Source organism: Ilumatobacter coccineus YM16-304, from assembly GCF_000348785.1.
GTDB classification, from domain to species: domain Bacteria; phylum Actinomycetota; class Acidimicrobiia; order Acidimicrobiales; family Ilumatobacteraceae; genus Ilumatobacter_A; species Ilumatobacter_A coccineus.
This window is the reverse complement of the sequence record NC_020520.1, coordinates 2,990,481-3,047,493: the sequence shown is the minus strand read 5'-3', so window position 1 is coordinate 3,047,493 and position 57,013 is coordinate 2,990,481. Positions and strand designations below refer to the sequence as shown.

General features: G+C 67.3%; 53 protein-coding genes and 2 tRNA genes (2 of these 55 only partly in view). 38 read left to right on the top strand and 17 right to left on the bottom strand.

Going from position 1 to position 57,013, the window contains the following annotated elements; translation table 11 throughout:
- The 3 genes from dxr to ispG all read left to right on the top strand — a co-directional run.
- Positions 1-657 carry the 3' portion of a 1-deoxy-D-xylulose-5-phosphate reductoisomerase gene (gene dxr / locus YM304_RS13765; RefSeq protein ID WP_015442305.1) on the top strand. The gene continues 501 nt to the left of window position 1, outside the view, so only the last 657 of its 1,158 coding nucleotides appear in the window; its start codon lies beyond the left edge, outside the window; it ends in the stop codon at positions 655-657.
- Between the two features lie 11 nt (positions 658-668).
- Positions 669-1,979, top strand: coding sequence for a M50 family metallopeptidase (locus YM304_RS13760; RefSeq protein ID WP_041298310.1), 1,311 nt, complete (start codon positions 669-671; stop codon positions 1,977-1,979).
- A gap of 97 nt (positions 1,980-2,076) precedes the next feature.
- Positions 2,077-3,294: a flavodoxin-dependent (E)-4-hydroxy-3-methylbut-2-enyl-diphosphate synthase gene (ispG, locus tag YM304_RS13755; RefSeq protein ID WP_015442303.1), complete on the top strand. Its 1,218-nt coding sequence runs from the start codon at positions 2,077-2,079 to the stop codon at positions 3,292-3,294.
- Between the two features lie 92 nt (positions 3,295-3,386).
- Here ispG and manA read toward each other — a convergent pair whose 3' ends face one another.
- The 3 genes from manA to YM304_RS13740 all read right to left on the bottom strand — a co-directional run bounded on the left by manA (position 3,387) and on the right by YM304_RS13740 (position 6,503).
- Positions 3,387-4,352, bottom strand: a complete 966-nt coding sequence (gene manA, locus YM304_RS13750; RefSeq protein WP_015442302.1) for a mannose-6-phosphate isomerase, class I — start codon at positions 4,350-4,352, stop codon at positions 3,387-3,389.
- Positions 4,353-4,791: 439 nt separating this feature from the next.
- Positions 4,792-5,418: an MBL fold metallo-hydrolase gene (locus tag YM304_RS13745; protein ID WP_015442301.1), complete on the bottom strand. Its 627-nt coding sequence runs from the start codon at positions 5,416-5,418 to the stop codon at positions 4,792-4,794.
- Positions 5,418-6,503, bottom strand: a complete 1,086-nt coding sequence (locus YM304_RS13740; RefSeq protein ID WP_015442300.1) for an S-(hydroxymethyl)mycothiol dehydrogenase — start codon at positions 6,501-6,503, stop codon at positions 5,418-5,420. Before YM304_RS13740 ends, YM304_RS13745 begins: the two co-directional genes overlap by 1 nt.
- 135 nt (positions 6,504-6,638) lie before the next feature.
- On the opposite strand from YM304_RS13740, the gene YM304_RS13735 reads away from it, so the two are divergent.
- Complete coding sequence (locus YM304_RS13735) at positions 6,639-7,526, top strand: hypothetical protein (protein WP_015442299.1); 888 nt, start codon at positions 6,639-6,641, stop codon at positions 7,524-7,526.
- Positions 7,527-7,572: 46 nt separating this feature from the next.
- Here the strand turns inward: YM304_RS13735 and nucS are convergent, their stop codons facing one another.
- Both nucS and YM304_RS13725 read right to left on the bottom strand, forming a co-directional pair.
- Complete coding sequence (nucS, locus tag YM304_RS13730) at positions 7,573-8,244, bottom strand: endonuclease NucS (RefSeq protein ID WP_015442298.1); 672 nt, start codon at positions 8,242-8,244, stop codon at positions 7,573-7,575.
- Between the two features lie 57 nt (positions 8,245-8,301).
- On the bottom strand, positions 8,302-9,927 hold the full coding sequence (locus YM304_RS13725; RefSeq protein WP_231897593.1) for an ABC1 kinase family protein: 1,626 nt from the start codon (positions 9,925-9,927) through the stop codon (positions 8,302-8,304).
- Between the two features lie 429 nt (positions 9,928-10,356).
- On the opposite strand from YM304_RS13725, the gene YM304_RS13720 reads away from it, so the two are divergent.
- From YM304_RS13720 to YM304_RS13710, 3 genes are all read left to right on the top strand, one after another.
- Positions 10,357-10,821 carry a VOC family protein gene (locus YM304_RS13720; RefSeq protein ID WP_015442296.1) on the top strand — a complete coding sequence of 155 codons (465 nt, stop codon included), beginning with the start codon at positions 10,357-10,359 and terminating at the stop codon, positions 10,819-10,821.
- 61 nt (positions 10,822-10,882) lie between these two features.
- Entirely contained in the window at positions 10,883-12,580 is a 1,698-nt protein-coding gene (locus YM304_RS13715; protein WP_015442295.1) for a PEP-utilizing enzyme, read from the top strand.
- Complete coding sequence (locus YM304_RS13710) at positions 12,577-13,764, top strand: CaiB/BaiF CoA transferase family protein (RefSeq protein ID WP_015442294.1); 1,188 nt, start codon at positions 12,577-12,579, stop codon at positions 13,762-13,764. Before YM304_RS13715 ends, YM304_RS13710 begins: the two co-directional genes overlap by 4 nt.
- 18 nt (positions 13,765-13,782) lie before the next feature.
- Here YM304_RS13710 and YM304_RS13705 read toward each other — a convergent pair whose 3' ends face one another.
- Positions 13,783-14,427: a carboxymuconolactone decarboxylase family protein gene (locus YM304_RS13705; protein ID WP_015442293.1), complete on the bottom strand. Its 645-nt coding sequence runs from the start codon at positions 14,425-14,427 to the stop codon at positions 13,783-13,785.
- Between the two features lie 148 nt (positions 14,428-14,575).
- On the opposite strand from YM304_RS13705, the gene YM304_RS13700 reads away from it, so the two are divergent.
- The 4 genes from YM304_RS13700 (at position 14,576) to YM304_RS22640 (ending at position 19,129) form a co-directional block, all read left to right on the top strand.
- Positions 14,576-15,061: an RNA polymerase sigma factor gene (locus YM304_RS13700; protein ID WP_154723458.1), complete on the top strand. Its 486-nt coding sequence runs from the start codon at positions 14,576-14,578 to the stop codon at positions 15,059-15,061.
- Complete coding sequence (locus YM304_RS13695) at positions 15,061-17,043, top strand: hypothetical protein (RefSeq protein ID WP_015442291.1); 1,983 nt, start codon at positions 15,061-15,063, stop codon at positions 17,041-17,043. The genes YM304_RS13700 and YM304_RS13695 overlap by 1 nt, the downstream gene beginning before the upstream one ends.
- Positions 17,044-17,144: 101 nt before the next feature.
- The gene (locus tag YM304_RS13690) at positions 17,145-18,494 is read left to right on the top strand and encodes an SGNH/GDSL hydrolase family protein (protein ID WP_015442290.1); all 1,350 of its coding nucleotides are present in this window, start codon (positions 17,145-17,147) and stop codon (positions 18,492-18,494) included.
- A gap of 29 nt (positions 18,495-18,523) precedes the next feature.
- Positions 18,524-19,129, top strand: a complete 606-nt coding sequence (locus YM304_RS22640) for a TetR/AcrR family transcriptional regulator (RefSeq protein ID WP_015442289.1) — start codon at positions 18,524-18,526, stop codon at positions 19,127-19,129.
- 145 nt (positions 19,130-19,274) lie between these two features.
- Here YM304_RS22640 and YM304_RS13680 read toward each other — a convergent pair whose 3' ends face one another.
- On the bottom strand, positions 19,275-20,096 hold the full coding sequence (locus tag YM304_RS13680; protein WP_015442288.1) for an enoyl-CoA hydratase-related protein: 822 nt from the start codon (positions 20,094-20,096) through the stop codon (positions 19,275-19,277).
- A gap of 5 nt (positions 20,097-20,101) precedes the next feature.
- Positions 20,102-20,869, bottom strand: coding sequence for a 3'(2'),5'-bisphosphate nucleotidase CysQ (locus YM304_RS13675; RefSeq protein WP_015442287.1), 768 nt, complete (start codon positions 20,867-20,869; stop codon positions 20,102-20,104).
- 140 nt (positions 20,870-21,009) lie between these two features.
- On the opposite strand from YM304_RS13675, the gene YM304_RS13670 reads away from it, so the two are divergent.
- The 5 genes from YM304_RS13670 to YM304_RS13650 all read left to right on the top strand — a co-directional run bounded on the left by YM304_RS13670 (position 21,010) and on the right by YM304_RS13650 (position 25,959).
- On the top strand, positions 21,010-21,774 hold the full coding sequence (locus YM304_RS13670; protein ID WP_015442286.1) for an alpha/beta hydrolase family protein: 765 nt from the start codon (positions 21,010-21,012) through the stop codon (positions 21,772-21,774).
- A gap of 142 nt (positions 21,775-21,916) precedes the next feature.
- Positions 21,917-23,806: a putative bifunctional diguanylate cyclase/phosphodiesterase gene (locus tag YM304_RS13665; protein ID WP_015442285.1), complete on the top strand. Its 1,890-nt coding sequence runs from the start codon at positions 21,917-21,919 to the stop codon at positions 23,804-23,806.
- A gap of 75 nt (positions 23,807-23,881) precedes the next feature.
- Complete coding sequence (locus YM304_RS13660; protein WP_041299913.1) at positions 23,882-24,661, top strand: ferritin family protein; 780 nt, start codon at positions 23,882-23,884, stop codon at positions 24,659-24,661.
- A 78-nt stretch (positions 24,662-24,739) separates the two neighbouring features.
- Positions 24,740-25,018 carry a hypothetical protein gene (locus YM304_RS13655; protein ID WP_154723457.1) on the top strand — a complete coding sequence of 93 codons (279 nt, stop codon included), beginning with the start codon at positions 24,740-24,742 and terminating at the stop codon, positions 25,016-25,018.
- The gene (locus YM304_RS13650) at positions 25,015-25,959 is read left to right on the top strand and encodes a hypothetical protein (RefSeq protein WP_015442282.1); all 945 of its coding nucleotides are present in this window, start codon (positions 25,015-25,017) and stop codon (positions 25,957-25,959) included. Before YM304_RS13655 ends, YM304_RS13650 begins: the two co-directional genes overlap by 4 nt.
- Here the strand turns inward: YM304_RS13650 and YM304_RS24785 are convergent.
- Entirely contained in the window at positions 25,851-26,153 is a 303-nt protein-coding gene (locus YM304_RS24785) for a hypothetical protein (protein ID WP_154723456.1), read from the bottom strand. The two genes, YM304_RS13650 and YM304_RS24785, sit on opposite strands and share 109 nt — an antisense overlap.
- A 131-nt stretch (positions 26,154-26,284) precedes the next feature.
- Here YM304_RS24785 and YM304_RS13640 point away from each other — a divergent pair, with 131 nt between their 5' ends.
- Positions 26,285-28,720 (top strand): PIN domain-containing protein, encoded by a 2,436-nt coding sequence (locus YM304_RS13640; RefSeq protein ID WP_015442280.1) that lies wholly within the window; start codon positions 26,285-26,287, stop codon positions 28,718-28,720.
- Between the two features lie 55 nt (positions 28,721-28,775).
- Here YM304_RS13640 and ettA read toward each other — a convergent pair whose 3' ends face one another.
- Positions 28,776-30,449, bottom strand: coding sequence for an energy-dependent translational throttle protein EttA (gene ettA, locus YM304_RS13635; RefSeq protein WP_015442279.1), 1,674 nt, complete (start codon positions 30,447-30,449; stop codon positions 28,776-28,778).
- Between the two features lie 139 nt (positions 30,450-30,588).
- On the opposite strand from ettA, the gene YM304_RS13630 reads away from it, so the two are divergent.
- A complete protein-coding gene (locus tag YM304_RS13630; protein WP_015442278.1) occupies positions 30,589-33,003 on the top strand; it encodes a hypothetical protein in 2,415 nt (804 codons plus the stop codon).
- Between the two features lie 48 nt (positions 33,004-33,051).
- On the opposite strand, the gene YM304_RS13625 is transcribed toward YM304_RS13630, so the two are convergent.
- Together YM304_RS13625 and YM304_RS13620 are read right to left on the bottom strand one after the other, a co-directional pair.
- The gene (locus YM304_RS13625) at positions 33,052-34,224 is read right to left on the bottom strand and encodes an ABC transporter permease (protein WP_041298308.1); all 1,173 of its coding nucleotides are present in this window, start codon (positions 34,222-34,224) and stop codon (positions 33,052-33,054) included.
- The gene (locus tag YM304_RS13620) at positions 34,221-35,219 is read right to left on the bottom strand and encodes an ABC transporter ATP-binding protein (protein ID WP_015442276.1); all 999 of its coding nucleotides are present in this window, start codon (positions 35,217-35,219) and stop codon (positions 34,221-34,223) included. Before YM304_RS13620 ends, YM304_RS13625 begins: the two co-directional genes overlap by 4 nt.
- 98 nt (positions 35,220-35,317) lie before the next feature.
- On the opposite strand from YM304_RS13620, the gene YM304_RS13615 reads away from it, so the two are divergent.
- Positions 35,318-36,247 carry a TIGR03621 family F420-dependent LLM class oxidoreductase gene (locus YM304_RS13615; RefSeq protein ID WP_015442275.1) on the top strand — a complete coding sequence of 310 codons (930 nt, stop codon included), beginning with the start codon at positions 35,318-35,320 and terminating at the stop codon, positions 36,245-36,247.
- Positions 36,248-36,274: 27 nt separating this feature from the next.
- Here the strand turns inward: YM304_RS13615 and YM304_RS13610 are convergent, their stop codons facing one another.
- Positions 36,275-37,132, bottom strand: a complete 858-nt coding sequence (locus tag YM304_RS13610) for a phytanoyl-CoA dioxygenase family protein (RefSeq protein WP_015442274.1) — start codon at positions 37,130-37,132, stop codon at positions 36,275-36,277.
- A gap of 101 nt (positions 37,133-37,233) precedes the next feature.
- On the opposite strand from YM304_RS13610, the gene YM304_RS13605 reads away from it, so the two are divergent.
- The 6 genes from YM304_RS13605 (at position 37,234) to YM304_RS13575 (ending at position 40,851) form a co-directional block, all read left to right on the top strand.
- Entirely contained in the window at positions 37,234-38,112 is an 879-nt protein-coding gene (locus tag YM304_RS13605) for an aldo/keto reductase (RefSeq protein ID WP_015442273.1), read from the top strand.
- Positions 38,113-38,156: 44 nt separating this feature from the next.
- Positions 38,157-38,561 carry a DUF4332 domain-containing protein gene (locus YM304_RS13600; protein ID WP_015442272.1) on the top strand — a complete coding sequence of 135 codons (405 nt, stop codon included), beginning with the start codon at positions 38,157-38,159 and terminating at the stop codon, positions 38,559-38,561.
- 110 nt (positions 38,562-38,671) lie between these two features.
- A complete protein-coding gene (locus YM304_RS22635) occupies positions 38,672-39,409 on the top strand; it encodes a DUF2889 domain-containing protein (RefSeq protein ID WP_015442271.1) in 738 nt (245 codons plus the stop codon).
- Positions 39,410-39,569: 160 nt separating this feature from the next.
- Positions 39,570-40,457: a hypothetical protein gene (locus YM304_RS13590; RefSeq protein ID WP_015442270.1), complete on the top strand. Its 888-nt coding sequence runs from the start codon at positions 39,570-39,572 to the stop codon at positions 40,455-40,457.
- A 183-nt stretch (positions 40,458-40,640) separates the two neighbouring features.
- Positions 40,641-40,716, top strand: a tRNA-His gene (locus YM304_RS13580).
- Positions 40,717-40,778: 62 nt separating this feature from the next.
- A tRNA-Lys gene (locus tag YM304_RS13575) sits at positions 40,779-40,851 on the top strand.
- A 96-nt stretch (positions 40,852-40,947) separates the two neighbouring features.
- Here the strand turns inward: YM304_RS13575 and YM304_RS13570 are convergent.
- Positions 40,948-41,760 (bottom strand): hypothetical protein, encoded by an 813-nt coding sequence (locus tag YM304_RS13570; protein WP_015442269.1) that lies wholly within the window; start codon positions 41,758-41,760, stop codon positions 40,948-40,950.
- Positions 41,761-41,798: 38 nt separating this feature from the next.
- Here YM304_RS13570 and YM304_RS13565 point away from each other — a divergent pair, with 38 nt between their 5' ends.
- A complete protein-coding gene (locus tag YM304_RS13565; RefSeq protein WP_015442268.1) occupies positions 41,799-42,197 on the top strand; it encodes a DUF983 domain-containing protein in 399 nt (132 codons plus the stop codon).
- A 202-nt stretch (positions 42,198-42,399) separates the two neighbouring features.
- Positions 42,400-43,476: a recombinase RecA gene (gene recA, locus YM304_RS13560; protein ID WP_015442267.1), complete on the top strand. Its 1,077-nt coding sequence runs from the start codon at positions 42,400-42,402 to the stop codon at positions 43,474-43,476.
- Between the two features lie 111 nt (positions 43,477-43,587).
- Here recA and YM304_RS13555 read toward each other — a convergent pair whose 3' ends face one another.
- The gene (locus YM304_RS13555) at positions 43,588-44,031 is read right to left on the bottom strand and encodes a hypothetical protein (protein ID WP_154723455.1); all 444 of its coding nucleotides are present in this window, start codon (positions 44,029-44,031) and stop codon (positions 43,588-43,590) included.
- Positions 44,032-44,237: 206 nt separating this feature from the next.
- On the opposite strand from YM304_RS13555, the gene miaB reads away from it, so the two are divergent.
- The 7 genes from miaB (at position 44,238) to YM304_RS13520 (ending at position 51,427) form a co-directional block, all read left to right on the top strand.
- Complete coding sequence (gene miaB / locus YM304_RS13550) at positions 44,238-45,671, top strand: tRNA (N6-isopentenyl adenosine(37)-C2)-methylthiotransferase MiaB (RefSeq protein WP_015442265.1); 1,434 nt, start codon at positions 44,238-44,240, stop codon at positions 45,669-45,671.
- 70 nt (positions 45,672-45,741) lie between these two features.
- On the top strand, positions 45,742-46,044 hold the full coding sequence (locus YM304_RS13545) for a chorismate mutase (protein WP_015442264.1): 303 nt from the start codon (positions 45,742-45,744) through the stop codon (positions 46,042-46,044).
- A 23-nt stretch (positions 46,045-46,067) separates the two neighbouring features.
- Entirely contained in the window at positions 46,068-46,979 is a 912-nt protein-coding gene (gene miaA / locus YM304_RS13540; RefSeq protein ID WP_015442263.1) for a tRNA (adenosine(37)-N6)-dimethylallyltransferase MiaA, read from the top strand.
- The gene (gene dapF / locus YM304_RS13535) at positions 46,976-47,779 is read left to right on the top strand and encodes a diaminopimelate epimerase (RefSeq protein WP_015442262.1); all 804 of its coding nucleotides are present in this window, start codon (positions 46,976-46,978) and stop codon (positions 47,777-47,779) included. Before miaA ends, dapF begins: the two co-directional genes overlap by 4 nt.
- Positions 47,776-49,149, top strand: coding sequence for a GTPase HflX (gene hflX / locus YM304_RS13530; protein WP_015442261.1), 1,374 nt, complete (start codon positions 47,776-47,778; stop codon positions 49,147-49,149). Before dapF ends, hflX begins: the two co-directional genes overlap by 4 nt.
- Positions 49,146-50,255 carry an aminotransferase class I/II-fold pyridoxal phosphate-dependent enzyme gene (locus YM304_RS13525; protein ID WP_015442260.1) on the top strand — a complete coding sequence of 370 codons (1,110 nt, stop codon included), beginning with the start codon at positions 49,146-49,148 and terminating at the stop codon, positions 50,253-50,255. The genes hflX and YM304_RS13525 overlap by 4 nt, the downstream gene beginning before the upstream one ends.
- A gap of 35 nt (positions 50,256-50,290) precedes the next feature.
- Entirely contained in the window at positions 50,291-51,427 is a 1,137-nt protein-coding gene (locus YM304_RS13520) for a hypothetical protein (protein WP_015442259.1), read from the top strand.
- A 96-nt stretch (positions 51,428-51,523) separates the two neighbouring features.
- On the opposite strand, the gene lexA is transcribed toward YM304_RS13520, so the two are convergent.
- Positions 51,524-52,153, bottom strand: a complete 630-nt coding sequence (lexA, locus tag YM304_RS13515; protein ID WP_015442258.1) for a transcriptional repressor LexA — start codon at positions 52,151-52,153, stop codon at positions 51,524-51,526.
- A 202-nt stretch (positions 52,154-52,355) separates the two neighbouring features.
- Here lexA and YM304_RS13510 point away from each other — a divergent pair, with 202 nt between their 5' ends.
- Together YM304_RS13510 and nrdR are read left to right on the top strand one after the other, a co-directional pair.
- A complete protein-coding gene (locus YM304_RS13510) occupies positions 52,356-52,778 on the top strand; it encodes a LysM peptidoglycan-binding domain-containing protein (RefSeq protein WP_015442257.1) in 423 nt (140 codons plus the stop codon).
- Positions 52,779-52,895: 117 nt separating this feature from the next.
- Positions 52,896-53,363, top strand: coding sequence for a transcriptional regulator NrdR (gene nrdR, locus YM304_RS13505; RefSeq protein ID WP_015442256.1), 468 nt, complete (start codon positions 52,896-52,898; stop codon positions 53,361-53,363).
- A gap of 59 nt (positions 53,364-53,422) precedes the next feature.
- Here nrdR and YM304_RS13500 read toward each other — a convergent pair whose 3' ends face one another.
- A complete protein-coding gene (locus YM304_RS13500) occupies positions 53,423-54,106 on the bottom strand; it encodes a dihydrofolate reductase family protein (RefSeq protein ID WP_015442255.1) in 684 nt (227 codons plus the stop codon).
- A gap of 415 nt (positions 54,107-54,521) precedes the next feature.
- Here YM304_RS13500 and YM304_RS13495 point away from each other — a divergent pair, with 415 nt between their 5' ends.
- On the top strand, positions 54,522-54,836 hold the full coding sequence (locus tag YM304_RS13495) for a hypothetical protein (protein ID WP_041298306.1): 315 nt from the start codon (positions 54,522-54,524) through the stop codon (positions 54,834-54,836).
- Between the two features lie 116 nt (positions 54,837-54,952).
- A protein-coding gene (locus YM304_RS13490) for an ATP-dependent helicase (RefSeq protein WP_083908371.1) crosses the window boundary here: on the top strand, positions 54,953-57,013 show its 5' portion. It continues 822 nt past the right edge of the window; the window shows 2,061 of its 2,883 coding nt (coding positions 1-2,061); the start codon lies at positions 54,953-54,955; its stop codon lies beyond the right edge, outside the window.

Sequence of the window (57,013 nt, the reverse complement as noted above, 5' to 3'; positions counted from 1 at the left end):
CGACTCCTGCTCACCGCCAGCGGCGGGCCGTTTCGTGGTCGCAGCGCAGCCGAACTCGCCGAGGTCACGGTCGAGTCGGCACTGGCCCATCCGACGTGGGCGATGGGCCCCAAGATCACCGTCGATTCGAGCACGCTCATGAACAAGGGCCTCGAAGTCATCGAAGCGCACGAGCTGTACGGAACCTCCTACGACGACATCGACGTGGTGGTCCATCCGCAGTCGGTCGTGCACTCGATGGTCGAGTTCGTCGACGGCACCACCATCGCCCAGCTGTCGATGCCCGACATGAAACTACCCATCGGCTACGCGCTCGGCTATCCCGACCGCATCGCCACGCCGTTCGGGGCGATCGACTGGACCACGCTGTCACGGCTCGACTTCGAACCACCCGACCGCGCCACGTTCCGCTGCCTCGACCTCGCCTACCAGGCCGGACGAGCCGGCGGCTCGGCACCGGCCTGGCTGTCGGCCGCCAACGAGATCGCCGTCGAATCTTTCCTGTCCGGAAACTTGCCGTGGAATGCCATCCCCGACGTGTGCGTTGATGTTTTGCAGGTACATGATGGAGAAATCCCGAAATCTGTCGATGAAGTCATCGAGGCCGACGCCACCGCGCGTCGGCTGGCCACCGACATCGTGAACGCCAGAACCTGAACCACACGCACATGACCGATCAACTCACCCCGTCGCCGTTCGACGCTCCGCCGAACCCCGCCGACAACCTGACGCGCTCCGACAAGATCAAGAGCGAACTGATGGCGGGCGGCGCCGTCACCGAAAACGGCGACGACGAACTCGCCGGAGGGTGGCAGGGCGCCCTGTCGATGCTCGGCATCGCCGCACTGTTCGTGTGGCTCGCCGTGCTCAACATCTGGTGGTTCGTGTTCGTTGTCGGGGTCGTCATCTCGATCTTCCTCCACGAGCTCGGCCACTTCGCCACTGCCAAGTGGACGGGTATGAAGGCCACGCAGTTCTTCCTGTTCTTCGGGCCTCGGCTCTGGAGCTTCCGGCGCGGCGAGACCGAGTACGGCGTGCGTGCCATTCCCGCCGGTGCGTTCGTGCGCATCGTCGGCATGAACCGCATGGACGACGTCGAGCCCGAAGACGAGGATCGCACCTACCGCTCGAAGAGCTTCCCGCGTCGCCTGCTCGTCATCTCCGCTGGGTCGATCATGCACATGATCATCGCGGTGGCGCTGCTGTTCACCGTCTACCTCGGCATCGGCGAGCGCACCGACGAGTTCGAGCCGGGCGTGCAGGTCGCGGCGCTGTCGATCAACGGCCCGGCCGAAGAAGCCGGCATCCAGGTCGGCGATGAGTTCGTCGAAGTCGGCGGCCAGACCGTCGAGACCACGCGCGACGTGTTCGACATCGTCGGCACCTACGAACCACAGGAGTTCCTCGACGTCGTCGTGCTCCGCGACGGTGAAGAAGTCGCCTTCAGCGTCGGACTCGGCTCGACCGAGACCGGCCGAGCGCTGCTCGGCGTCACGTCCGGTCAAGAACGCATCTACACCCAGCACAGCGTCGCCGGCGCCGCCACCAACGCCGTCACCGACATCATCCCCGCCTCGTGGGAATCGGTGCAGGGCGTCTTCAAGGCGCTCAACCCCGTCAACATCGTCACCCACCTCACGGGTGACAACGACGATCTCGCCACCCGGCCCACGAGCGTGGTCGGGGTCACCGGGGTGTCCGACGATCTCGGCGACGCCGAGGGCATTTACGGCGTGCTCTGGCTGCTCGCCCTGCTCAACGTGTTCGTCGGTGTGTTCAACATGTTCCCGTTGCTCCCGCTCGACGGTGGGCATGCGGCGGTCGCGGCCTACGAACGCATACGAGAAGCGATGCGCGGCGGCAAGCAGCGCTACATGGCCGACGTCGAACGCCTCATGCCGTTCGCCATGGGCGTCATGGTGCTCCTGCTCGGCTTGTTCACCGCCGCGCTGTATCTCGACATCACCGACCCCCTCTAGGACCAACCACCCGCCGTCATCCGGTGTCAGACACCAGATGACGCAGAACTGGGTCGCTGTGAGGTCTCGTGCGCTCGGAGATGGTTGACTGATCCTCATGGAAGTTGTCTCGGCTGCTGAACGTCGACCCACGCGACAGATCACCGTCGGCGATGTGACCGTCGGTGGCGATTCGCCCATCACGGTGCAGTCGATGACGATCACGAAGACCTCCGACGTCGAAGGCACGCTGCAGCAGATCTACGCGCTGGCCGCGGCGGGTGCCGACATCGTGCGCTGTACGTGCAACGAGATCGAAGCCGCCGAAGGACTCGCGCAGATCGTGCCACGCTCGCCTGTGCCGATCATCGCCGACATCCACCACCAGTACCGGATGGCGATGGCAGCGATGGAAGCGGGCGTCGACGGTCTACGCCTCAACCCCGGCAACATCCGCAAGCCCGAACACATCAAGGCGGTGGCCCGTGAGGCCAAAGACCGCAACCTGCCGATCCGCATCGGCGTCAACGCAGGCTCCCTCGATCCGAAGCTGTACGAGAAGTACGGCGGGGCCACCCCCGAAGCCATGGTCGAGTCGGCGCAGACCGAGATGCAGTACTTCGACGAGGTCGGCTTCGACCTGATCAAGATCTCGGTCAAGGCGTCGTCGGTGCCGCTGATGGTCGAGTCGTATCGAGCACTCGCCGAGGTCACCGACTACCCGTTGCACCTCGGTGTCACCGAGGCCGGCCCGCCGCCCGCTGGGCTGATCAAGGCCACGGCCGGCATCGCGACGCTGCTCATGGAGGGCATCGGCGACACGATCCGCTACTCGCTCACCGCCGACCCGGTCGAGGAGGCCAAGGCCGGTCGTCAACTGCTCGAAGCGCTCGGCCTCCGTGAACGCAAGAACATCGACCTGATCGCGTGCCCGTCGTGCGGACGCGCCGAAGTCGACGTGATCAAGGTCGCCAACGATGCGATGGAAGCCTTCGGCGAGCGCGAGATCCCGCTTCAGGTCGCGGTGATGGGGTGCGTCGTCAACGGCCCGGGTGAGGCTCGCGACGCCGACATCGGCATCGCCGCGGGGAACAAGCGCGGCCACCTGTTCATCAAGGGCCAGAACGTGGCCGTGGTTCCCGAATCCGAGATGGTCGATCAGCTCGTCGAATGGGCCGAGTTCATCCACGAGCACGGCACCGAGGCCGCTCTCAAGCGCGCCGACCTCGACAAGGCCCGCCGTGAAGCCGAGAAGGACCGTGCCAAGCTCCTCGAAGAGCAGGGCGACGACGCCAACCTGGCCAACGAGAAGATCGTCGAGATCCGCAAGAAGTAGCAACCCGCTTGTTTCTTCTCGTCCCGGTCGAAAAGAAACAAGCGGATGTTTCCCTCGGTCCCGGTCGAAAAGAAACAAGCGGGCAGGTCAGGTCAGAGCGTGGTGACGACGAAGGTGGTCGTTTCGGCGTAGACCGGCGTGCCGGGGGAGAAGTAGAGCGTCGTGCCGTCGATCGTGACGGCCAGTTCGTGCCCGACGGCGGTGTGGCTGTCACCGGCCTCCAGCTTGAGCAGCGCCACGCCGGCCTCGGGCAGCGGATATCGCCCGTCGGTCACCTCCATGACCGGTTGCGCCAGTGGCGTGGGATCGACCACGTCGAGCAGCAGGTCGATGTCGACCTCCTTCACCGTGAGGCCGCCGCGAACGACGTTGTCGCTCGCTCGCATCAACTCGATGCCCGAACCGCGCAGGTAGGCGTGGAGGTTGCCGGCCGTGAGATGAATCGCCTCACCCGGTTGCAACGTGACGTGGTTGAGCAGCAGCGTGACCACAACACTCGGGTCGCCGGGGTAGCGCTCGGCGAGCGTGCGTACCCAGGCCGCTTCGGGCCCGTCAGCGTCGGCGCATACCGCGATCGTGTCGGTGGGGTCGATCTCACCGAGGTACAGCGCCCGCATCGCGGCGCCAGCACCGTCGGCGGCAACCGTGTCGGCCAACCGATCGGCTCCTATCCGCCGAAGCAGGTCGACCGTGGCGTCGTCGGGACGCACACCGCACAACGCCTCGAACTCGGTGAGTGCGACGAGGAGTTCGGGCTTCGGGTACGCATCGCCGAACACGCCCTGCTCGAATCCGTCGGCCGCTTGCTCGGGCGTCGGATGCGCCTGCAGTGAGAGTGGCTCGGCTGCCGACAGTACCTTCAGCAGGTAGGTGAGTTCGCCGGTGAGTTCACTCAACGGTTCGCCGTTGTCGAGCAGCGTGGGGCCGTTCGGGTGGGTGCCGAGCCAGAGTTCGGCCCAGGGCTTCCCCTTCCCGGCCACGCCGAGCAGGTTCGGGATGAACGTCGGATCGCCCCACTCGTAGTGCTGCACGACACCTTCGACCACCCGTACTGGCATCACGCCACCATACGGCCCCTCGCGTCGGGTTCTCGCTTCCCGCAACACCCTCCAGCCTCCATCCCGTCCCCAAGGTTTTGCCCCGGCAATCCGTCATCCGTGACGCCCAGCCGGGGCAAAAACCCCACGACCCGAGTTCTGCCCCCGGAATCCGTCACCCGTGACGCCCTGGAGGGGCAAAACCCGGACGCGTCCGACGTGGCTGCCTGAGGGTGATTTCTGCCCAGGCTCGATGTCGTCGCGTGAGGGTGATTTTTGCCCAGGCCAAATGTGGTCGCGTGGGGGTGATTTTTGCCCAGGCTCGATGTGGTCGCGTCGGGGTGATTTTTGCCCAGGCTCGATGTGGTCGCGTGGTCCTTTTACCCCTGGTCTTCGTCATCGGTGACGTCTTGGAGGGGCGAAACGTCGCTCGGGGACGTTGCGCCGGGGGCGACCGGGGTCAGAGGTGGAGTTCGGCGGCGCGGGCGAGGACGCCGTCGCGTTCGGCGCCGATGGTCGTGGTGTCGCCGTGGCCGGTGTGGACGACCGTGTGATCGGGGAGTTCGAGCAGCACGTTGCGGATCGACGCGAGGATCGTCGGCTCGTCGGAGTACACCCGACCGGTCGCACCCGGGCCTCCGCAGAACAGCGTGTCGCCACTGACGACCGCTCCGGTGGCGACGTCGTGGAAGCAGCAGCAACCGGGGGAGTGGCCCGGCGTGTGGAGGATCCCGAGTTCGTGGCCGCCCGCCGTCAGCGTGCGCCCCGGTTCGATCGGGCCGTCGAAGTCGTGTTCGGGATACACGACGCTCCAGAGGAAGCGGTCGAACTCGTGCAGCAGGATCGGTGCGTCGACCGCATCGCGCAGTGCGACCGCGGCGTTGATGTGATCGTTGTGCCCGTGGGTGAGCACGATGCCCTTCACCTTGCGGCCGTTGACCGCGTCGACGATCGGTTGGTGGTCGTGCGCGGCGTCGAAGATCAGGACTTCCTTGTCATCACCGACGAGCCAGATGTTGTTGGTGACCTCCCACTCGCCGCCGTCGAGGGCGAAGATGCCGTCGGTCGTGACCAGTTCGAACGCCATCAGAGCACCACGACCGAGCGCAGCACTTCGCCGCGCTCCATCTTGTGGAACGCCTCCTCGACATCGCCGAGGCCGATCTCTTCGGACACGAAACCATCGAGGTCGAGGCGACCCTGCAGGTAGAGGTCGATCAGCATCGGGAAGTCACGCTCGGGCAGGCAGTCGCCGTACCAACTCGACTTGAGCGATCCGCCCCGGCCGAACACTTCGATGAAGGGCAGCTCGATGGTCATCTCGGGGTTCGGAACGCCGACCAGGACCACGGTGCCGGCGAGGTCACGAGCCTCGAAGCACTGCTTGTAGACGGCGGGGTGGCCGATGGCTTCGATGCACACGTCGGCGCCGTTGCCGTCGGTGACCGACTGGATGTACTCGACCGGGTCGACGTTGCTCGAGTTGCACGTGTGCGTGGCGCCGAAACCCTTTGCCCACTCGAGCTTGCGATCGTCGATGTCGACCGCGATGATCGTCGACGCACCTGCGAGCTTCGCCCCGGCGATCGCCGCATCACCGACGCCGCCACAACCGAACACGGCGACCGACTGGCCGCGCGTGACCTGGCCGGTGTTGATCGCTGCGCCGATGCCCGCCATCACGCCGCAACCGAGCAGACCGGCAGCGGTGGCCGGGGCCTTCGGATCGACCTTGGTGCACTGGCCGGAGTGGACGAGCGTCTTCTCACAGAACGCTCCGATACCGAGAGCCGGCGAGAGTTCGGTGCCGTCGGTGAGCGTCATCTTCTGCGCCGCGTTGTGCGTGTCGAAGCAGTACTGCGCTTCGCCACGCTTGCAGGCGCGGCAGTTGCCGCACACCGCTCGCCAGTTGAGCACGACGTAGTCGCCGACCTCGACGTTGGTGACACCCTCGCCGATCGACTCGACGACACCTGCTGCTTCGTGGCCGAGCAGGAACGGGAACTCGTCGTTGATGCCGCCTTCGCGGTAGTGCAGGTCGGTGTGGCAGACACCGCACGCCTGGATCTCGACGACCGCCTCGCCCGGGCCGGGATCGGGGATGACGATGGTCTCCATCGACACCGGTTCGCCCTTCGCCTTGGCAATGATTCCGCGTACTTCTTGGCTCATGCCGAGCAACCTAGTGGCTTCCGCGGAGCGCTGACCACGTTCGCTCCGCACGTGCGTGAGACATGTGTGGGCGACGTCACACCAGCAGTACGAACCGATCGGGAACCGACGTGGACGCGCGGTCGTCAAACACACATGGAACGACGAACGCTTCTCACCCTGTTGCTCACCGCACCCGCTGCTGCCGTGCTGGCAGCGTGTGGTTCCGACGATGCCGGCGCCCCTGCTCAGACCGGCGACCCGTTGCCTCCCGTGACCGATGTGACCACCGTGCCCACCACGCTTCCGGATCCCGACCAACCCGTCACCGCGATGCTGGAGTTCGGCTACTACGGCGGCTTCACCACTCGCGACGTCGCCTTCCAGCAGCAACCGCAGGTGCTGTTGACCTCCGATGGGCGGCTGATCACGCCTGCTCCGACCATCGCCATCTATCCCGGACCGCTGGTTCCGCCGGCGAACGTCCAGACCATCACGCAGGAGGGCATCGACAGGTTGCTCGACGCGGCGCGGGACGCCGGGCTGTTCGCCGATGTCACCTATCCGGAGCATGCTCACGTGGCCGATGCCAGCACCGCCACGCTGCGGATCACCGTCGACGGCGAGACCTACGTCCACGAGGCGTATGCGCTGGGGATCGACGAGTCACTGGACGAACTCCAGCCCGAGGGGGATCGACTCGGCGCAGCGAGCGGCCTGGAAGAGTTCGTGGCGTTGCTCGGTGACATCCCGGCGCTGGTCGGAGCAGATGCGCTCGGCCCGGCCGAACCGCACCGACCGGAGGCCTACCAACTCTCGGCGGTTCCTGCCGGTGACCTGTCGGGCTACGAACTCGAGCCCACCGTCGTCGAGTGGCCGACCGACACGGGGGTGATCCTCGCCGATGCCGCCGATTGCACCGAAGTCGACGCCGCGCAGGTCGGTGAGCTGCTCGAGAGCGCCGATCAACTGACGTTCTTCGCCGAGGACGGCGTCACGTATCAGGTGCTCGCCCGACCGGCCTACCCCAGCCGATCGTGCTGACGGTGCGTCGGCTTCGTCGAGGACGTCCCTCGGCCGAGCAGCAGCCTCAGAACAGTTTGAGCTCGTCGGACTTCATGCCCCGGAGTTCGTCGTAGTCGACCTCGACCCACGTGAAGCCACGTGACTCGGCGAGCACCTTGGCCTGCGGTTTGATCGACTGCGCCACATACACGCCGCGGACCTCGCCCAGCGACGAATCGAGTTGGAGCCGCTCGATGTAGCGGGCCAGTTGCTCGACGCCGTCGATCTCGCCCCGTCGCTTGACCTCGATCGCCACGACCTGGTCGGATTCGTCGCGGCAGAGCAGATCGACGGGGCCGATGGCGGTCGGGTACTCGCGTCGTACGAGCTTGAGACCCTCTTCGATCGAGGTCGGGCTCGCGGCGAGCAGTTCTTGCAGGTGGGCCTCCACGCCGTCCTTCTGGAGGCCGGGGTCGTCGCCGAGTTCCTCCGACACGTCGGAGAGCACCTCGTGCAGCGTGATGGTCAGCGTTTCCTTCTTGTGGTTGCTGACCACCCAACGATGCCCGTCGTCGTCGTCGATCTCGACGATCGTGTTGGGCGCGTTCATCCAGTTGAGGGGCTTGTAGGCGCCGCCGTCGGCATGGATCGCCACGCACCCGTCGGCCTTGAGCATGATGAGGCGATTCGCCTCGGGCAGATGGGCGTCGAGACGACCGGCGTAGTCGACGGAACAACGGGCAATCACCAAGCGCACGAGCGCCGACCCTATCGCCAGCGAGTCATCCGGTGTCAGACACCGGATGATGCGAGCTCAGGTCATCTTGATCTTGCCGCCCTCGGCTTCGACGTGCTCTTGCATGCGCTTCTGGATGAGCGCTCGACGCTGCTGGAGCTCGCGATAGGTGAGGGAGTTGACGTTCGATTCGAGGCCCATGCTGGCCTTCACCCCGTCCATGTCGAACTCGACCTCGTTGGGGTTCACGCCGAGTTCGCGTCCGAGACGCTCGCCGTGCTTCATGGCGAACATCATCGAGATGTTCGACACCTCGCCGATCAGGTCGAGATCGGGGGCGAGCCGGGCGATGGCGCCGTCGAGGAACACGAGGTTCTTCACGTACAGCATCAGTTCCTTCGGGAGCTTGGCGCCGTAGCCGAGCATCGCCTTGACCACCCGCTGGACCTCGGCGACCATCTCCTCGCCGGTCAGCGTCGTGGGGTCGATGACGTCCTGGTCGAGTCGGAGATCGCGGATGACCGCATCGATGTCGGTGTCGACCGGGAGCGCGCCGAGGTCGCGCAGCGCCTCGACCTGGCTCCTGGGATCGTTGGTGGTCGCCCCGAGCATGAGGCGCAGGAACGCATTGCGGCGGGGGCCGCTGAGCCGTCCGACGATGCCGTAGTCGAGCAGCGCGGTGCGTCCGTCGGCGAGCACGAACAGGTTGCCGCCGTGCAGGTCGCCGTGGAAGATGCCCTCGACGATGGCGCCTTCCATGAAGGCGATCATCGCCGTCCGCACGACGTCTTCGGTGTCGATCCCGGCGTCTTTCATGCCGGCGACGTCGTCGAAGTTGAAGCCGTGCACGCGCTCCATGACGAGTACACGCCGGGTCACGAGCGAGGGGTGGGGGCGGGGCACCACGTAGCGGTCTTGCTCGAGGTCGTGGAGCATCGTGGCCACGTCGAGCATGTTGGCCGCCTCCATCCGGAAGTCGAGTTCTTCGACGATGGTTTCGGCGAAGAGTTCGACCAGCGCGGGCGGGTTGGCGAGCGCGGCGACGGGGATGCGGCCGACGAGGTGCGGGGCGAGCCACGCCATGACGCGGAGGTCTTTGCGAACGAGGCGTGACACCGATGGCCGCTGCACCTTCACCACGACCTCTTCGCCGGTTCGGAGGCGGGCGGCGTGGACCTGGGCGATCGAGGCGGCGGCGAGGGCCGTCTCGTCGAAGTACTCGAAGACGTCGTCGAGGCGAGCCCCGAGGTCTTCTTCCACCGTCTGTTTGACGACGGAGAACGGCTCGGCGGGCACCTGGTCACGGCATCGTTTGAACTCGTCGACGAGTTCGGCGGGGAAGAGACCTTCGCCCGACGAGATGATCTGACCGAGCTTGATGTACGTCGGTCCGAGGTCTTCAGCGGCGGTGCGCAGTCGCAGCGACACGTCGGCGCGGCTCGCCGAAGCGTCGGCATGCTGCTTGCGCTTCTTGCGAATCATCCACGGGACGAGTGCACGCCCGAGACGGCCGGCGACGGTGACGACGCGCAGCCCCGGAGGAAGCTTCGACGGCTTGGTGAGCACCGGCACCTCGGCCTGAGCTCGAACGCGGAGCGTGGCAGCGAGTTCGGACCATCGGACGTCGGCGCGGTCGAGCGTCCACGGTCCGGTCTCGGTGAACGACCCCCAGGCGAGGTCGGTCGCCGGCCCGTCGCTCGTCACGGATACGTCATCAGGCACGGCCATACGACATCCATGATGACGCATGTCGACGGGGTCGCGCCGACGGAGCCCTGTGAAGTTCGTCGCCGAGTTCCCGCTCGCTGCCGTCGAATCGGTACGCGGAGCAGCGCCAGAAGCGACGGTGCGATGCGAGCGTGCGGCCCGGTCGGAAGCAGCCATAGCACGATGGTCGGATGTGGCCGGGGATGGACGGTAATCATGACGAAAAACAGAGTCAAGCGTGAGAGAGCGATGTCCGAATCATTGGCATGTCCGTCGTGATCTTCACCGCCGTCGAACTGGCGGCTCTGACCGGTGCCCTGGGCAGCCTCGTGCGGAAACGCTCGCAGATGCTGGCCGTGCGTCCGGTGCGCGTCGACCGCTGACGCGGTTTGGCCGAACGCGTCGTTTCCCGCGACGATTGGGCTCATGAGTGATCGCCCGTTCAACGTGCTCGGTATCCAACAGGTCGCGATCGGCGGGCTCGACAAAGGGGCCCTGACCGACCTCTGGAGCGGACTGCTCGGCGTCGAGAAGGTCGGCGACTACGTGGCCGAATCCGAGAACGTCGACGAAGACATCCTGCGGCTCGGTTCCGGGCCGCACGCCGTCGAGATCGACCTGATGCAGCCGATCGATCCGGAGAAGTCGCCGAAGGTGCATTCACCGACGCTCAACCACCTCGGCCTCTGGATCGACGACCTTCCCGCAGCGGTCGACTGGCTGACCGAGCAGGGCATGCGCTTCACACCGGGTGGCATCCGCAAGGGAGCCTCGGGTCACGACGTCTGCTTCATGCACCCGAAGGGCAACGACGAGTCGCCACGCAGCGGCGAGGGCGTGCTCATCGAGTTGGTGCAAGCGCCCGCAGACGTCATCGCTGCCCTCGGCTGACCGCACGGGAGCGCGGTCCACTGGATTCACTGCGCGCTCCGATCGGCTAGAACTGCCGTTCGTGGGGCACGCAACGAACCAACCGACCTGGGTCATCGACACGCTCGCGAGCGAGAAGTACCCGATCTACAGCCGGGCCAACGCGGGCGAAGTGTGCCCCGATCCGATGTCGCCGCTGTCGGCGACGATGACGATGGCCGGCCCCGGCGAAGACGGGTATCGAGACGCCTTCATCGCTGCCGGCACGTTCACGCCCGACGAGTTCGAGGCCGACCGTCCCAACTGCATCGGCGTGTTCGGCGGCTACATGTATCTCAACATGTCGTTGGCGCGCATCTACGGCGTGCGCATGCCCGGTATGAGTCCGGAGATGGTCGACGAGCAGTACTACGGCGACATGCCGGGCATCACGCCGTATGCCGAGGAGGCTCGACCGACCGACGAGAACGCCGACCGGTCGGAGCAACTCGCCGGATACCTGGGCGAACTGTTCACCACCGCCGACCTTCCCGAGTTGCGTGCCGACCGCGATCAGATGTGGCGTCGCATCGAACGACGCCCCGACCTCGCGAAGCTCACCGATCAGGAACTGGTCGACCACGCCCGGGCCTTCATGCCCATGTTTCGCAGGCTGTTCTGCCAGCACATCCTGATCTCGGCGGGTGCCGGTTTCGGTATCGGCACCGTCGCGGGCGTGTGCGACGCGATCGGCAGACCCGAACTCACCATGACGCTGTGCTCCGGTCTCGGTGACGTCGACTCGGCGGCCCCGAGTTGGGCGATGTGGGAACTGTCGCGTCTCGACGAGGACAGCGACGAGTACCGCGCCGGCTTCGACGACTTCCTGCGCCGATTCGGGAGCCGAGGCCCCAACGAATGGGATCTGCACAGCAACACCTGGGGGACCGATCCGATGCTGCCGACCGTGGCGATCCGGGCGATGCGCCCAGCACCCGATGCCGACAGTCCGCAGGCGCGCACCGAGCTGCGTATCGCCGAGCGGGAGCAGGCCACGGCGACGGTGCGCGAGATGCTGACCGGTGCCGACGACGAGACGAAGGGCACCTTCGAAGCGGGTTTGCAGTGCGCCCACGTGTACGCCGCGGGTCGTGAACGGTCGAAGACCAACTGCATCCTGCTCGTCCACGAGATGCGGCTGTCGTTGCGTGAACTCGGGCGACGCCACGCCGAGGCGGGCCACATCGCCGAGCTCGACCAGATCTTCATGCTCACCGAACGCGAACTCGACGGGTTCGTCCGTGAACCGACATCGTTCTCCGATCTGATCTCCGAGCGCGAGCAGACGTGGCGGAAGATGTTCGATCACGTGCCACCGTTCGTCACCAACGGTGCACCCGAGCCCTGGACCACCTGGCCGCGCCGAGACGCTGTCGCCGACGGCCAGGAAGCGGTCGTCGGCCTCGAGTTGACCGGTATCTCCGGCTGTCCGGGCGTGGCTCGGGGCCGGGCGCGGGTGGTGCTCGATCCGGCTGACCCGCAGGGTCTCGAACCCGGTGAGATCCTCGTGGCGCCGGTCACCGACCCAGCCTGGACGCCACTGTTCGTGCCCGCAGCGGCGGTCGTCGTCGACGTCGGCGCGCAGATCACGCATGCGGTGATCGTCAGCCGCGAGCTCGGCTTGCCGTGCGTCGTGTCGGTCACCGGGGCGACGAAGACGATTCCCGACGGAGCGATCATCGAAGTCGACGGTGGCACCGGCACCGTGACGATCATCTCGCTCGACGCGGCAGACGAATGACCGAGTCCTCCGTGCTCGGCGGCGATGCGCCTGGGCCGCTCGACGGCATCAGGGTGGTCGAACTCGGGATCTGGGTGGCCGGTCCGGCGGCCGGTGGGATCATGGCCGACTGGGGTGCCGACGTGATCAAGATCGAAGCCGCGGCCGGCGATCCGCAGCGAGCGGTGTTCGCCTCGATCGGCGTTCGAGACGACATCCCGGTTCCACCGTTCGAGATGGACAATCGGGGCAAGCGGTCGGTCGTGATGGACCTCCGCGACGCTGCGGAAGTCGAACGGCTCCACGGTCTGATCGCCAGCGCCGACGTGTTCATCTCCAACATGCGGCCAGGGGCGCTCGAACGACTCGGTCTCGACCACCAGACCGTCTGCGAGCGCCACCCGTCGGTCGTGTACGGCCTGGTCACGGGGTATGGGCTCGAAGGCGAGGAACGTGATCGGGCCGGGTACGACGTCGGCGCCTACTGGGCCCGATCGGGCCTGGCGCACACGTTGATGCCGCCCGGCGAATTGCCGCCCAACCCTCGCTCGGGCATGGGCGATCACCAGACCGGCATGACCTTGGCGGCCGGGGTGATGGCCAAGCTCGTCGAACGGGGCCGCACCGGTCGAGGCGGGCTGGTCACCACGAGCCTGCTCCGAGTCGGGATGTACTCGATCGCTTGGGACATCAGCGTCGAGATGCGCTTCGGGAAACGGGCGGCGACGACCTCGCGCACCGAGGCATCGACGCCGCTCGTCAACTGCTACCTCGCCGCGGATGGGCGCAGCTTCTGGCTGATCTGCCTCGAAGGGGACCGTCACTGGCCGAAGTTGCTCGCTGCGATCGGGCCGAGTTCGCTCGATGCCGACGAACGCTTCGCGACGGCCAAGGGTCGGTATCGCAATGCGAGCGCGCTGATCGCAGAACTCGACGCGATCTTCGCCGCGCACGACTACGAGCACTGGACGTCGGGATTCAACGAGCACGACGTGTGGTGGGCGCCGATCAGTTCCATCCCCGACGTGCTGGCCGACCCACAGGCGCAGCACGGCTTCGTCGACATGACCCCGCGTGACGGGGACGAACCGTTCCGTGCGGTGGCGACTCCGATCGACTTCGCCGGGTACACGATTCGCCCGGGCGTGGTGCCGATGCTCGGCGAGCACACCGACGAAGTGCTCGCCGACCTCGACGAGCACTGACGGTCGCGGCCGCCGGTCTCAGCCGTCGGTGTCGACGACGGCCATGACGTCGAGCCCCGCCTTGTTGCCGTCGGGGTCGGGAACCTCCTGCACGCGCTCGTCGACGTCGTCGTACTCCAGGCGCAGTGCCTTCGTCATCGTCGCGTGCATTGCGTACGTGCACGTGATGTACGTGAACTCGATGATCTCGACCTCGGAGAAGTGCTCCTTCAGTTGGTCGAACAGTGCTTCGGGGACGCGTCCGTGTTCGAGCACCAGGCAGTCGGTGTAGGCGAGCAGCACTCGTTCGTCGAGGGAGAAGCAGTCGGCCGTCGACCAGTTCGGAATGGCTTCGACCTGCTCGTCGGTGAAGCCGACGTCGCGCATCGCCTTGCAGTGTTGGCTGAACACGAACTGACTGGCAGCGACGTATCCGGCGCGGCACTGGCCGAGCTCGCGGTGGCGGGCCGAGAGTTCTCGGTTCTCCGATCGGTAGAACTGGAACCCGGCGGTGGTGTGGTCGAACGCGTCGGGACAGTTGGCGAACACGGTCCACCAGTTGCCGGGCGTGCCGCTCGCGGTGCCCGGTTCGGCGACCGGGTCGCGATCGCCGAACAGCATCTTGTACATCACCTGTGCGAACGGATGAGCGTCGTCGCGGGAAACCTCACTGAGTCGTGGCATGCCCCGAGTGTGGCCGATTCGGCGCGGTCGTCTCGACAGGAGACGCTCGTCGTGCACGCGTCCCATCGACCGAATCGACGATGGGTGTGTAACGCTCGGTGGCTGTGGCGCCCTGTACCCGTGATCGCCCATGGTGGATGCTGACGAGATGACGGAACGGACCGACGACGTGGTGCTGCGTCTCCGCGATGTCTACGAGGCCGACCATGCCCGGCTCTGGAGGTCGGTGTACGCCTTCGGCGGTTCGAGAGATGTCGCCGACGACGCCACCGCCGAGGCGTTCGCGCAGGCGCTGCGGCGCGGCGACGAGATCCGCGACGTGCAGGCCTGGGTGTGGAGGTCGGCGTTCGCCATCGCTCGCGGGCAACTCGGTGCTCGGGGCGACCGTGGCGTCGGAGATTCGGTCGATATGTCCGCAGCGCCGAACGCTGCCGAACCCGATGGGCTCGCCCACGTGCTCGACGCACTCAGCGAACTCGAACTCGCCGACCGCGAACTGCTGGTGCTCTGTCACGTCGGCGGCTGGCGTCCGTCGGAGCTCGCCCCGATCCTCGGAGTCGCGGGACCGGTACTGCGCGTCCGCCTGCACCGAGCGACGCGACGAGCACGAGTCATCCTGGAGGAGGAGGTCTGATGGAACCGTTCGATCGATTCGACGAGGTGCCCGTACCCGATCAGTGGGATGAGATCGTCGATCGGGCGGGCCCCGCGATCGGCGAGCCCGGCTCCGGGGAGGACGGGGCGACGGCCACTCATCGGCGCCGTTCGACCTGGGTGCTCGTCGGCGCCGTTGCGTCGGTCCTCGGTCTGGTCGTCGGCTTTGTGGCGCTCAGCCGAGGAGGAGACGGCGATGACGCGATCGGCGACATCGTCGTCACCCCGACCGACGTCGTCGACACCCCGACCGAGGCCGTCGATGCCGCCGACGACCCGCCACCTGACACCCCGACTCCCGTCGATGAGGACGAGCAGGTGGCGCTGACGTGTTCGAATGCCAGCGAGTTGGCTGAGATCGGGCAACTGCTTCGTAGCGGGCAGCCGACGTACGACTACCAACCGGCACGTGACGTGGCGCAACTGGTGGAGTGGTCGGACGTGGTCGTCGCTGGAGATCTCGTGAGCGCACGACGTACGAGCGCCGCGAACGGCGAGACCTACACCTCCATCGAGGTGGCGAACGTCGAGGTCCTGGCAGGCGTCGGAACGGTCGAGCGGATCGGCTCACCGTCGTTGTGGGCTGAGGGTCTGGGCGACGACCCGCTCGCCGACACCGTCGTGTTCGAGGGGGTGCGGTTCATCGCATTCCTCGACGCGTTCCCCGCCGCCCCCGGCGGTTGGGCCCCGTACGTCGGAGGAATCGGATTCGGGTGCGCCGGCACGAGGGGCGAGGCATCGCCGGTGGCCGAGAGCCTGGCGGGGCTCGACACCGAGATCCAGGATCTGTCGATCGACGACGTGATCGCTCGCGTCAGCGTCGTGGCCGACCGCCAGACCGAGGGGATTTCCCGGCCCGTGTTCGCCGACGACGTCTGCCCACCGCAATCGGCGCTCGACTTCGGTGCGCGCGACGGATTCACACAGGTCTTCTTTCCCCGTGACGAGGTGTTCCCGATCCAGATCATCGGCGCACCCGGCGGCACGCCGGCTGACCCGTTTGCGTTGATCCAACGGTGGGACGAGGCGACCGACGAGTCGATCGATGGCGAGCGGGTCGAGGTCGTGCCCATCGACGGGGTCGACGTCGGCATCGCAACGTTCGACAACGGGAACGGCGAAGCGACGTGGCGACTCGCCGACGGATCGATCGGCTACCTCCGTTCCCGCGGGTTGGACCGTGACGACATCGAGGAGATCGTCGGGGCGCTCAGCGGTCGGGCGCTCGATGCGCCGGTCCCTGGCTTCGACCTCGACGCTGGTGCTACCGATCGCTTCGTCGTGCTCCACGAGAGCGTCAACACCGACGTGTCGTCGAGCGGAGCGATGAGCGAATGCCGCCGAAACGGCGATCCCTGGATCTACCGGGTGTACGCGATCAACGGTGATCCAGTGGCTCGATTCGTGGCGGTGATCGACCGAGGGCCGGCGCCCTACGCGATCGGCGAGGTCGGGCCGACGACGGTGATCATCGAAGGCGTCGACGATGCCGAGGCACCCGGTGTCGGCGACGTGATCGACGCCGACGTCGATCGATTCGCGGCGTTGACGCGGCAGCCCAGCATCGCAGAGCAGGACAACACGCCGGACGAACTACTCCTCGGCCTCGACACCGAGGCGGTGCTCACACTGTTCGACGCCACCGGCGATGGCCTGTCCGATCAGGTGGTGGCGTTGAGCCTTCGTCTTGCCGACGGAGTCACCTTTCTCGAGGTCGATTGGGCCGATTTCGAGTCGCATCCGGACGCTGCTCGCTACCTCGTCGAGTTGGACGGAGGAGGTGCCGGAGCGTCGAACGGGGGAGCGGGGAACACGTCGATCGCGGGCTCGACGAGTGGCTTCCGTCTCGGCCCGGCGGACGCCACCGAACCGGTCGTCGTCACGGTGAAGATCGTCGATGCCGATGGTCGACTGTTGCAGCTGAGCCCGACCGTTCGGATCGTTCCCGAGGAGAGCCGGTGAGTGATTGGCGTTGACAGCGTCGACACCGAGGTGCAGAATGCGAAGCAACATTCGCGTTTTGATCGGGGGATCACATGAACGACGCACTCGGGGGAACCGCCATGCTCACTGAAGGGCATCGCCGTCGACGACGAACGGGCAGGTGGCTCGTCGCCGCCATGGCAGCCGCATCGATCGTGCCGGCAACAGCAGCCGACGCGCGGCCGGCTCCGGCACCATCGCCGGCGGTCGATGTTCGCATCGCCGCACCGGCACCGGTGTCGCTACCGACCGCGGCAGTCGCCATGGGCGACAGCTTCATCTCGGGGGAGGGTGCCGGCAGCTATCAGGCCGTCGTCGACGTCAACGGCAACGCGCAGGGCTTCCCCGGCTGGTCGGCCGACAACAGCAACGCCTTCTTCTGCCATCGCTCCGCCAATGCATCGATCCAGCAGGCGAACCTGCCGGGCATCAGCGCCCGATTCAACCTGGCCTGCTCGGGCGGGCAGCCGCACGACATGGCCAACGACTCGATCAACCGAGCGAGCGGTCGCACCGTCGAAGCGCAGATCGATCAGCTCGTCGCCGTCTCGCAGACCCACGACATCGACGTCGTGTTGATCGGTCTCGGATCGAACAACTCCAGCTTCACCTTCGGTGACGCCGCCGCCGAGTGCGCCGGCCGATTCGTCGCCGACGGCTACATCGGCTGGTGGGAGTTCTGGGTGCCGATCATCAACTGGATCACCGGATCGTCGAGCCCGCAGGACCCGTGCACGGTCAACGACCTGGCCAGCGCTGCCGAACTGAACACCGCTGAGGCCGAGACGGTTGCCGCCGTGCGCCAGATCTTGCAGACGCTCGATCAGATCGACGCCGACGGCGAGCACACGGTGGTGTTGCAGGACTACACCAACCCGCTGCCGCCCGACTTCGACAACAAGTTCTACAAGGAGAGCCGTCGTACCGACACGCGCGACAAGTTCCGTGACCTCGTACGTGAGCGGTACGCCGGCGGCTGCCCGGCGCACCGGGCGAGTCTCGGTCCGGCCCATCAGTTCTCGCAGGGTCTCGGCAACCTGGTCGAAGGTGTGCACAGCACCCTGAGCGCCGAGTTCCCGGCCACCGATCTCGTGTACCTCAACGTGCAGCGAGCCTTCGACGGCGCCCGGCTCTGCGAGAACTCCAACAGCCCGTCGGGCGTGCTCGCCACACCGGTCAGGCTGATGGACAAGTCGGGCGGTGTGCCGACCGGGGTGCACCTCACGAGCATCAACGGAACCGACAAGCTCGACATCTCGCGCATCCAGGGCGTGTGTACCGACTGGTTCCAGACCTGCCAGGAGTCGTGGCACCCCAACGCCGCCGGACACGCCGTGCTCGGTCAATGCCTGTCGGCAGCCGTCGCCGCCAGCAGTGACCGCATCGACTGCGTCCGCAATCCGTCGAGTGGTGCCATCAGCGCGAGCTGAGCTCCGACGTCGAGGCGGGTGACGACCAGGTGAGCCGGGCGGCCCCGCAACAACAGCGATCGAAAGACACCGTCGAGAAGATCCTCGTCGCAGCGGACACGTTGTTCGCTGCGCGAGGGTCGGTCGGCGTGACGACCACGGCGATCGCCGAAGAGGCCGGGATCTCGGTCGGCGCGCTGTATCGCTTCTTTCCCGACAAGCACGCGATCGGCCAGGCGCTCGCCGACCGCTACCTCGACGACGCGGCCGCGGCATTCGCTACCGAACTCGCATCGGTCGATGCACTCTCGAAAGTGCCCGACGGTCTCCGCCGCGTGATCCGGGTGGCGGGTCACCTCGCCCTGGCGCATCCGGGCTACTACCGGCTCACCCAGGAGGTGCGGCCCGAGGCCGCCGACTCGGTCGGGCACAGCGTCCGCACGACGATGATCGAGACGTTCGATGCGCTGCTGGCCGAACTCGGCTCCGCCCACGATCCCGTCGTCCGCCGGGTGGCCGTGCGGATGACGATCGAGACGGTCCGTCACACGCTGGCGACCTGCCCCACGTCCGAACCCGAACGGTCGATGGTCCTCCACGAACTCGAAGACATGGTCGTCACCTACGCCGAACGCCGCCTCACCGACACACCCTGAAGCGTTTGTGTGACCGAAAGCGACGCTGGCTCGCGCATTCGGTCACACAGATCTCGAGCCGTCGGGTTTGTGTGACCGATTGTGGGTCTGGCTCGCGGGATCGGTCACACAAACACCGGTGGGGTGCGACCGGGGTGGGCGAGTGTCAGAAGTCGGGGGCGCGTTTTTCGACGAGGGCGGCGATGCCTTCGCGGTACTCGGCGGTCGCCATGGCGTCGTTCATCAGCACGATCGAGTCGGTGACCGACGCGGCGGGGTCGTGGCGCAGCAGGTCGGCGGTGATCTGGCGTTTGGTGGTGGCCACCGCGGTCGGCCCGGCGAAGCGCACCAACTGCGCGGCCCAGCCGCGAGCGGCGGCGAGCGTTGCGGCGCCGCCCTCGCACACGCCGTTCCACAAGCCCCACTCGGCCGTTTCGGCGCCGGTGAACACCCGACCCGACAGCAGGAGGTCGTTGGCGCGGGTGACGCCGATGAGGCGCGGCAGCATCCACGTCATGCCGTACTCGGCCGGGAGCCCGAGCTTCGGTGCCGCGGTCGTGAGTTTGGCTTCGGCGGCCACGAAACGGAGGTCGCAGAACAGCGCCAACGCCAACCCGATGCCTGCGCACGCCCCGTTGACCGCGGCGATGATCGGGAGCCGGTAGCCGAGTTGCCAGGCGAAGTCGGCGTCGAGTCGGTCGCCGCCGCCAGGTGATGCGGCATCGGGTCGAACCCCCGTGTCGTAGGAGCCACGTTCGACGTGCCCTTCGAGGGCCTGGCTGTCGCCGCCGACGCAGAACGCGCGGTCGGAGCCCGTGATGACGACGGCGCGAACGTCGTCACGGTGCTCGAGGCCGGCCATGATCGAGCGGAGCTCCGTGTGCATCCGGCCGGTCCAGGCGTTGTGCCGATGCGGGCGGTGAAGCCAGACGGTGGCGACGCGATCCTCGACCTCGAAGCGTGTCGCCTTGAGTTCGAGCTCGGTCATCGTCGTCAGCCCCAGATCGACTTGAGGACGGGTTCGGCCAACTCGGGCCGACAGACGATGAAGTCGGGGAGCCAGGGGTCGCGTTCGTTGTAGACGATCGGCGAACCGTCGAGTCGGCTGACGTGGAAGCCTGCGGCGAGCGCGACGGCTGCCGGCGCGGCTGAATCCCACTGGTACATGCCGCCGTCGTGGACGTAGATGTCGGCCTCGCCCATGACCAGTGACATCGCCTTGGCACCGGCGGATCCGAGTCGCACGGCGTCGCAGTCGAGGCCCTCCGACACCAGGATCGCCGAATACGGCGCCCTCGAACGGGAGGTGACGAGACGCGGCCGTTCGCGTTCGAACACCGGATGCGGCGGCGCCGGATCGGTGGAGAACACCGCGTTGATCGCCGGCAGGCTCACCGCGGCAGCGCCGAATCGATCGGCGGTCCAGAGCGCGACGTGCACCGCCCAGTCGAATCGGCCCGGCTCGCCGAACTCTCGGGTGCCGTCGAGCGGGTCGATGATCCAGACGCGATCGCTCGTGAAGCGTCGCTGGTCGGTCTTGCCTTCCTCCTCCGAGAGCACCGCATCGTCGGGACGATGCTCGTGCAACTCGCGTGCGAGGAACGCTTGCGCGGCGGCGTCGCCGGCGTCTTTGACGTCCCAGGTCGAGGCCCCCTGACCGAACAGTTCCTCGCGCAGTTTCACCAGGATCTGGCCGGTCTGGACCGCGAGTCGTGTGGCGAGTTCGGCGTCGGTCTCGGGTGCCGTCCCGTCCACTGGCATCGGGCCATCATGCCAGGGGAGTGGCGGATGTGTGCAGCCGATGCGTGCGCCGCGAGCGACGGCGCCTCGTCGCTCGCCGGAACGATCGACGCGAGAAACACGGTCGGCGGTGATCCGGTTCTCTACCCTGACCGAACACCATGACGATGTTCCGCTTCGGCACGAAGATCCGGTACGGCTCGAGCCGAGGTCAGTTCGGTGTGCTCACGCGCCCACGTGGAGGTCGGCCGACGGCGGTCGTCGTGCTCGTCCACGGAGGATTCTGGACGTGGCCGTACAACCGGTGGCTGATGCTCCGGCTCGCTCGCAGCGTCCGCAAGCGCGGGTGGGCATCGTTCAACGTCGAGTACCGACGTCTCGGTCGGTTCGGTGGTGGCGGCGGATTTCCGGAGACGTTCGACGACGTTCGATCGGCGATCGGTCTCGCGCTGCAGTCGGCCCGGTCGGCCGAGGAGCGGTTCGGACGCCGTGTGCCGGTCGCAGTGGTCGGCCACTCGGCCGGAGGACACCTCGCACTGTGGGCGGGCCGCGAGATCGCCGGGCTCGCCGGCGTCGTGTCGCTGGCCGGGCCGACCGATCTGCGCTCGATCGCCGAGAACGGCTCGGAGCCGGTGCGCGACCTGGTTGCAGGCGCACCCGCCGACGAACGCTGGCAACTGACCTCCCCGATGCAGCGGCTTCCGCTCGCGGTGCCGGTGGTGTGTGTGCACGGCGCCGACGACACCACCGTGTCGCCGCGGAACTCCATCGCATTCGTCGAGGCCGCGACCGAAGCGGGCGACGACGCGTCGAGCACGCTCGTGGCCGGGGAAGTGCATCGAGACGCGCTGCGTTCGTCGTCGAAGATCTGGGCGACCACCCTCGACGTGCTCACGGAGTGGTGCTCGACCGATCTGCGGGACTGACTGACACGACCCTCAAGTCGTGGCGACGCGATGACGATGAACGCGTGTGACAGCCGCGTCGACATCTCACTCCGACGCGGCCCGACCGCGTCGGGGCGCGACTCGCCTGCACGTCACCAGCGACCCGCTGCGTGTTGCCGACGTGGCGAATCGTTGGTTCCCGAAAGTGCGGTCGTGGTTGGCGCTGGGAGCCCCGCTCGAATTGTTGAGCCCGTTGTCGGTCGCTCGGATCATCGCCCTGGTCGCCGTCGTGACCTGGCCGGTCGGCATGCTCACCGGAGCGACGACGCTCGCGGTCGGCTCCGTGCTGCTGGCGGCGAGCGTTGCGGTGACCGTGCTGTTGATGCGGGTCCGCGTCGTCGACGACGAGTACTCGCCGTTGCTGCTGCTGACGTTCGGGGCGATGTCGATCGCGTCGATCTCGACCAGCGGCGGTGAGCACCGAGCCGTGCTGTTGTCGGCGTTGCTCGGCACGATGGCGATCTTCGCCGGCTTGTTCATGAAGCCGAGCGTGCTGTTCCCGAGCCTGCTGATCGGCGTTGGATCGTTGGCCGTCGTTCTGCGGTTCACGCACGACGGCATGGGCATGTCGAACGGCACGATCATGTGTCTCTTCGCCTTTCTCATCGCGACGACCACGGCGATGACGGCCCGTACGGCCCGGACGTCGGGATTGCTCGACCCCGAGACCGGACTCGCGAACTTCCGGGGCCTGGCCGATCGGTTGGAGCGTCGAGACCCGGACCGCGACCTCATCGTCGCCACGGTCAACCTCAACGGGGTGGCCGAGGTGCGCGACGCACTCGGACACCACGCCGGAAGCGAACTCGTTCGGCGAGCGGTCGAGGATCTCGGACAGGTGATGACGGCGGGGGTCGCCATCGGCCGTGGTGCGAGCGACGACGTCGTGATCCTGGTGGAGAACCGCAGTGAGCTCGGCGTCTCGACGACCGCGCTGGTCGACCACGTGGTGCAGGAGATCGCCGCGGCGATCGGCTCTGGCCGCTACCTGGTCGGCGACATCGAAGTGACGCTCAACGCTCACGTCGGCGTCGCCATCTCGCCCGCGAGACAGAACGCCGACGACGACCCAGGGCCGATCGAGCTGCTTCGGCAGGCGGGTCTGGCAGCCCACGCGGCGCGGGGCGCGGGGCGTCTGGTCGCGGTGTGGGACGGCGAATCGACCACCCTGACCGTCGACGATCTCGAACTGCTCGCCGACCTCCGCACCGCCGCCGATCGCGGCGAGCTGTGGTTGGCATATCAACCACAGGTCAGTGCTCCCGACGGCCGAATCATCTCGGTCGAAGCACTGTTGCGTTGGACGAGCGAGCGGCACGGAGTGGTGTCGCCGGGACGCTTCATTCCGCTCGCCGAGCGCACCGGTCTGGTCGACCGACTGACCGACTGGGTGCTGGGCGAAGCGCTCGATGCGCAGGCTCGTTGGCGGGAGCAGGGGGTCGACCTGACGGTGTCGGTCAACGTGTCGCCCCTGTCGCTTCGCTCGGTCGACTTCGGTGATCGCGTCGAGGCCGCACTCGCTGCTCGGGGTCTCCCGCCCGGTGTGCTGATGCTCGAAGTCACCGAGTCGATGGCGTTCGACATCCCCGAAGCGGTCGAACGACTCGGTCCGTTGCGGGCATCGGGGGTGAGAGTGTCGATCGACGACTTCGGCACCGGCTACACCTCGCTCGCCGTGCTCCCGCAGTTGCCGCTCGACGAGCTCAAGGTCGACCAGATGTTCGTGCGCGACGCCATGACGTCGCGGGCGAGCGAGGCGATCGTCCGCTCGGTGTGCGAACTGGGACACCGGCTGGGCCTCACCGTGGTGGCCGAAGGCGTCGAAGACGAGTTGCTCGCCGACCTGATGACCTCGTTCGGAGTCGACCTGCTGCAGGGGTACCACTTCGCTCGGCCGATGCCCGAGGACGACCTCGTCGCGATGATCGAGCTCGAATCGTGCAGCCCGCTCTTCGCTGCCGACGCGATCGAAGCAGCCGACCTGGTGTCACCGAGCGACGCTCGTCGTTGATCCACGGGTCGCTCTGCTGCGAACCCTGTGCATGACGTGCACGACGACACGACGTGGGAGCGAGGCGGCGCGAGGATGAGATTCGACATCGACCGTTACCTCGACAAGGTCGCCGCGCTCGACGACAGCGACATCGACTACGAGCGCTTCGCCGACGAGCCCCTGTCGGACGACGTGCTGCGCTGCCTGCGCTACATGCACGACGTCGAGCATCACACGACCTGCTACCTCCGCGACCTGCTGGTGACCTCGGCACACGAGGATCCCGCCGTGACGTCGTTCCTGGCGATGTGGTCGTACGAGGAGTTCTGGCACGGCGAAGCAATCGGCAAGGTGCTCGAGGCTCACGGCGAGCTGGCGGGCCGTGACCGCGTGGCGCTCACCCGCCGCCGGGTCGGGGCCGACCGACTGCGGACCCTCGGCTTCATGGCCGTGTCGAGCTTCACCGACAACGTCGTCGCGATCGCCATGACCTGGGGTGCCATCAACGAGTGGACGACGCAGGCCGGGTACCTCCGTCTGGCCTCGGTGGCCGATCACGACGTGTTGTCGCCGCTGCTTCGTCGCATCGCCCGGCAGGAGGGACGTCACATCGACTTCTACGCCAGTCAGGCCGAGGAGCGGCTCACGAGTCGTTCGGCCCAGCGCTGGGTGCGAACGGCACTGAAGGCGAAGTGGAAACCGGTCGGCTCGAACGTGATGCCGAACGCCGAGACCGATCACCTCGTCAGGATGCTCTTCGGAGGAAGCGAGGGCGCCGCCATGTCGGAGCGGATCGACGAGCGGATCGACCGACTGCCCGGTCTCGCCGGGCTGGGATTGGTCGACGACGTCCGTCGGTCGGTGGCCGCCTGAACCGACGCAGGCGATCCGCCCGAGCGGGCGGTCGCGGAGGATGGGCGGTGTGTCGCACGACCTGTAGTGTCGGCGATCGTGTCATCGAGCGATTCAACTGACGACATCACCGAGGAGCCGACCACGGATTTCCGGGGCTCGCGTCGCCTCGTGGGCGCCGAGGAGTGGTTCTGGTACCTCGCCGCAGCGATCACCTACATCCTGCTCGGCATCTGGCACAAGTGGCTGCTGAACTGGTTCGTGGGCCCCGCGTGGCTCGTGGCGTTCATCGTGATCGGCCCGTGGCTGACCGACCGGATCGGCCTCACCTCCCGCCACGTACGGCGTGACGGCACGACTGGCGACGTGGCGCGATGAGTTGGGCAGCGCACCAGTTCGAGATCTACGCGGTCCAATCGCACCTGCCGAAGAAGATGCGCGGCAAGATCAGCTTCTGGGCGATCTTCCTCGGTGACTTCACGCCCGACTTCCTCTCGAAGTTCTGGGTGTACGGGTTCACGATCAACGGCACGCGCTACGGGGCCGACGTGCCGCACCAGTGGCATCGCGGATTCCCGGGCATGGGGTTCACCCACACGCTGTTCTTCGGCACGATCCTCACGCTGCTGATCTGGTCGTGGCGGAAGAATCGAGCGTTCACCATCGGCTACCTGCTCGGATACGCCGCGCACGCGCTCACCGACATCAACGACTCGGTCGGCGTGCTGCTGCTGTTTCCGCTGCTCACGCTGAACTTCACCTCACAGACGTGGGCGTATGCCGCAACGGTCGACGGTGGCAAGTATCTCGACGCGGCCGCGTACTACTCCAGCCTCGGTCTGGTGATGGACCTGTTCTGGCTGGTGGTCGTGCTGTTCTCGTGGCGGGTGCTCACCCGCGAGCACTGGCGAACACAGGTGGTGCCCGCCGATGCCCGCATCTGGGCGTGGTTCGGGAGGTGGTTGCCCGAACGTGGGCTGCTCGCCCTGTACCGGGCGACGTTCTTCTACGGGCTGTGCCGCATGATCTCGTGGAGTGCCTGGGCGCGTCTGTTCGCGTCACCCGACAAGTACGGCGAGTTCGACGTGACCGAGCGCGGGTTCCCGATGGACCTGTCGTGGACCGGGCCGTACTGGCTCGAAGCGCGCTCGCTGAGCCACGTGAATCCGTGGCTCGCGTACCCGGCAGCGTTGATGCTGCTGGCGGTGCTCTACGTCGTGATCATCCGGCTCTGGGAGCCGATGGGCCGCAAGGAAGCGGAGCGCAGACGATCGCGGAACGGCACCCACGACGTGTCGGGCGACCACGCCGACGCCTGAGCGACGGTGTCGGCGCCGAGCACCTCGACGGGGTCGAGGTCGAGCGCTTCGAGGAACGCCACGGTGCGCACGTCGTGTGCGACCGGGTCGGGATCGGGTGCGAGGTCGAGCTTCGCGAGCATCCGGTGAACCGGCGGCTTGATGACGTAGGTCGCCGCAGCGGCGAGCGCCCCAGCAGCTTCAGCGTTGCTCATGCAGTTCACACACATGCGCCCACTGTAGACCCAGCCCGAGCGCCGATGTCAGCTCACTCCCGCGGCACGCACCGGGCGGCCGACCCTGCCTGTTGTCGAGCTGTTGGTGGGTTTCGACTTGACTGTGTCGTATGGCAACGCTCAACCGGGCGACGATGGTCGCCGCACTCGTTCTGTCCAGCCTGATCGGAGTATCGATTCCGGTCGACGCATCGATCCAGCCGCCCCCGGGCGACGCCGGGGACGTGTTCGAGCCCTTCCCCGGTTCGACGGCGAGCGTGAACGTGATGACCGCTGCGTACAACCCCGATCGCGACGAGTATCTCGTCCTGATCGACGAGACGATCCCGATCGACACCCGCGTCGCGTCGATCGTGACCGGTGACGGCACGGTCGTCGTGCCGCGGTTCGTCATCGACACCGACGGAGCGACCAACGCCGAGGCGCTCGACAGTTCGACCACGACCAACGTGAACGCCGTCTACAACCCGGTCAGTGACGAGTACCTCGTCACCTACAACAAGGCGGCGCCACGACCAGGTCTGGCTCCGGGCCCCAATCAGACGGCGTTCCGGATTCTGGCCCAGCGCATCAGCGCCGAGGGTGACCTAATCGGGGCGCCGACGCCGATCGACAGCGTCGCGTCCCCGGATTCTCGGTGCTCCGCCCGCCACCACGACGTGGCCGTCGACCCCTCGACCGGGGACTACGTCGTCGCCTATGCGATCGGGCTGCCGTTCGGCACCCTCGATCCGTGTGAGGACCTCAACGGCCGACACAAGACGACGATCATGAAGATGACATCGGCGCTGGCAGTCGGTCCGAGGACCGATCTCCCCGGCAGCGTCGAACGCAGTGCGACCTATGTCGCCATCGAGCGCCACCCCTCGACCGGCGACTACCTCGTGGGCCGGTACGCCGACGACGGACTCAGCGGCGGTCGGTTCACGCTGCTCGACTCGTCGTTCGGCGTGCAGCGTGAACACGTCGTCGACCTCCGCACGCAGAATCCCGGCAACCAGGTGTTCACGGTCGATGTCGCCGTCGACCCGACATCGGAGAAGTGGATGACGGTCACCCAGGGCTCGGCCGCCACGATGACGATGGTGCTCGACGACGACGGGACCGTCGACGTTCCGGCCGACGTTCGCTTCGACCATCCGGTCACGCGCATCGAGGCGCTCGGGAACGGCGTGTTCGTGACGGCGCGAGGCGACTTCCTCCTCGGACAACTCGACCTGCGCGGCAACAGCGTGAGCGAGTTGGTGTTCCCGGTGAGCGCCGACTCGTTCTCCAGGGCAACCGACGTGATCGCCGGTGCCTCGGGGCGCTTCCTCGCGCTCGGCCGGGAGAACGTCACCGGTGTCTCCGCGACCGCGCCGCGTGCCGTGGAGTTGACGGCAGTGAGCCCCGCGACGCTCCCACTCCCACCCGCTCGCATCGCCGATACACGGATGTCGGCCACCGCCGAAACGGTCGACGGGGAGTTCGAAGGGATCGGGTCCATCGCCGCGGGCAGCGAGTTGCCGCTCCTGGTGGCGGGTCGCGCCGGTGTTCCGGCCGACGCCTCCGGGGCGATGTTGAACATCGCTGCCGCCGGTGCCGGAGCGAGCGGATTCATCACCGCGTACCCGTGCGGCTCGGACCGCCCGACGACGTCGAACCTCAACTTCGCTGCCGGTGCAGCGGCTTCAGCTGGTGCGTTCGTCGCCCTCTCCGACGATGGCTACACGTGCCTGTACGCGTCGACCTCGGTCGATCTGATCGTCGACGTCAACGGCTTCGTCCCGGCGCAGGCGTCGATCGACTCGATCGTCCCCGAGCGGTTCCTCGAGACGCGGACCGGGCAGGCCGACGGCACGGTCGACGGCGAGCAGGAGGGCGAAGGACGGGCGCCGACCGGAGTGATCGAACTCCCGGTGGCCGGGCGGGGGAGTGTTCCCGACGACGCCAGCGCCGTCATGATGAACATCACGGCCGTCCGCCCGAGCCGGCAGGTCTTCGTCACCGCCTTCCCGTGTGGCGAGGAGCGGCCGGTCGCCGCCAACCTCAACGCCGCAGCCGGGAGCGCGACCAACAACCTTGCGCTGGCACGACTCGGTGACGACGGCATGGTGTGTCTGTACACGAGCGGTGAGACCGACGTGATCGTCGACGTGTCGGCGTTCGTCCCGGCGACCAGCTCGCTGGTCTCGATCAATCCCGAACGTTTCGTCGAGACCCGTCCCGGTGAACAGACCGTCGACCGGGCGAACGAAGCAGGAGTTCGACTGCCGGCCGGAGCGACGATGAGCTTCATCCCCGTGGCCGGTCGTGGCTCGGTTCCCGGCGGCGCGAGGGGCGTGATGTTGAACATCGCGACCATCGCGCCGTCGACGAACGGGTTCGCGACCGTCTATCCGTGCGGCGAACGGCCGAACGCGGCGAGCGTCAATTACGCGGCCGGGTCGGTGACCTCGAACGCCGTGTTCGTGGCACTCAGTGATCCGGCCGGCCAGATCTGCATCTACAGCTCGGCCGAGACCCATCTCGCCGTCGACGTGGTGGGGTACACCACCGACGGATGAGCACCGGGCCAGCCGACCGGTCGTCACCGCTGGTGCCCGGCACCAGCGGTGACGCTCAGTTGAGTTTCTTGTACTTGATGCGGGTCGGGGTGTCGGCGGCGTGGCCGAGTTCTTGCTTGCGTCGCTCCTCGTACTCGCTGAAGTTGCCTTCGAACCAGCGCACCTGGCTGTCGCCTTCGAACGCCAGCACGTGCGTGGCGATGCGGTCGAGGAACCAGCGGTCGTGGGAGATGACCACGGCGCAACCCGGGAACGATTCGAGCCCGGCTTCGAGCGCACGCAGCGTGTCGACGTCGAGGTCGTTGGTCGGTTCGTCGAGGAGCAGCACGTTGCCGCCCGACTTCAACAACTTGGCGAGGTGGACGCGGTTGCGCTCACCACCCGAGAGGTCGCCGACCCGCTTGCCGTGGTCGGTGCCTTTGAAGTTGAAGCTCGACACGTAGGCGCGGCCGTGGATCTCGCGGCCGCCGACGTCGAGGACTTCGCCGCCGCCGGTGATCTCGTCGTAGACGGTGGCGTCGGGATCGAGGTCGTCGCGGTCCTGGTCGACGTACGACAGATCGACCGTTTCGCCGATCTTGATCTCACCCGAATCGGGAGCCTCGCGGCCGGCGAGCATCTTGAACAGCGTCGACTTGCCTGCACCGTTCGGGCCGATGATGCCGACGATGCCGGCCGGGGGCAGCGAGAACGACAGGTCGTCGATGAGCAGCTTGTCGCCGAAGCCCTTCGACAGGTTCTTCACCTCGATGACGTTGTCGCCCAGACGACGCCCGGCCGGAATGGTGATCTGCAACTCGGAGCTCTGCTGCTCGGCGGCCTTGGCCTCGGCGTGCAGCTTCTCGTAGGCGTTGAGACGCGCCTTGCCCTTGGCCTGGCGGGCCTTGGTGCCCATGCGAACCCATTCGAGTTCGCGGGCCAGCGTCTTCTTGCGGGCCTCGTTGCCGCGCTCTTCACGCTCGAGGCGTTCTTGCTTCTGTTCGAGCCACGACGAGTAGTTGCCTTCGAACGGCAGGCCCTTGCCGCGTTCGAGTTCGAGGATCCACTTGGCGACGTTGTCGAGGAAGTAACGGTCGTGGGTGATGGCGACGACGGTGCCGGTGTAGTCGGCGAGGAAGCGTTCGAGCCAGTCGACCGACTCGGCGTCGAGGTGGTTGGTCGGCTCGTCGAGCAGCAGCAGGTCGGGCCGCGACAGCAGCAGGCGACACAGTGCGACGCGGCGGCGTTCACCACCCGACAGGACGGTGACGTCGGCGTCGTCGGGCGGGCAGCGCAGCGCGTCCATCGCGATCTCGACGTTGCGCTCGAGCGACCACGCGTCGGTGGCGGCGATCTTGTCTTCGAGGACGGCCTGTTGCTTGCCGATCTTGTCGTAGTCGGCGTCGGGGTCGGCCCACTTGGCCATGACCTCGTTGTACTCGTCGATGATCGACTGCACTTCGGCCACGCCGTCCATGACGTTGCCCTTGACGTCTTTCTCGGGGTCGAGCTGCGGTTCCTGCGCCAGGTAGCCGACACTGAACCCTGCGGTGAGGCGGGCCTCGCCCTGGAAGCCGTCGTCGAGGCCGGCCATGATCTTGAGCAGCGACGACTTGCCGGCGCCGTTCGAGCCGAGCACGCCGATCTTGGCGCCCGGGTAGAACGAGAGCGAGATGTTCTCGAGCACCGTCTTGTCGGGCGGGTAGACCCGCTTGAGCTTGTAGGCCTGGTAGATGAATTCGTGCGCCATGGTGCGGCCCAGGCTAGCGATGCACCCCGGACGGTTTGTCTCTGAGACAAAGCGTCCGGGGATGGCTCTGGGCCTGGCGTCGATCGCCGCGAGTGGTTTGTTGTCGGTTTGTTAGCGGCGATGTGGTCGGGTGTCGTGTATGAAGCACTGGTCGTACGCCCGCCGCGCCGTGATGTCGGCTGCGGTCACCATCGCGTTCATCGTCCCGGTCGGGGTCGCGCGTCAAGCCGACGCATCGCTGGTGCCGTCGCCGGCGTCGTCGGGCGTGACGTTTGATCCGTTCCCGGGAACGGTTGGCATCGCCGACACCGCCGCCGCGCACCACCCGACTCGAGACGAGTACCTGGTCGCGACGCATTCGGCGAGCGGCGTGCGCTCGATCGTGGTGAGCATCGTGAGCGGCGATGGGACGATCGTTGTCGCGCCGTTCGCGCTGCACGTCAGTCCGGGATCCGGTAGTGGATCGGTCGGCAGTCCGGTCGACACGCGACTCGACGTCGAGTACAACCCGTCGGCCGACGAGTATCTCGTCAGTTTCGTCATGTCTGCGCCGCGGCCCGGAATCGCAGGAAGCACGCCCCGGGTCGTCGCCCAGCGGGTCGGTCCGACCGGGACGCTCATCGGCGGTATCACCCCGATCTCTGCGGTGTCATCGAGCGACTTCCGATGTACGGCGAACCATCACGACGTCACCGTCGACGCAGCCACCGGTGACTACGTACTCGCGTACGCCGTGGGCATGTTCTTCGCCACCCTCGACCCGTGTGAGGACCTGTCGGGCCAGCACAAGACCACGGTCGCTCGAGTGTCGCCGACGCTCGCCGTCGGTCCGCGTATCGACCTGCCAGGCCGGTTCGCGAACGGAAACGACAGCTTCACGTCGATCGCTCCGCATCCGACCACCGGTGATTTCATGATCGGACGACTCGACAGCGACGGCGGACGATTCACGCTCGTCGGTCCCGGCCTGACCGTGAAAGCCGACGAGAGCATCGACGTGGCGCTTCCCGACGTCGGGAACTTTCCTGCCTACGTCGCGGTGGCCGCGGACGCGATGTCGGGCAAGTGGCTCGCCATCGCGCGCGGCACGCAGGGAACCAAGACGATGGTGCTCGATGCCGACGGCTCGGTCGACACTCCGGCGGCGGTTCGATTCGAGGGCAGCGTCGACCGTCTCGAGGGAATCGGCAATGGCATCTTCGTCGGCCCCGGATCGGGAAAAGTGCGCCAGCTCGATCTCAGCGGCAACGTCGTGTCCGAACTGGTGTTGCCCGCCGACGGAGGAGGGTCGGAGCCGGGCGAGGTGACTCCCGCCGGAGACGGGAGGTTCCTCGCGGTGGCACGAGTGCTCGTCGGCTTCGTACCGGCCGCAGCGATCGAACTGGTGGGCGTGCAGCCTGCCACGTTGCCGCTGAGTCCGTCTCGCATCGCCGACACCCGACGGGCGTCATCGGCCCAGACCGTCGACGGCGACTTTCTCGGCGGCGGACCGATCGACGGTGGTCGAGATCTCGAACTCGTGGTCGCTGGCCGCGCCGGCGTTCCCGACGACGCCACCGCGGCGATGCTCAACATCGCCGCCGCTGGAGCGACCACCGGTGGCTACATCACTGCGTACCCGTGTGGCTCGGAGCGTCCGACGACGTCGAACCTCAACTTCTCCGCCGGAGCGCCGGCATCGGCCGGGGCATACGTGGCGCTGTCCGACGCCGGAACCACCTGCCTCTTCGCCTCGACCACGACCGAAATGATCATCGACGTCACGGGATACGTCCCCGGGACGGCGTCGATCACATCGATCGTTCCCGAACGGTTGCTCGAGACGCGCCCGGGTCAAGCGAACGGGACGGTCGACGGGGACGAGGAAGGTGAAGGTCGCCTCGGTAGCGGTGTGATCGAGTTGCCGGTAGCGGGGCGAGGCAGCGTCGACGCCGAAGCGAGTGCGGTGATGATCAACATCACGGCGGTGCGGCCGGACTCGCAGTTGTTCGTCACGGCGTTCCCGTGTGGTCAGCCGCAGCCCACCGCAGCGAACCTCAACGTGGCCGCCGGCGGCTCCACGAACAACCTGGCGTTCGCTCGCATCGGTATCGACGGGAAAGTCTGTCTGTTCACCAGCGGTCCGACCGACCTGATCGTCGACGTGTCGGCCTTCGTTCCGGCCGTCGGGTCGTTGGTGTCGATCAACCCGGAGCGCTTCGTCGAGACCCGGGTCGGGGAAGAGACGATCGATGGACGAGATCAGTTCGGGCGGCGCCTCGGCGCAGAGCAGAGCTTCAACTTCCTCGCCGTCGCTGGTCGGTCCGGTGTTCCGAGCGAAGCGAAGGGCGTGATGCTCAACGTGGCAGCGATCAAGCCGCTGACCGCGGGGTTCATCACGGTCTACCCGTGCGGTGATCGTCCCAACACAGCGAGCGTGAACTACGCGGCCGGGTCGGTCACGTCGAACGCAGTCTTCGTAGCGCTGAGCGATCCGGACGGCTGGATCTGCGTGTTCACCTCGGCGGAGACCGACCTGGCGATCGACGTCGTCGGCTACACGACCGACGGATGAGCGACGCCCGGACGGTTTGTCTCTGAGACAAAGCGTCCGGGTCGACGATCAGCGGCGGGAGAGGCGGAGGGCTTCGCCGAGGGTGATCCGGCTGCCGCTGCGCAGGAGCGTGAACTCGTAGATCCGCCCGGCGAGACCGAGCAGGAACACGGTGGTGGCTGCGAGCAGCACGAGCGCGATGGCCACGACGCCGATGCTCGCCGTGCCCTCGGCCGTGGTGACGGGCAACGCGAAGGGCGAGGTGAACGGCACGATCGACGCGACCTTCGCCACCACCGAGTCGGGAGCGGCGACCGCCTGCAGCGCGAGGACGTAGCCGGTGATGATGGGGACGAACACGGGGAACAGTGCCTGCTGCGCGTCTTCCTGCCGTGACACGAGCGAGCCCACCACGGCGAAGAGCGTGCCGTACATCGTGAAGCCGAGGAGGAAGGTGACGAACAACAGCGGCAGCGACGCGTACGCCGAGGCCGGAATACCGACCGATCCCGACAGCGCGAGCGCGAGGAACAGCCCGATGATCGGGATCACCACCTGCACGGCGGCGAGCACCCCGACGCCGATCACTTTCCCGGCGAGCAGATCGCGCGGCCGCACGAGTGCCAGCAGGATCTCGACGATGCGGTGCGCCTTCTCCTCGACGACGACGAGGGCGATCTGCGACCCGTACATCTGGATCGAGAAGAACATGATGAAGATGCCGATCGTGGCGACGACGGTCTTGGCGTTGTCGCCGTCGGTCGGTGGATCGATGAACTCGCTCTCGAGCGGTATCGGCGCGAGCAGTTCGTCGAGCGTCGCGTCGTCGAGGCCGAGATCACCAGCACGGTCGACGACGGCGATGTCGGTGAGCGCCTCGACGACGATCGACTGCACGAACTGGTCGGGTTCGTCGTTCCAGACCAGCGTGGTGCCGTCGCGGATGACGACGTCGACGTCGCCGTCGAGCAGGAGTTGCTCGACCTCGTCGTCGGCGACGAGCAGGGTCTCGGTCTCGACCCTGGGCGGAGCCAGGGCCTCGAGGGTGTCGTCGAGGCGCTCGACGCTCGACGTGATGCCGATCGTGACCTCGACGGTGCCGGGGGAGTCGTCGCGCGAGCCGAAGATGGCGGCGCCGATCACGAACGCGATGGTGATCACGACGAGGATGCCGGTCGAGACGCGGTACGCCTTCGATCTGCCGCGGGTCGCGATCTCGCGCTTGGCGACTTCGAGCATCATGACGACGCCTGCTCCCGGTCGTCCGCCCCACGGTCGGGCTGCTGGCGGTCGACCTGCTGGCGGTCGACCTGCTCGCGGTCGCGGCGGCCGTAGGCGACGAGCTCGGAGAACACCTCGTCGAGCGAGGGCGGCTCGAACCGGAAGGTGACCACGGTGCCGACGGTCGAGGCGGCAGCCATCAATGCCGACGGGTCGGACGTGGCCGGGACCCGGAAGGTGGTCCGTCCGGACGGGTCGACGACCCGCTCCAGCATGCCGTCGGGGGTCCACTGCTCCTGCGCTGCCGGGGAGACGTCGTCGGCCCACTTGACCTGGAGCATCCGCCGCTCGGAGCGCGCTCGGATGTCGTCGACCACGCCGCTGCCGATCGTGTGGCCTTCGTCGACGATCACCACCTCCCGACACAGCTCCTGCACCAGTTCGAGCTGATGGCTCGAGAACAGCACACCGATGCCGTTGCGGGTCTGCTCGGTGATCATCTCGCGAAGCACGTCGATGGCGAGTGGGTCGAGGCCGGCGAAGGGCTCGTCGAGGACCAAGAACTCCGGCTCGTGGACGAGGGCCACGCTGAGCTGCACCCGCTGCTGGTTGCCGACCGACAGTTCCTGGACCTCGTCGTCGGCACGCTCGGCCAGGCCGACCCGGTCGAGGAGCGCCGAGGCCCGCGAGTTGGCGGTCGACTTGTCGAGACCGGCGAGGCGGCCGAAGTAGGCGACCTGCTCGTGCACGCGCATCCGCTTGTAGAGGCCGCGTTCCTGCGGCATGTATCCGAAGCGGCGCCGAACGTCGGGGGTGATCTCCTGCCCGTTCCAGGTGACGGAGCCGCCGTCGGTCGTGATCAGGCCCATCACCGCGCGCATCGTCGTCGACTTGCCCGCACCGTTGGGCCCGAGGAAGCCGACGAGTTGGCCGGGCTCGACGCGCAGGTTGCAGTTGGTCAGCGCCGCCACCGAGCCGTAGCGCTTCTGGAGCCCGTGAACGTCGAGACCTGTCATCGCCCGGCCAACGTACCGCGAGCAGGCCGGACTGTCGCGGCAGCACCGGCCGGCGAACGCTGCCCGGGTCGGCGGCGGCACCGTCGTATCGTGCGGCAATGGCACGCACCATCCGATTCGGTCACCAGCTCCGCACGTCCGAGGCCGCCGATCCGATCACCGCGGCGCAACGGGCGGAGGCGATCGGGTTCGACGTCGTGCTCGTCCCCGACCATGTCGGCCCGGGTCTGGCGCCCATGCCGACGCTCGCTGCCATCGCCGCAGCGACCAGCACGATTCGACTCGGTACCTTCGTGCTCAACTCCGACATGCGCAATCCGGTGCAGTTGGCCTGGGAGGCCGGCACGATCGACCACCTGTCTGCCGGCCGCTTCGAACTCGGCCTCGGAGCCGGGCACACCCCACACGAGTACGCCGAGGTGGGCCTGCCCATGGCGCCGCCCGCAGCGCGCAAGTCGGCCCTCGCCGAGCGCGTCGAGATCATTCGGCGACTGCTCGACGGCGAGACCGTGACGATCGACGGCGTCCATCATCGTCTCGACGGGGCACGGATCGATGCGTCGCGTCAGCAGCGACTGCCGATCCTGGTCGGCGCGAACGGCGTCGCGGCGCTGGCCCACGCCGGAGCACACGCCGACATCATCGGGCTGCAGGGCCTCGGCCGAACGAAGGACGACGGACACCAGCACGAGGTCGCATGGAGCACCGAACACCTCGACGAACAGATCGAGCAGGTTCGCGCCGGGGCAGGGGAGCGGTTCGACGCCGTCGAGTTGAACGCGCTGGTGCAGGTGGTCGACATCACCGACGAACGCGACCACTCGATCGAACGACTCGGCGAGCGCCTCGACCGGTCGGCGTCACCCGAGGCGCTCGCCGAGATCCCGTACGTGCTCATCGGCACGGTCGACGAGATCGCGGCGAAGGTGCTTCGATGCCGCGAGCGGTGGGGTGTGAGCTACTTCGTGGTCCGCGACCTCGACGAGTTCGCACCGGTGATCGACGCGGTCCGGATCCTCGAGGCCTGACGGCGTGGCGACTCGGAGCGCGGCGTGTCAGCCCGTGGCGACGAGTGGGAAACGGGGGTCGTCGGCGAGGCTGCCTCCGACCGAGAGACCGTCGGCCTCGTACGGCGGCGAGACCTCCCAGGGGCGTTCGGCGAACGTGGCATCGTCGCCGACCCAGCGGAAACTCACGGCCCGTCGTGGATGTTGCAGCGAGTTGCCCGGTGCGTCGTGCAGCGTCCGATAGTGGAACGCGATGACGTCTCCGGGCTCGACGTCGAACGAGATGACCCGGTGCCGGTCGGGCTCCGCAGCGAGCATCGCGTCGATGTCGGGCACCAGTTCGAACGAGGGAGCCTGGTCGTCGGCCGCGGCGCTCGACGGATCGGCGTAGCTGGTGTGGTCGATGAACTTGCGTGGGACGAACCAACGATCCCACCGATGTGAGCCGGCGAGGAACCGCATGCCACTCATCGCCGGCACCGGATCGAGCGCCACCCACAAGCTCACGTTCTGGTCGCCGTCGACGCAGTAGTACGGCTGGTCGTGGTGCCACGGGGTGCGCTCGGTCGCTCCGGGCTCCTTGACGAGCACGTGCTCGTGGAAGAACCGCACCGTGTCGGAACCCATGAGCTCCTTGGCGACACCGGCCAGCGGGCTCTCGAACGCGGCCCGGCGGTACTGCTCCACCTCCGGCCACGTCACGTAGTCGGTCCAGAAGCCGACCGCTTCGTCGGGCTTGGTGTACCAGTGCGACCAGTCGGACGGGTGGTTGCGGTTGTGCTCGACGCCGTCGGCGATCAGGTCGATCCAGCGCTCGTCGAGCACGCCTCTGATCACGGTCGCCCCGTCGGTCTGGAACTGGTCGCGCTCGCGTTGCAGGTCTGGTGTGGCCGAACTCGCTGTCACCCCACCAGTGTTGCACCGAGACGAACGAAATCGCCGACAGCTGCGCCGGGAGCGGCCGGGGCCGTCGAAACGGGCCGCACGACCGCACTACGGTCGAGACCATGCTTCCCGTTGCCCCGTTCGGTTCCACCGGCCATCAGTCGACGCGCGTGATCTTCGGCGCTGCCGCGCTCGGTGGCATGAGCCAGGAGCGTGCCGACGCGACACTCGTGCAGATCCTCGAGTGGGGGATCAACCACATCGACACCGCCGCGTCGTACGGCTCGTCCGAAGAGCGCCTGCAGCCGTTCCTGTCGATGCATCGAGACAAGGTGTTCCTCGCGACGAAGACCGGCGAGCGAGCGAGCGGGCGAGCCCGTGCCGAACTCGAACGTTCACTCGATCGCATGGGCGTCGACCACGTCGACCTCGTCCAACTCCACAACCTCGTCGACGAAGCGGAGTGGGAGCAGGCATTCGCTCCCGGCGGTGCCGTCGAGGCATTGGCGTCGGCCCGAGACGAGGGACTGGTGTCGAACATCGGCGTGACCGGTCACGGGCTGCCCGTGCCCGGCATGCATCTGCGCAGCCTCGAACGGTTCGACTTCGCCTCGGTGCTGTTCCCGGTCAACTTCGTGCTGCTCGACAACCCGGCGTACCGCGCCGACGTCGAAGCGCTCCTCGACCTGTGCGCCGAACGTGACGTCGCCGTCCAGACGATCAAGTCGATCGCTCGCGGTCGTTGGGCCGACGGTGACACCAACCGGTTCAGTTGGTACGAGCCGCTCACCGATCCCGAGCCGATCGCCCGCGCCGTTCGCTACGTGCTGTCGAACGAGCAGATGTTCCTCAACACCACCAGCGACGCCCGTCTGCTTCCGATGATCATCGACGCCGCGAACGGATCGCTCACCGCTCCGACCGGCGACGAGATGCGCGCCGACATCGAGGCCGAAGGCATCACCCCCTTGTTCGACGAGGCGCGACCGGCAGCGATCTGACCGCACCGATCTCGCAGCGTCTCCGATGTGACTACGGTCTCGTCATGGCAAAGATCATCGACATCGAAGGCATCGGACCGGCGTACGCCAAGAAGCTGGCGAGCGCGGGCGTCTCGACCACGGGCAAGTTGCTCAAGATCGCGGCCGACGCATCGGGTCGCAAAGACCTCGCGAAGCACGCCGACGTGAGCACGAAGCAGGTGCTCGAATGGGTCAATCGGGCCGACCTGATGCGGATCAGCGGCGTCGGCACGCAGTACAGCGATCTGCTCGAAGCGGCCGGCGTCGACACGGTCGTCGAACTTGCCCGTCGCAACGCCGAGAACCTCGCCGCCGCGATGGCCGACGTCAACGCGGCCAAGCGTCTCGTCCGGCAAGTGCCGTCGGCAGCGCAGGTGAAGGGTTGGGTCGAACAGGCGGCCAAGCTGCCACGCGTCATCTCGCACTGACGCCACCGCATCGAACAGCGGCCAGCCCAACGGCCCGGTCGGTGGTCGCGGCTCGGTGCTCGTCGCGCCGCCTTCTGTCGAGCGAGTGCCCAGAGCTACCGTGACGCGCCATGAGCGATCACGTCACCGACTCGCACGATCTGTTCGATCACGACTCGATCCTGCCCGACGATCTCGTCGACGAGTCCGGCCAGCCGCTCGAGGTGCTGCACGATCGCGAGTACCGCGTGCGCGCGTTCCGCAAGGCCGACGACCTCGTCCTGATCCGCGGCGCCGTGCGCGACCAGAAGCCGCCGGGGCTCTACTTCCCGACCGATCCCGATCCGATCACCGTGCACCACATGCAGGTCGACATCGAGGTCCGGTATCCGACGATGGAGATCGTGTCGGCCGGCGTTGCGTTCGGCACCCACCCCAACGACGTGTGCCCCTCGATCATCGGCCACTACGACAAGCTCGTCGGTCTCTCGATCGCCCGTGGCTTCACCCACAAGGTCCGCGAACTGTTCGGTGGCCCTCGCGGCTGTACCCACACCACGATGCTGCTGCAGTCGATGGCACCGATCGCCATCCAGTGCATGTGGTCGATGCGCGCCGCGATCCGCAACCGCGAGCAGGCAGCGACGGCGGGCGACGCAACCGATTCGGCTCGGCCTGCGTCGGTCACGCCGGAGCAACGCGAGGCGATGTGGCGCACCAACCTCAACAGCTGCCACGTGTGGGCCGAAGACTCCGAGACCGTGGCGAACCTCACCGCCGGCGGACCACTGGAGGTCCCGGTGTTCGCTCGCGAGCGGCTGGTGCAGCTCGGGATGAAGCCCGACGACTGGTCGAAACAGATGGGCTGACCCGACCCGGTGATCTCCATCCCGGTCGAAATCGCGAGGTCGATGGCAGACGGTGGGCGAATCGCCACCCGGCGGCGACGCTGATCTGGCAGGATCTGCTCCTGCACACACTGGCCGCGCGGTGGGGAGGGACGCCGCCCGGAGACGCAACTCGACGCACATGCCGCAACTCCCACCCCCGTCCGGCCGACCGGCCACGATGTTCCCCCGCCCCGATCCGTGGGAGGAACAGCGGCAGCGAGATCGTGAGCACCGAGCGGCGAAACGACGACGACGCCGGCGTTGGCTGATCCCGCTGTCGATCGTGCTGGTGCTCGGTGCGGCCGTGGCCGGCCTGCTGATTCTGTCGCCGTTCGGCGACGACGGATCATCGTCGGACTCGGTCGTCACGTCGGCGGCTCCGTCGACCACCGAGTCGGTCGACACGGCGCCGCCTCCGACCGTGCCACCCGAACGACTGGTCGAGGTGAGCGAGGTCTGGTTGCTCGACCGCGGCGACGGCGTGTTCGACTGGGGCCTGAGCGTGCTCGTGCCGAGCACGGGTCCGACTCGCAGCGGCGTCGAGGTCGAGGTCACCCTGCTCGACGATCGCGACGAGGTGGTCGACACGTTCGTCCGCACGCTCGACGGGGTGAACTCGCTCGTGCCGAGTACCGCCGCAGGTCGTCTCGTCGATCCCGATCGTGCGCCGACGCGCCTCGACTTCGACATCACGGTGGGTGTCCCGTCCGACGATCTCGCGCTCGACGCGCTGCTCAGTACCCGAGCCGTGCGCCGTGACGGTGACGAGCTGACCGGTCGCATCAGGTCGAGCGCCCTGGACGACATCACCGACATCTCGATGGTGATGGTCTGGCGATCGGACGAGGCAGCGAGCGCTGACTCTGGCTCGGGCTCGGGCTCCGGCGACGAGGCGGTCGTGGCCGTCGTGGTGTACGAGATCGAACGGATCCGACCCGGCGTCGATGCGCAGTTCTCGATCGACCTCGACGAGCAGCGGGCGCCCGAGGGTGTGCCCGATGCCGTGCTGTGGTCACCGTCGTCGTGACCGGCCGCGTCCCCGTGCTGCGTTGCCGTGTCACGGCGACGCAGCGCCGTCGGGTGCCGGTGTGGTCGCCGTCGTCGCAGAAACCGAGCGCCTCGCGCGAATCAGAGGGTGTGGATCGAGAGATGACCTGGCAGAATGTGCGCGCTCGACGCGCCGGGTTCGCCCGGAACGGAGAGTGACATGGTGGTCATAGCTCAATAGGTAGAGCACCAGGTTGTGATCCTGGCGGTTGGGGGTTCAAGTCCCCTTGGCCACCCCAAAGATGCGAGTCTCGGTAGGGAGTCGATGGAGCAATCCGCCGATACCCTGCCGAGCCGCCTCGCTTCTCTAGCTCAATTGGCAGAGCAGTGGACTCTTAATCCATTGGTTCTGGGTTCAAGTCCCAGGGGAAGCACGCAACGGCCCACTCCACGGAGTGGGTCGTTTGGGTTTTCGCCGGGGCCCGGCTCGTCGAGCGTCGAGAACGAGTCGTGGCTCGATCGACGAATCGTCAGCGCGCCGTCCAGCGTTGCTGTTCGCGGTAGCGAGTGGCGGCGAGCGGTGTCGACCGCTGCCGTCGCTGGCGCAGGCCAGTGGTCCCGAAGGTGGCGAGCGCTCCGATCGCGAGGAACACGAACGCCCCGATCAGGGTGAAGGTGCGGTCCTTGGTGGCGAGGCGCGGAATCACCGCGATCCACACGTCTTCGGAGAGTTGCGGCAGGACCGCTGCGGGCACGACGTAGCCGTTGAACACGATCATCACCCCGGTCGCCGCGCACCCGAGGCCGAACGCGAACGCGAACTCGCCGCGCTCGGGTCGGAGGAAGAGGCCGATCAGCATGGTGACGATGGCGGCGCCGCCGGTGACGAGCCACGTCCACCCGGTGATCGTCTTGATCAACGACAGAGAGCCGACCTCGGCGACGGGGAGGCGGATGGGGTCGAGCAGGGCCACCGCCTCGTTGCGGACGATCTGGACCTGTTCGGGCCCGGTGATCTCGACGGGGCCGTCGCTGTCGCCGATCACCACGCGGTGCGCCTCGGCGACGAAGAACCGCATCTCGGTGGCCATGGCGCGTCGGCCCGTCAGGCCTTCGATCGTGATCTTGAGCGCGTTGGGTGACATGCCGAGCGTGGGGCCGTCGACGGTGGCGACGAGGGTGGCGATCTGGCTGCGGATGTCTTCGTCGCCGATGATCGCGAACGTGTTGTCGGTGTCGGCCGACGGTGAGAAGGCGACCCGGTCGAGCCACAGCGTGCTGATCGAGAGCGCGAACAGACCGCCCGCTACCAGGAGAAGGAGTCCACCGAGAGATCGCCGCACCGGCAGAGTCTGCCAAATCTGAGCCGTACCATGCGACTGTGGAACGATCGAGTCTGCCGAAGATGTTGTTGCGGGGCGCGTTTCGTCGCTGCCCGTGGTGCTCCGGGCGAGGGGCGTTCTTCACCTCCTGGTTCCAGAAGAGCGAGTCGTGTCGCACCTGCGGGCTGCGCTGGCGTCGAGACGACGTCGGGTTCGAACTGGGCGCAGCCGCGATGGCGTCGATGATCGTGCTCGGACCGCTGGTCGCCGGGCTCGCGGTGACCCTGGCCATCACGTGGCCGGAGGTCGAGGTCGTGCCGATGCTGGTCGGGTCGGCGATCGCGGCGATCGTGTTGCCGGTGGTGCTGTACCCGATCTCGTACACCATGTGGCAGGCCGTCGACCTGGTGGTTCGTCCGGTGTCCGCCGACGACTTCGAGCCGGTCGACGACGCCTGAACCTCGTTCGGGAAGTGTTCGTTCGATCGGTGCTTGCCCGAACGGGCGTTCGTCCTGTACGATCTCGAATCACACCGATGGAACTTGGTGGAGGGGCGCTCCATCAACTCTGTGACACCCCTTCGTCATGATGGGAACCGTTACAGAGATCGGGTCGTTGCGACCCCCACATCAGCAGACCGCACACGAAAGAGGCAGGACCATGGCAGGCAAGCAGAACGATCGAGACAAAGCGCTCGACATCGCACTTCAGCAGATCGACAAGCAGTTCGGCGCCGGCGCCATCATGAAGATGGGCGAGCGCACCAACATGGGGATCGAAGTGGTGCCGACCGGCGCACTGGCCCTCGACCTCGCGCTCGGGGTCGGCGGCCTGCCGCGTGGCCGCATCACCGAGATCTACGGCCCGGAGTCGTCGGGTAAGTCGACGCTCGCCATGCACGTCGTCGCCGAAGCGCAACGCAACGGTGGCGTGTGCGCCTACATCGACGCCGAGCACGCCATGGACCCGGTCTATGCCGCAGCCATCGGCGTCGACGTCGATCAGCTCCTCATCTCCCAGCCCGACACGGGCGAGCAGGCGCTCGAGATCGCCGACATGCTGACCCGCTCGGGTGCGATCGACGTCCTCGTCATCGACTCGGTGGCGGCGCTCACGCCTCGTGCCGAGATCGAAGGCGAGATGGGCGATTCGCACGTCGGTCTCCAGGCTCGACTCATGAGCCAGGCGTTGCGCAAGCTCACCGGCAACCTGTCGAAGACGAAGACCATCGCGATCTTCATCAACCAGCTGCGCGAGAAGATCGGCGTCATGTTCGGGTCGCCCGAGACCACCCCGGGTGGCCGTGCACTCAAGTTCTACTCGTCGGTCCGGCTCGACATCCGCCGTATCGAGACGCTCAAAGACGGCACCGACCCGGTGGGTAACCGCACTCGTGTCAAGGTCGTCAAGAACAAGGTGTCGCCGCCGTTCAAGCAGGCCGAGTTCGACATCATGTACGGCAAGGGCATCAGCCGTGAGGGTTCCCTCATCGACATGTCGGTCGATCTCGCGATCGTCAAGAAGTCCGGTGCGTGGTTCACCTACGAAGGTGAGCAGCTCGGTCAGGGTCGTGAGAAGGCCAAGGAGTACCTGCGGACGAACCCCGAGGTCACGATGGAGATCAGCAACAAGGTGCTGATCGCGTCGGGTCTCATGGAAGATCCCAATGCTCCGGTGGTCGACGACGTCGCCGAGGCGTTCACCGAAGCCGACGAAGTGCCCATCGAGATCGACTGATTCGTCAGCTCGAACACGGAACGGCCCGGGTTGCGCTCAGCGCACCCGGGCCGTTTCGCGTTCCGGAATCCGCGTCGCGTCGTCGCTCCGCGAGCCCGTCGAGGGCGTTGGTCAGTCGTTGAAGGCGTAGGTGTTGTCGACGAACGGCTTGAAGATCATGAGCCAGAGCGACAGCACGAAGATGAGGTGGGTGATGCCCACGCCCATGTTGAGCTTCTTGCTGGCCTCGGGCGACGTGTCGCTGACGGCCGGCTTGATGAAGAACCAGCTCACCGCCATCGCGGCGATCCAGAGCACGATCGTGGCGGTGATCCAGTAGGTGGAGGCCAGGCTGAACTTGTTGATACCGGCCATGCCCATGCCGGCCACCCACAAGATGACGAGCGACGGGAACACGAACTTCATGTGGAGCGCAGCCATCGCGGCGGTCTCCCCGGCCTTGTGCATCCGCTGGTACAGGAACGTCGGTCCGAACGCACCGACGATGCCGATGATGTGCACCAGGTAGAGGATGCGGACGAGGGTCTGGTTCTCATTGAGGAAGATGCCGATCACGGTCCCGACGCTAGCGCCGCGATCGCCACCGCCGCCCATCCCCACTCCCACCCGCCCAACCCGGTTTTGCCCCGCAGATCCGTCACCCATGACCGATCTGCGGGGCAAAACCACACCAGTCCGGTTTTGCCCCGGGAAACCGTCAGCGCTGACGGATCTGCGGGGCAAAACGTGGGCGGGGAATGGGTCGGTAGCCTGGCGGTTCTATGTCGGAGCTCGAACCACGCCGCTACGTCGTGCGCACCTACGGGTGCCAGATGAACGAGCACGATTCCGAGCGCATCGCCGGACTGCTCGAAGACGACGGGCTCGTGCGCGCCGAGTCGGAGGCCGACGCCGACGTCGTCGTGCTCAACACGTGCTGCATCCGCGAGAACGCCGACAACAAGCTCTACGGCAACCTCGGTCACCTCAAGACCTGGAAGGGCAAGAAAGACGGGCGACAGATCGTCGTGTCGGGATGTCTGGCCCAGAAGGATCAGGATCTCGTCGCCAAGAAGGCCGGCCACGTCGACGTGGTGATGGGGACGCACAACGTCCACCGGGCCGCCGAGTTGCTCGAAGCATCGAAGACCTCCGACGCGCCGATCACCGAGATCCTGGAAGCAGCGGTCATCGACGACCACGCGATGTTCCCGTCGGCGCTCCCGGCACGGCGTGAGAAGTCGTACAACTCGTGGGTCACCATCCAGATCGGCTGCGACAACAACTGCGCCTTCTGTATCGTCCCGGCCGTGCGCGGTGAGGAGATCAGCCGCCCGTACGCCGACATCGTCGCCGAGGTCGCGCAGCTCGCCGCCGACGGCGTCACCGAGGTCACGCTGCTCGGACAGAACGTCAACAGCTACGGACGCGACCTGCAGATCGCCGCCCGCCAGGCCGGCGACGACGAGGCCAAGCTCCGGCCGCTGTTCGCCGATCTGTTGCGTGACGTCGGTTCGGTCGAGGGCATCCGCCGGGTTCGCTTCACCAGCCCCCATCCGAAAGACATGCGCCCCGAGACGTTCGCGGCGATGGCCGACACCGCCGCCGTGTGCGAACACCTGCACTACCCGCTGCAGTCGGGCAGCGACCGCGTCCTCGCACTGATGCACCGTGGCTACACGGCCGAGCGGTACCTCGAGAAGCTCGTCGAGGCTCGTCGCGTCGTGCCCGACCTCGCCGTGTCGACCGACATCATCGTCGGTTTCCCCGGTGAGACCGAAGCCGACTTCGAAGGCACGCTCGAAGTGGCCGCAGCAGCCGAGTACGACTACGCCTACACGTTCCTGTTCTCGCCGCGCCCGGGCACCGAGGCAGCCGACATGGAAGCCGACTTCGTCGACCCGGCCACGGCGGGGGAGCGCTTCGAGCGACTGCGGATCGTCGTCGAGCGGGCGGCGATCCGCAAGCACGAGGCCCGAGTGGGTCGCGTCGAAGAGGTGCTGGTCGAAGGGCCGTCGAAGAAGGACCCGAAGGTCATCTCGGGTCGCACGCGTCAGAACAAGCTGGTGCACTTCGAGTCGCCCGTGGCGATGCGTGTCGGCAGCTACGCGACCATCGAGGTCACGAGTGCGGCACCGCACCACCTCATCGGCGAGTTCGTCGAGCAGATCGCCGAACCGTCGCACAAGGTCCGCATCCCCGTCGCCAGCCTCTAGCCGCATCTGACCCGAGTGCTCGGGGCGTCGGCCGGATCGAACGCGGCATCACGGAGTAGATTCGTCGGCAATGGGTGAAGAGCAGCACGATCAACGTCTCGCCGACTATCGGTCGAGCATCGACAACATCGATGCGGCACTCGTGCACCTGTTGGCCGAGCGGTTCAAGATCACCAAGGCCGTCGGCCGGTACAAGAAGGAAGCCGACCTGGCGCCTGCCGACCCCGGTCGCGAGGAGATCCAACTCGCCAGGCTGCGCGGGCTCGCCGAGGAGTCTGGCCTCGACCCCGTCTTCACCGAGAAGTTTCTCCGCTTCATCGTCGCCGAAGTGATCCATCATCACCAGCGCATCGCCGAGGGCGAGCAACTCTGAACGAGTCGACGGCTGCCGCGCCGATGCCACCGCGAGTGGCGATCGTCGGCTCGACGGCGTCCGGAAAGTCGGCCGTGGCGATGGCGGTCGCCGAGCGGATGCACGACGTCGACCTGGTGTCGATCGACAGCATGCAGGTGTACCGGGGGATGGACATCGGTACGGCCAAGCCGACCGCCGACGAGCAGCGTCGCGTGCGCCATCACTGCATCGATCTCGTCGACGCGTCGGAGGAGTTCACGGTCGCCGAGTTCAAGCCGCAGGTCGAATCGGCGCTCCGTTCGATTGCTGCTGCCGATCGGCGAGCGCTTCTCGTCGGAGGCACCGGGCTCTATCACCGTGTGGTGATCGACGACTTCGACCTGCCCGGGCAGTACCCGGACGTACGCGCCGACCTCGAACAGGAGTCGTCGACCGAGGCGCTGCACGCTCGACTCGCTGAACTCGACCCGCCCGCAGCGGCGAAGATGGAGCCTGGCAACCGGCGCCGAGTGGTGCGGGCGCTCGAGGTCACCATCGGCAGCGGCCGAGCCTTCAGCAGCTTCGGGCCGGGGGTCGACGCCTATCCGCCGACGCCCGTCGCGCAGATCGCGATCCGCCGACCTCGCGAGGTGATCGCGGCGCGTGTCGAGCAACGAGTCCACCGCATGATCGCCGCGGGCTTGGTCGACGAAGTCGCATCGCTGTACGACGCAGGAATGTCCCGAACGGCCCTGCAGGCACTGGGGTACAAGGAAATCGTGAGCGCGATCCGCGGCGAGATCGACCAAGATGAGGCCATCGACATGATCATCACCCGAACCCGCCAGTTCGCGGTCCGCCAGGAGCGATGGTTCCGCCGAGATCCACGCGTACGCTGGATCGACGTGGAGCACGATCCGGTTGCCGAGGTGGCACCGGTCGTGATCGCCGCACTCGAAGAATCGACGGTATGACCTCTCTCTCGCTCACCAAACACCACGGCCTCGCCAACGACTTCCTGGTCGTGTTCCAGCCGGGTGTCGACGACCTTCCTGGCCTCGCGCAGCGGCTGTGCGATCGCCGTCGCGGGCTCGGCGCCGATGGGCTCCTCATCGCGGAGACCGCGGGTGGCTACGCCGCGAAGATGGTCCTGTACAACGCCGACGGATCACGTGCCGAGATGAGCGGCAACGGGATCCGCTGCTTCGCCCAGGCCGTGGCGATGCGCCGCGGCGACCTCGAACCGCAGCTGATCTCCACCGACGCCGGCGACAAGTTGGTGACGCTCACCTCCACCGACGACCCGACCACGATCATGGCCCGTGTCGAGATGGGCCCGGTCGCCCCGATCAGCGAACCAGCGGACTGGGAACTGCTGCAATGCCATCCCGACCGTCCGGTCGCCCACCTCAGCCTCGGCAACCCGCACTCGGTCGTCGGCGTCGACGAGGTCGCGCTGGTCGACCTCGCCGACCTCGGCAGCAAGGTGCCGCACGTCAACCTCGAGATCGTCGAACCGGGTCCCGAGACCAACGCCATCACGATGCGCGTTCACGAACGCGGAGCCGGCATCACCGAAGCGTGTGGCACCGGTGCGTGCGCCTCGGCGTACGCCGCCCGATCGTGGGGCCTGGTGTCGGCAGGCGATCCCGACACGGTGGTACACATGGACGGCGGGTCGGCCACGGTCGAGTTCGATTCGGCCGAACCGCCGAATGCGATCCTCACCGGACCGGCGACGTTCGTCGGAACCGTCGAGATCGAGCTCACGTGAGCACGCCGTACGAGGAGGCGCTGGCCGGGACGCTCATCGATCGGACGATCCGCGAGAAGATCGTGCTGGTCGCCGTGGCGCTCCCGGGCGACGACGAGGAGATGGTCGAAGCGAGCCTCGACGAACTCGCGCTGCTCGTCGACACCGCCGGTGCCGACGAGGTCGCCCGTGTCATCCAGAAGCGAGACGCACCCGATCACACCTGGTACATCGGCAAGGGCAAGGTCGACGAACTCAAGGAACTGTGCCTCGCGCTCGACGTCGACACGGTGGTGTTCGACAACGAACTCGCTCCGTCGCAGCAGTACAACCTCGAGAAATTGCTCGGTCGTACCGCACTCGACCGAACCGCCGTGATTCTCGACATCTTCGGTCAGAACGCCCACACCATGGAGGGCAAGGCCCAGGTGGAGTTGGCGTTGCTCCGGTACCGCCTGCCCCGACTGCGTCGCGGCAAGAACGCCAAGATGTCGCAGCAGCGCGGTGGCGTCGGCGCACGCTTCGGTGGCGGCGAGACGAAGATGGAAGTCGACCGTCGTCGGATCATGCGGCGGATCAACAAGCTCGAGAAGGACCTCAGCGCCCTCGCCGAGACCCGCGCCCTGCAGCGCCAGGGCCGACGTCGGTCGGGACTCGCGTCGGTGGCGATCGTCGGGTACACCAACGCCGGCAAGTCGACGCTGCTCAACCAGCTCACACAGTCGGGCGTGCTCACCGAAGATCGCCTGTTCGCCACGCTCGACCCGACCACGCGCCGCCTCGCGCTCCCCGGTGGTGAGCCCGTGCTCCTCACCGACACCGTCGGCTTCATCAGCCGCCTGCCCCACGGTTTGGTCGAATCGTTCAAGGGCACGCTCGAAGTCGCTGCGTTGGCCGACTACTTGGTCCATGTCGTCGACGTGACCGCTCCCGACCCCGAAGGCCAGATCGCCGCAGTGCACGAAGTGCTGCGCGAGATCGAAGCGTCGGCGGTTCCGGAGCTGCTGGTGTTCAACAAGGCCGATGCCGACCCGATCGCCGCGAAGGAACTCGTCGAGTCGCACCCCGGCTCGGTGGCGTTGAGCGCTCGCACCGGCGAGGGCGCCGACGTGTTCCTGCGGACGATCGGAGATCGGTTGCGATCGCTGAGCGTGGTGTACGAACTGGTCGTGCCGTACGACCGAGGTGACGTGCTCGCATCGATCCACCGCGAAGGTGAGGTCGTGTCGGTGGGCGACGGCGAGACCGAGTGGACCATCCGGGCTCGTCTCTCCGACGCGTCCGCCGGACGACTCGACGAGTTCGTCGTCGGAGACGATGCGCCTGCCGACGATCGGGCGAGCGCCGACACCGATCGGAGCGACGCCGAACCGAGCGAGGAGACCCTGTGACCACCGGATTCGTTCCGCCCCCGTATCCGTACGATCGGCTCAACGACCTGAAGGCACGCATCCTCGATCGGCACGAGTCGCTCGTCGACCTGTCGGTCGGCACCCCGTTCGATCCGCCACCGGCGGTGGTCATCGACGCGCTGTCGTCGAGCGGGACCGAACGCTCGTATCCGCCAAGTGTCGGCACGCCCGCCTTCCTGGCGTCGGCGGCGTCGTGGATGAATCGGCGCTTCGGGGTCGACATCGCCCCCGCACAGATCGGCGCCACGATCGGGTCGAAGGAGATGGTCGCGTCAGTGCCGCAGTTCCTGCATCTGCGCACGCCCGAACGTGACACCGTGTTGTACCCGGCGATCTCGTATCCGAGCTACGAGATGGGAGCGACTCTGGCCGGGCTGCGCGCCGTGCCGGTGCGATTCCGCAACGACGGCACACTCGACATCGACTCGATCGACCCGGACGACGCGCGTCGAGCACTCCTCTTGTGGATCAACAGCCCGGGCAATCCCACGGGCCAACTCGACGATCTCGAAGCCGCGGCACGCTGGGGTCGCGAGCACGACGTCCCCGTGTTCTCCGACGAGTGCTACGTCGAGTTCACCTGGACCGGCAACGGCCGCAGCATCCTCGAACACGGCACCGACGGCGTGGTCGCCGTGCACTCCCTGTCGAAGCGCTCGAACCTCGCCGGTGTGCGAACCGGCTTCTACGCCGGCGACGCCGACCTCGTCCACTACCTCCGCGAGGTCCGTAAGCACGCGGGCATGATGGTGCCCGGACCGGCGCAGGCTGCAGCGGTCGCCGCCTTGGACGACGACGAGCACGTCGACGTCCAGCGCGCTCGCTACCGGGCTCGCTTGGATCTGCTCGCCGAGGTGATCGGCGAATGGTCGGGCACGCCCGTGCCGCTGCCCGACGGCGCGTTCTATCTGTGGATCCCGGTCGACGACGGCTGGGCGTTCGCCGAACGCCTCGCCGATGCCGGCGGTGCGTTGGTGAGCCCGGGTGAGTTCTACGGAGCCGATGGGACGGGATTCGTCCGCGTGGCCGTGGTACAACCTGACGAACAGATCGAGTTGGTCGCCCAGCGCCTGCGGGCCGGCTGACCAGCGACACGACGACGACCACGAGCGGAGCAGTCATGGCGAGCGAGTCCGAACCGAAACGCACCAAGATGATCGTGCTGGGCGTAGCCCTCGTGGTCGTCGGGCTCGTCGCGGCGATCGCGCTGTGGACAGCGGGCGGCTCGCGACGGACCGACGCCGTCGCCAACCTGGCTCGCGCCCCCATCGGCTGCGACACGACGCTCGACTTCTCGGTGGCGGGGGAGTACCTCGTCTTCGTCGAATCGAAGGGCACGTTCGCCGAGGTGCGTGGCGACTGTGAGGCATCGGGGGACTACGAGCTCGGAGCGTCACGGCCACAGATCGACATCACGGTGCTCGACCCGGACGGGCGTCAGCTCGAACTCGACGACCGCAGCGACACCGTCACCTACTCGACGTCCGACTACGTGGGGCGCTCGGTGCTGGCACTCGAGGTGGACGAGCCCGGTGACCACGTGATGCGTGTGGAGGCCTCGAGCACGGCAGAGTTCGCCGTGGCCGTGGGTCGCGATCCCAACTCCGGGGTGGCGTTGTTGCGTGGCGCCGCCGTCGCCATCGGCCTGTTGGGCCTCGTCGTCGGGCTGTTGCTCGCCATGGTCGCCGGTCGAAAGCGTCAGCCCGCCGGACCGGGGTGGACCCCGGCACAGCCGCAACCGCAGGGTGCCTGGCCACAGGCCCATCCGCCGTACCAGCAGCCGACGCAGCCGCCCTACACGCAACCCACGCAACCGCCGTACGCGCAGCCGGGTCCGGGTCAGGGTGCGCCGCAGCCGCCCGCCGGACCGTCGCCGTACCACGCGCAGGGGACGCCACCCACGTACGGGGGGTACGGACAGCCGGGTCAGTACCCGTCGTCGACGCAACCGCACGACGATCGCCTGCCGCAACCTCCTCCGCCCAGTGCCGCCCCGATGTGGGCGAACCCGGCTCCGACGGTGCCGAACGCCAACCCGTTCGCGCCACCGGCGGGCCATCCGAGCGCGGCACCGACGGGTGGCGTCGGCCAGGTGCCCGGACAGCCGGGGTCGGGCAGCGGCGACGGCGAGACCGGGTGGCCGGGCGACGACACGCCCACCCCACCGAGAGGGGTCGAGGTCACGCAGGCAGACCCGTCGGCGGCGCCGACGGAGGTCGACCGTTGGAACACGAGTCGTCCGCCGACCTCGGACTGAGTTCGAGGCGTCGCCCCGTCCGATCGTGGGTGATGCCCGTCGATCGACCGTCGGGGCGCTCCCGAGCGCCGGCGCCGGGAGCGACGAGCGTCGAAATCAGTAGCGGCGCATGACGGTGACGACCTTGCCGTACACCTCGACTTCGTCGGCGCGGAACGTCATCGGTTCCATGCTCGAGTTGGCCGGGATCAGGGTGACGTCGGCGCCCGACCGTTCGTAGGTCTTGACGGTCGCCTCGCCGCCGGGGATACCGGCCACGACGATGTCGCCGTTGTTGGGGTGATCGACCTGCGATGCGACGACGAAGTCCTTGTCGAGGATGCCGAGTTCGATCATCGAGTCACCGCGCACGCGCAACATGAAGAGCTCGCCTTCGCCGGTGAAGTCGGCCGGGAGCGGCAACAGCTCTTCGACGTTCTCTTCCGCGAGCACGTCGGTGCCGGCCGCCACGTCGCCGACGAGTGGGACGTGACGGGTGGGGCGGCGTTCCATGACGGCGCCGCTGTTCGGGTCGTAGCGGACCTCGATCGCCCGCGGCTTGCTCGGGTCACGGCGCAGATACCCGAGTCGCTGCAGCGTGTTGAGGTGGCTGTGCACCGTGGAGGGGGACGTGAGGCCCACGGCCTCGCCGATCTCGCGCACCGACGGCGGGAAACCGCGCTCTCGCATCTGCTGTTCGATGAACGTCAGGATGTCGCGCTGGCGCTTGCTGATCTTTGGGGCCATACGAACACTCTAGGTATCGATCGGTGCGCAGTCAAACACCCGTACGACAAACGTGTGTTCGAAAAAGTTGTCCGAACGGGTTGACGCGGTGGCCGGGCCGTGGTTCACTGGCGCTTCTTCGATCGAACACACGTTGGGTGAACCGCTCCGAAGCGAACACTCGACGAACAGTCACAACGTCCGCTCTGTTGGGGAGAGAACCATGACCATCGCAACCGCCGCACCACGACACATCGACGGGTTCCGCATCGGCGCCTACCAGCGTCCCATCACGTCCGAACGTCGCCCGGCGGCCGCTCGGGCCGCAAGCGCATCGCCTCGTCCCAACTACGTCGCCCGGCGCCTCGTCGCCGTCGCGGTCACCCTGCTCACGATCGCCACGCTCGCCGTGGTGATCAGCGGTGTGCTGGCGAGCTTCGGAGGCGGTCCTGCCGCTGCCTCCGAAGTCTCGCCGGCGAACACCGAATCGGTCGTGCGCACTCACGTCGCCCGGTCGGGCGACACCATGTGGTCGATCGCGTCGACCTACCGTGGTGACATCGATCATGGCCGGTACCTCGATGCGTTGATCCGTGCCAACGGTGGCGTCGGCATCATCGCCGGTCAAGCCGTCCAACTGCCCTGATCAGCGCCCTGGCGAGATCTCGCCACGAACTCGCCGTCGGAGCGCTGTGGTCACGCCGAGGCACTCGTATGAGAGGTGTCGCTTCGGTCGACAACAGGTAGAGGTACGCTGGACGCCGTGCATTGCCCCGCCTGCCACGTCGATGACACGAAAGTCGTCGATTCCCGGCTGGCCGAGGAAGGCAGCGCGATCCGCCGCCGCCGGCAATGTGTCGGGTGTGCGCACCGCTTCACCACCTTCGAGCGCGTCGATCACGTTCCCCTCACGGTGATCAAGTCGACGGGCGACGTGCAGCCGTTCGATCGTGCCAAGGTCGTCGCCGGCCTGAGCGCCGCCACCAAGGGGCGCGGCGTCGACGACGAGGCGCTCGAACAGATGGCGACCCGGGTCGAAGACGCCGTGCGCCTGCGCGGGAGCGAGGTCACCACCAGTGATGTCGGGCTCACCGTCCTCGACGAACTCCGCTGCGTCGACGACGTGTCGTACCTGCGCTTCGCGAGCGTCTACAAGAACTTCAACGGCGCGTCCGATTTCAACCGTGAGATCGAACTGCTCGAGAAGACCTCCGCACCGCAGCCGTCCTGACCGTCGCGTCCAGACCGTCATGCCTGACGCCGCTCGGCCCGAGTGGCCGGTTCGCCGGGTCAGCGCAGGCGTCGCCAGCGGCTGAAGACGAACGACTGGTCGTCGATCAGGAGTTGCTCGAGTTCGAATCGGTGCGTCACGTCCGGGCCGTCGTGCACGAGCCGGGGGCCGGCTCCGCCGATGGTCGCCGGGGAGGTGGTGATGTTCATCTCATCGAAGAGGTCGGCTGCGGTGAAAGCCCCGTTGACCGTGGGGCCGCCCTCGGCCTGGACGAACGCAGCGCCCGGGCAGAGATCCGGAATCGATGCGATCGCCGCGTGCAGATCGATGTCATCGTCCCCGGCGCGGATCACGTCGATCGCATCGTCGCTGATCTCGGCTCGTGTCGTGGTGATGATGAACCCCGATCCGGAGGTGAACAGCTCGGTGTTCGTGTCGACATCGCCCGAGCGAGTGAGCACGCCGATTCGTTGCCCCGGCTTCTTGGGTGGTCCGTAGCCTTCGCCCGCGACGGTCGACGAGCCGACCACGACCACGTCGGCGATCTGGCGCAGTCGGCTGAGCACGCCGATGTCGTTCTCGCTCGAGAGTCCGCCCGAGGCGCCGTCGAGCACGGTCGATCCGTCGATCGAGGCGACCATCGAGAGACCGACCCACGGGCGGTCGGAGCGTGTGCCGAGGGGAGCGGCGTAGGCCTCGGCGATGGTGATCTGCCGATCCGGGGTGGGAAGGAGTTGGCGCATCACGTACAGCCTGCCACGCCTCGCGGCCGGTCGCTGTGCCGCTGAGCTGGGGATTCGTCGCCGTGATCGATGCACGGCCTCGGCGCGCGGAACGGCGGCCGGGTGGAGACTGGCCGGCGATCGCGGAACGGCCGGTGCCGAGGCTCGGATCGAGACCTCCAGCAGCGCAGACATCCACAGGCCGTGCACAGGGTTGTCCCACCAGAAAAACTGGAATTCACAGGGTTGTCCACTTCCGTTGCACAGGGGTTCACCTCTAGGTTGTCTTGCGTTGCCGGCTGCGGCGGCTCACACGGCAAGACGGTGTCGACGAGCGTGCCTTCCGAGGCCCGCGTCGATGCTTGGGGGGCAGTTCCCTGTACCTGTGTTGAACGCCGCGGCCGGCCTGTCACTCTCCACGACTAGCGTCGCGAGGATGGAGGACTCATCGCTCGCCACGCCGTCGTCGGCCGACGGTGGCATGCCGTTCTCCGATGCCGAGTTGACCGAACTCGCGCTCGCCGCCGATCCGTCGATCGAACCCGATGTCGATGCGGTGCCGTTCGGCGCCGGCGACCCCGGCGCGGCGCTGCTGCCCGAGTGGTACATGCCCGCCACGCTGCGCGCCGAGGCCTTCGGCGCCACCCGTCGGCGGCGGGCCTGGATGGTGTGGGCCATCATCGCCTCGTTGTTGATCGTCAACGGCTACGGGCTCTGCGTCACCTACGGCTTCCCCGAGATCGCCTGGTAGCCCGAGGCCGGGCCATCGGCCAGGCATGCGAACCCGTGCCGAGACGGCCGGGTCCGTCGGCGAGTGCTGGATCGAACAAGTGTGCGGTCCGGGACTCGGTTGGGTAAGTTCTCCGCATGGCGATTTCGTGCGCATATTGCGGTGGAGAGCACGACCGACCCGCACAGGTGCGCCAGTGCTGGACCGACAACGGGGAGCAGGAGGTCGACCTGCCGAGCGCCGAGGTACCGCCTCCCGACGACGCCGCGTTCCTCGGGAACACCGCACCGCCCAGGTCTGCCACCGCATCGCGTCCGCCGGCCCCGAGCACGGCGTCAGCACGACCGGCCGCCGTTCGCGAGGTGGCCCGAGGCGTGGCACCGGCGCGTCCCGGCCCCGATCGTCTCGGTCGTCACCTCATCGTCGCACCCGGCGATCCCGCCACCGGAGTGTGGGCCGACGCCAAGCGCATCAGCATCGACCAAGGGGTGCTGGGTGCGCCCGACCAAGCGGTCGTCTTCTTGCGGGCGGCCGCGCTCGCCGGCGAGCGGTTGGTGATCGAACTGGCGGTCGATTTCGAACGTCAGCCGATGCTGATGACCGACGCAGCGCCCGAGGCGGTCGGTGCCAAGTTCTCGTTCGCCGGCGACGAGCTCCATCTCCTGATCTGGGCCAACTCGGTCGACGCACGCGGAGCGCAACCGTCGTGGCTCGCGCTCGACCACGCCATCGCCGCCGGCCTGGCCGCAACCGACGACGGCGTCGGCGACGTGACCCTGCCCGACGGGACGCGGGCATGGATCGATGGCGGGCCGATGCGGTTCGTCGATCCGATCGACGGCGTGGCCGTCATCCATGCCACTGCGATCGACCACGCTTCGTTCGACGTTCCGATCACCAACACGTGTGCTGCCGACCTGGCGCCCGATCAACTCGCAGCGGTGACGCACCCGGGTGGTGCAGCACGCATCATCGCCCCGGCGGGCTCCGGCAAGACGCGGGTGCTCACCGAGCGGGCCCGTCACGTGCTCACCAACTGGCGTCTCCCGGCAACCGCCGTGAGCCTCGTCGCGTTCAACAAGCGTGCCCAGGAGGAGATGCGCGAGCGGACCCCCGACCTTCCGAGCCTGCACGTGCGCACACTCAACGCCATCGCGCTCGCCATCGTCAACGGCAGCGCGCCGTTCGCCCCGCAGTCTCGTCGCTGGCGCACCATCGACGAGCCCGACGTCCGGCGGATCATCGGCGATCTCGTGTCGTTCCCGCGGCGGCGCAACAGCGACCCGGTCGCGCCGTGGATCGAAGCGCTCAGCCTCGTCCGGCTCGGTCTGGTGTCGCCGAGCGACGCCGAAGCTCGCTACGACGGTGACGTCGACGGGTTCGCCGCCTTCTGGCCGTCGTACCGAGCCACGCTCGACAAGCGCGGTGTGGTCGACTTCGACGACCAGATCTATCGCGCCCTCATGATCCTGTTGTCCGACCCGGTCGCTCGCCGCGCCGCTCAGCGCGCCTGCCGGATGATGCTGGTCGACGAGTTCCAAGACCTCACGCCGGCGCACCTCCTGCTGATCCGTCTGCTCGCCGCTCCCGGGGGAGCGGTGTTCGGTGTCGGCGACGACGACCAGACGATCTACGGCTACAACGGTGCCGACCCCGGGTGGCTCATCGACTTCGCCGAACTGTTCCCCGGTGCCGGTGCCCACCCGCTCGAGGTCAACTACCGCTGCCCGGCCGGTGTCGTCGACCTCGCCGACCGGTTGCTGCGGCACAACCGACGCCGAGTCGACAAGACCATTCGAGCGCACTCGACCGACAACGGTGGGTGGAGCATCGCCGATTCGGTCGACCCCGTCACGGCGTCGGCCGACGCGGTGCGCGGCGCGCTCGCCTCCGGCGCGGCACCCGCCGAGGTCGCGGTGTTGGCGCGGGTCAACGCCGTGCTGGCGCCGGTCCAGGTGGCGCTCGTCGGCGAAGGCATTCCGATCTCGGGCGGCGTCGGCCTCGAGTTCATGGACCGCACGTCGGTGAGAGCCGTGCTCGCCTGGCTGCGGCTCGCAACGGCGGCGGAGCGGGGCAGGTTCCTCCCCGACGACCTCAAGGAGGCGCTGCGTCGCCCGTCGCGTTCGTTCCATCCACGGATCAACGACTGGATCGCCGAGCAGGGCAGCGTGGTCGATCTGTTCAATCTGGCCGGTCGT

Coding starts and splice junctions, on each gene's coding strand:
- YM304_RS22635 (WP_015442271.1), top strand. CDS start 38,672: ATGAGCGATCACGTCACCGACTCGCACGATCTGTTCGATCACGACTCG.
- YM304_RS13640 (WP_015442280.1), top strand. CDS start 26,285: ATGGCAACGCTCAACCGGGCGACGATGGTCGCCGCACTCGTTCTGTCC.
- YM304_RS13695 (WP_015442291.1), top strand. CDS start 15,061: ATGGAACCGTTCGATCGATTCGACGAGGTGCCCGTACCCGATCAGTGG.
- YM304_RS13670 (WP_015442286.1), top strand. CDS start 21,010: ATGACGATGTTCCGCTTCGGCACGAAGATCCGGTACGGCTCGAGCCGA.
- YM304_RS13650 (WP_015442282.1), top strand. CDS start 25,015: ATGAGTTGGGCAGCGCACCAGTTCGAGATCTACGCGGTCCAATCGCAC.
- miaA (WP_015442263.1), top strand. CDS start 46,068: ATGCCACCGCGAGTGGCGATCGTCGGCTCGACGGCGTCCGGAAAGTCG.
- YM304_RS13700 (WP_154723458.1), top strand. CDS start 14,576: ATGACGGAACGGACCGACGACGTGGTGCTGCGTCTCCGCGATGTCTAC.
- YM304_RS13620 (WP_015442276.1), bottom strand. CDS start 35,219: ATGACAGGTCTCGACGTTCACGGGCTCCAGAAGCGCTACGGCTCGGTG.
- YM304_RS13735 (WP_015442299.1), top strand. CDS start 6,639: ATGGAACGACGAACGCTTCTCACCCTGTTGCTCACCGCACCCGCTGCT.
- YM304_RS13520 (WP_015442259.1), top strand. CDS start 50,291: ATGGCGAGCGAGTCCGAACCGAAACGCACCAAGATGATCGTGCTGGGC.
- YM304_RS13740 (WP_015442300.1), bottom strand. CDS start 6,503: ATGAGCCAAGAAGTACGCGGAATCATTGCCAAGGCGAAGGGCGAACCG.
- YM304_RS13605 (WP_015442273.1), top strand. CDS start 37,234: ATGCTTCCCGTTGCCCCGTTCGGTTCCACCGGCCATCAGTCGACGCGC.
- ispG (WP_015442303.1), top strand. CDS start 2,077: ATGGAAGTTGTCTCGGCTGCTGAACGTCGACCCACGCGACAGATCACC.
- YM304_RS13600 (WP_015442272.1), top strand. CDS start 38,157: ATGGCAAAGATCATCGACATCGAAGGCATCGGACCGGCGTACGCCAAG.
- miaB (WP_015442265.1), top strand. CDS start 44,238: ATGTCGGAGCTCGAACCACGCCGCTACGTCGTGCGCACCTACGGGTGC.
- YM304_RS13680 (WP_015442288.1), bottom strand. CDS start 20,096: ATGACCGAGCTCGAACTCAAGGCGACACGCTTCGAGGTCGAGGATCGC.
- YM304_RS13710 (WP_015442294.1), top strand. CDS start 12,577: ATGACCGAGTCCTCCGTGCTCGGCGGCGATGCGCCTGGGCCGCTCGAC.
- YM304_RS13745 (WP_015442301.1), bottom strand. CDS start 5,418: ATGGCGTTCGAACTGGTCACGACCGACGGCATCTTCGCCCTCGACGGC.
- YM304_RS13590 (WP_015442270.1), top strand. CDS start 39,570: ATGCCGCAACTCCCACCCCCGTCCGGCCGACCGGCCACGATGTTCCCC.
- manA (WP_015442302.1), bottom strand. CDS start 4,352: ATGCCAGTACGGGTGGTCGAAGGTGTCGTGCAGCACTACGAGTGGGGC.
- YM304_RS13630 (WP_015442278.1), top strand. CDS start 30,589: ATGAAGCACTGGTCGTACGCCCGCCGCGCCGTGATGTCGGCTGCGGTC.
- YM304_RS13615 (WP_015442275.1), top strand. CDS start 35,318: ATGGCACGCACCATCCGATTCGGTCACCAGCTCCGCACGTCCGAGGCC.
- YM304_RS13705 (WP_015442293.1), bottom strand. CDS start 14,427: ATGCCACGACTCAGTGAGGTTTCCCGCGACGACGCTCATCCGTTCGCA.
- dapF (WP_015442262.1), top strand. CDS start 46,976: ATGACCTCTCTCTCGCTCACCAAACACCACGGCCTCGCCAACGACTTC.
- YM304_RS13625 (WP_041298308.1), bottom strand. CDS start 34,224: ATGATGCTCGAAGTCGCCAAGCGCGAGATCGCGACCCGCGGCAGATCG.
- YM304_RS24785 (WP_154723456.1), bottom strand. CDS start 26,153: ATGAGCAACGCTGAAGCTGCTGGGGCGCTCGCCGCTGCGGCGACCTAC.
- YM304_RS13720 (WP_015442296.1), top strand. CDS start 10,357: ATGAGTGATCGCCCGTTCAACGTGCTCGGTATCCAACAGGTCGCGATC.
- YM304_RS13510 (WP_015442257.1), top strand. CDS start 52,356: ATGACCATCGCAACCGCCGCACCACGACACATCGACGGGTTCCGCATC.
- ettA (WP_015442279.1), bottom strand. CDS start 30,449: ATGGCGCACGAATTCATCTACCAGGCCTACAAGCTCAAGCGGGTCTAC.
- YM304_RS13500 (WP_015442255.1), bottom strand. CDS start 54,106: ATGCGCCAACTCCTTCCCACCCCGGATCGGCAGATCACCATCGCCGAG.
- recA (WP_015442267.1), top strand. CDS start 42,400: ATGGCAGGCAAGCAGAACGATCGAGACAAAGCGCTCGACATCGCACTT.
- YM304_RS13690 (WP_015442290.1), top strand. CDS start 17,145: ATGCTCACTGAAGGGCATCGCCGTCGACGACGAACGGGCAGGTGGCTC.
- YM304_RS13675 (WP_015442287.1), bottom strand. CDS start 20,869: ATGCCAGTGGACGGGACGGCACCCGAGACCGACGCCGAACTCGCCACA.
- YM304_RS13760 (WP_041298310.1), top strand. CDS start 669: ATGACCGATCAACTCACCCCGTCGCCGTTCGACGCTCCGCCGAACCCC.
- YM304_RS13660 (WP_041299913.1), top strand. CDS start 23,882: ATGAGATTCGACATCGACCGTTACCTCGACAAGGTCGCCGCGCTCGAC.
- YM304_RS13495 (WP_041298306.1), top strand. CDS start 54,522: ATGGAGGACTCATCGCTCGCCACGCCGTCGTCGGCCGACGGTGGCATG.
- lexA (WP_015442258.1), bottom strand. CDS start 52,153: ATGGCCCCAAAGATCAGCAAGCGCCAGCGCGACATCCTGACGTTCATC.
- YM304_RS13545 (WP_015442264.1), top strand. CDS start 45,742: ATGGGTGAAGAGCAGCACGATCAACGTCTCGCCGACTATCGGTCGAGC.